General features: G+C 59.6%; 52 protein-coding genes (1 of these 52 running past the window's edge). 16 read left to right on the forward strand and 36 right to left on the reverse strand.

Going from position 1 to position 57,490, the window contains the following annotated elements:
• Positions 1 to 130: 130 nt before the first annotated feature.
• Positions 131 to 1,570, reverse strand: a complete 1,440-nt coding sequence (gene tldD / locus JSS95_12820; protein ID MBS1800695.1) for a metalloprotease TldD — start codon at positions 1,568 to 1,570, stop codon at positions 131 to 133.
• A 109-nt stretch (positions 1,571 to 1,679) separates the two neighbouring features.
• Between tldD and JSS95_12825 the strand changes: the two genes are divergently transcribed.
• On the forward strand, positions 1,680 to 3,074 hold the full coding sequence (locus JSS95_12825) for a GHKL domain-containing protein (GenBank protein MBS1800696.1): 1,395 nt from the start codon (positions 1,680 to 1,682) through the stop codon (positions 3,072 to 3,074).
• Here the strand turns inward: JSS95_12825 and JSS95_12830 are convergent.
• Both JSS95_12830 and JSS95_12835 read right to left on the reverse strand, forming a co-directional pair.
• A complete protein-coding gene (locus JSS95_12830) occupies positions 2,993 to 4,327 on the reverse strand; it encodes a VWA domain-containing protein (protein ID MBS1800697.1) in 1,335 nt (444 codons plus the stop codon). The two genes, JSS95_12825 and JSS95_12830, sit on opposite strands and share 82 nt — an antisense overlap.
• Before the next feature lie 27 nt (positions 4,328 to 4,354).
• Complete coding sequence (locus JSS95_12835; protein ID MBS1800698.1) at positions 4,355 to 5,170, reverse strand: DUF1906 domain-containing protein; 816 nt, start codon at positions 5,168 to 5,170, stop codon at positions 4,355 to 4,357.
• 78 nt (positions 5,171 to 5,248) lie between these two features.
• Between JSS95_12835 and bstA the strand changes: the two genes are divergently transcribed.
• The 3 genes from bstA to JSS95_12850 all read left to right on the forward strand — a co-directional run bounded on the left by bstA (position 5,249) and on the right by JSS95_12850 (position 7,894).
• Entirely contained in the window at positions 5,249 to 5,773 is a 525-nt protein-coding gene (gene bstA / locus JSS95_12840) for a bacillithiol transferase BstA (protein ID MBS1800699.1), read from the forward strand.
• A gap of 68 nt (positions 5,774 to 5,841) precedes the next feature.
• Entirely contained in the window at positions 5,842 to 6,207 is a 366-nt protein-coding gene (locus tag JSS95_12845; protein MBS1800700.1) for a GNAT family N-acetyltransferase, read from the forward strand.
• A gap of 124 nt (positions 6,208 to 6,331) precedes the next feature.
• Complete coding sequence (locus tag JSS95_12850) at positions 6,332 to 7,894, forward strand: hypothetical protein (GenBank protein MBS1800701.1); 1,563 nt, start codon at positions 6,332 to 6,334, stop codon at positions 7,892 to 7,894.
• Between the two features lie 13 nt (positions 7,895 to 7,907).
• Here JSS95_12850 and JSS95_12855 read toward each other — a convergent pair whose 3' ends face one another.
• A complete protein-coding gene (locus JSS95_12855) occupies positions 7,908 to 9,242 on the reverse strand; it encodes a tRNA-dihydrouridine synthase (GenBank protein MBS1800702.1) in 1,335 nt (444 codons plus the stop codon).
• Between the two features lie 91 nt (positions 9,243 to 9,333).
• Entirely contained in the window at positions 9,334 to 9,564 is a 231-nt protein-coding gene (gene rpmE, locus JSS95_12860) for a 50S ribosomal protein L31 (protein ID MBS1800703.1), read from the reverse strand.
• 367 nt (positions 9,565 to 9,931) lie between these two features.
• Between rpmE and JSS95_12865 the strand changes: the two genes are divergently transcribed.
• Both JSS95_12865 and JSS95_12870 read left to right on the forward strand, forming a co-directional pair.
• Entirely contained in the window at positions 9,932 to 12,466 is a 2,535-nt protein-coding gene (locus JSS95_12865; protein ID MBS1800704.1) for an ABC transporter permease, read from the forward strand.
• A gap of 75 nt (positions 12,467 to 12,541) precedes the next feature.
• On the forward strand, positions 12,542 to 13,300 hold the full coding sequence (locus JSS95_12870) for an ATP-binding protein (protein ID MBS1800705.1): 759 nt from the start codon (positions 12,542 to 12,544) through the stop codon (positions 13,298 to 13,300).
• Between the two features lie 201 nt (positions 13,301 to 13,501).
• Here JSS95_12870 and JSS95_12875 read toward each other — a convergent pair whose 3' ends face one another.
• Entirely contained in the window at positions 13,502 to 13,876 is a 375-nt protein-coding gene (locus JSS95_12875; GenBank protein MBS1800706.1) for a hypothetical protein, read from the reverse strand.
• 53 nt (positions 13,877 to 13,929) lie between these two features.
• Between JSS95_12875 and JSS95_12880 the strand changes: the two genes are divergently transcribed.
• Positions 13,930 to 15,405 carry an aminotransferase class V-fold PLP-dependent enzyme gene (locus JSS95_12880; protein MBS1800707.1) on the forward strand — a complete coding sequence of 492 codons (1,476 nt, stop codon included), beginning with the start codon at positions 13,930 to 13,932 and terminating at the stop codon, positions 15,403 to 15,405.
• A gap of 386 nt (positions 15,406 to 15,791) precedes the next feature.
• Here the strand turns inward: JSS95_12880 and JSS95_12885 are convergent, their stop codons facing one another.
• The 3 genes from JSS95_12885 to JSS95_12895 form a co-directional block, all read right to left on the reverse strand.
• Complete coding sequence (locus JSS95_12885; GenBank protein MBS1800708.1) at positions 15,792 to 17,117, reverse strand: Gfo/Idh/MocA family oxidoreductase; 1,326 nt, start codon at positions 17,115 to 17,117, stop codon at positions 15,792 to 15,794.
• Between the two features lie 133 nt (positions 17,118 to 17,250).
• Positions 17,251 to 18,255 carry a LacI family DNA-binding transcriptional regulator gene (locus tag JSS95_12890; GenBank protein ID MBS1800709.1) on the reverse strand — a complete coding sequence of 335 codons (1,005 nt, stop codon included), beginning with the start codon at positions 18,253 to 18,255 and terminating at the stop codon, positions 17,251 to 17,253.
• A gap of 95 nt (positions 18,256 to 18,350) precedes the next feature.
• Positions 18,351 to 19,280: a TIM barrel protein gene (locus JSS95_12895; GenBank protein MBS1800710.1), complete on the reverse strand. Its 930-nt coding sequence runs from the start codon at positions 19,278 to 19,280 to the stop codon at positions 18,351 to 18,353.
• 171 nt (positions 19,281 to 19,451) lie between these two features.
• On the opposite strand from JSS95_12895, the gene JSS95_12900 reads away from it, so the two are divergent.
• The gene (locus JSS95_12900) at positions 19,452 to 20,381 is read left to right on the forward strand and encodes a sugar phosphate isomerase/epimerase (protein ID MBS1800711.1); all 930 of its coding nucleotides are present in this window, start codon (positions 19,452 to 19,454) and stop codon (positions 20,379 to 20,381) included.
• Positions 20,382 to 20,384: 3 nt separating this feature from the next.
• Here the strand turns inward: JSS95_12900 and JSS95_12905 are convergent, their stop codons facing one another.
• From JSS95_12905 to JSS95_12920, 4 genes are all read right to left on the reverse strand, one after another.
• Entirely contained in the window at positions 20,385 to 21,548 is a 1,164-nt protein-coding gene (locus tag JSS95_12905) for an amidohydrolase family protein (GenBank protein MBS1800712.1), read from the reverse strand.
• Between the two features lie 21 nt (positions 21,549 to 21,569).
• Positions 21,570 to 22,316, reverse strand: a complete 747-nt coding sequence (locus JSS95_12910; protein MBS1800713.1) for a glucosamine-6-phosphate deaminase — start codon at positions 22,314 to 22,316, stop codon at positions 21,570 to 21,572.
• Between the two features lie 20 nt (positions 22,317 to 22,336).
• Positions 22,337 to 23,842 (reverse strand): Na+:solute symporter, encoded by a 1,506-nt coding sequence (locus tag JSS95_12915; protein MBS1800714.1) that lies wholly within the window; start codon positions 23,840 to 23,842, stop codon positions 22,337 to 22,339.
• Between the two features lie 328 nt (positions 23,843 to 24,170).
• Positions 24,171 to 25,346 carry a DUF5009 domain-containing protein gene (locus JSS95_12920; protein MBS1800715.1) on the reverse strand — a complete coding sequence of 392 codons (1,176 nt, stop codon included), beginning with the start codon at positions 25,344 to 25,346 and terminating at the stop codon, positions 24,171 to 24,173.
• A 254-nt stretch (positions 25,347 to 25,600) separates the two neighbouring features.
• On the opposite strand from JSS95_12920, the gene JSS95_12925 reads away from it, so the two are divergent.
• A complete protein-coding gene (locus JSS95_12925) occupies positions 25,601 to 26,959 on the forward strand; it encodes a Gfo/Idh/MocA family oxidoreductase (protein MBS1800716.1) in 1,359 nt (452 codons plus the stop codon).
• Positions 26,960 to 27,183: 224 nt separating this feature from the next.
• Positions 27,184 to 30,591: a TonB-dependent receptor gene (locus JSS95_12930; GenBank protein ID MBS1800717.1), complete on the forward strand. Its 3,408-nt coding sequence runs from the start codon at positions 27,184 to 27,186 to the stop codon at positions 30,589 to 30,591.
• 106 nt (positions 30,592 to 30,697) lie between these two features.
• Here the strand turns inward: JSS95_12930 and JSS95_12935 are convergent, their stop codons facing one another.
• The 18 genes from JSS95_12935 to JSS95_13020 all read right to left on the reverse strand — a co-directional run bounded on the left by JSS95_12935 (position 30,698) and on the right by JSS95_13020 (position 48,057).
• On the reverse strand, positions 30,698 to 31,465 hold the full coding sequence (locus JSS95_12935; protein MBS1800718.1) for an IS30 family transposase: 768 nt from the start codon (positions 31,463 to 31,465) through the stop codon (positions 30,698 to 30,700).
• On the reverse strand, positions 31,462 to 31,686 hold the full coding sequence (locus JSS95_12940) for a helix-turn-helix domain-containing protein (protein ID MBS1800719.1): 225 nt from the start codon (positions 31,684 to 31,686) through the stop codon (positions 31,462 to 31,464). The genes JSS95_12935 and JSS95_12940 overlap by 4 nt, the downstream gene beginning before the upstream one ends.
• Before the next feature lie 213 nt (positions 31,687 to 31,899).
• The gene (locus JSS95_12945; protein ID MBS1800720.1) at positions 31,900 to 33,393 is read right to left on the reverse strand and encodes a histidine kinase; all 1,494 of its coding nucleotides are present in this window, start codon (positions 33,391 to 33,393) and stop codon (positions 31,900 to 31,902) included.
• Positions 33,394 to 33,750: 357 nt separating this feature from the next.
• A complete protein-coding gene (locus tag JSS95_12950; GenBank protein MBS1800721.1) occupies positions 33,751 to 35,274 on the reverse strand; it encodes a sulfatase-like hydrolase/transferase in 1,524 nt (507 codons plus the stop codon).
• An 84-nt stretch (positions 35,275 to 35,358) separates the two neighbouring features.
• Positions 35,359 to 36,384 (reverse strand): ketol-acid reductoisomerase, encoded by a 1,026-nt coding sequence (gene ilvC, locus JSS95_12955; protein ID MBS1800722.1) that lies wholly within the window; start codon positions 36,382 to 36,384, stop codon positions 35,359 to 35,361.
• 78 nt (positions 36,385 to 36,462) lie between these two features.
• Complete coding sequence (locus JSS95_12960; GenBank protein ID MBS1800723.1) at positions 36,463 to 36,840, reverse strand: GIY-YIG nuclease family protein; 378 nt, start codon at positions 36,838 to 36,840, stop codon at positions 36,463 to 36,465.
• A 150-nt stretch (positions 36,841 to 36,990) separates the two neighbouring features.
• Entirely contained in the window at positions 36,991 to 37,605 is a 615-nt protein-coding gene (gene ilvN / locus JSS95_12965; GenBank protein ID MBS1800724.1) for an acetolactate synthase small subunit, read from the reverse strand.
• A gap of 20 nt (positions 37,606 to 37,625) precedes the next feature.
• The gene (locus tag JSS95_12970; protein ID MBS1800725.1) at positions 37,626 to 37,904 is read right to left on the reverse strand and encodes a hypothetical protein; all 279 of its coding nucleotides are present in this window, start codon (positions 37,902 to 37,904) and stop codon (positions 37,626 to 37,628) included.
• A gap of 65 nt (positions 37,905 to 37,969) precedes the next feature.
• Entirely contained in the window at positions 37,970 to 39,748 is a 1,779-nt protein-coding gene (gene ilvB, locus JSS95_12975; GenBank protein ID MBS1800726.1) for a biosynthetic-type acetolactate synthase large subunit, read from the reverse strand.
• A 44-nt stretch (positions 39,749 to 39,792) separates the two neighbouring features.
• A complete protein-coding gene (locus JSS95_12980) occupies positions 39,793 to 40,194 on the reverse strand; it encodes a DUF3427 domain-containing protein (protein ID MBS1800727.1) in 402 nt (133 codons plus the stop codon).
• Between the two features lie 82 nt (positions 40,195 to 40,276).
• Positions 40,277 to 41,977, reverse strand: coding sequence for a dihydroxy-acid dehydratase (gene ilvD / locus JSS95_12985; GenBank protein MBS1800728.1), 1,701 nt, complete (start codon positions 41,975 to 41,977; stop codon positions 40,277 to 40,279).
• 57 nt (positions 41,978 to 42,034) lie between these two features.
• Complete coding sequence (locus JSS95_12990; protein ID MBS1800729.1) at positions 42,035 to 42,658, reverse strand: hypothetical protein; 624 nt, start codon at positions 42,656 to 42,658, stop codon at positions 42,035 to 42,037.
• Between the two features lie 117 nt (positions 42,659 to 42,775).
• Positions 42,776 to 43,411 (reverse strand): 3-isopropylmalate dehydratase small subunit, encoded by a 636-nt coding sequence (gene leuD / locus JSS95_12995; protein ID MBS1800730.1) that lies wholly within the window; start codon positions 43,409 to 43,411, stop codon positions 42,776 to 42,778.
• Entirely contained in the window at positions 43,412 to 44,848 is a 1,437-nt protein-coding gene (gene leuC, locus JSS95_13000; GenBank protein MBS1800731.1) for a 3-isopropylmalate dehydratase large subunit, read from the reverse strand. It abuts the gene before it with no gap.
• On the reverse strand, positions 44,845 to 45,519 hold the full coding sequence (locus tag JSS95_13005) for a hypothetical protein (GenBank protein MBS1800732.1): 675 nt from the start codon (positions 45,517 to 45,519) through the stop codon (positions 44,845 to 44,847). Before JSS95_13005 ends, leuC begins: the two co-directional genes overlap by 4 nt.
• A gap of 5 nt (positions 45,520 to 45,524) precedes the next feature.
• Positions 45,525 to 45,689, reverse strand: a complete 165-nt coding sequence (locus JSS95_13010; protein MBS1800733.1) for a hypothetical protein — start codon at positions 45,687 to 45,689, stop codon at positions 45,525 to 45,527.
• Positions 45,690 to 45,708: 19 nt separating this feature from the next.
• The gene (gene leuB, locus JSS95_13015; GenBank protein MBS1800734.1) at positions 45,709 to 46,815 is read right to left on the reverse strand and encodes a 3-isopropylmalate dehydrogenase; all 1,107 of its coding nucleotides are present in this window, start codon (positions 46,813 to 46,815) and stop codon (positions 45,709 to 45,711) included.
• A gap of 63 nt (positions 46,816 to 46,878) precedes the next feature.
• On the reverse strand, positions 46,879 to 48,057 hold the full coding sequence (locus JSS95_13020; GenBank protein MBS1800735.1) for a 2-isopropylmalate synthase: 1,179 nt from the start codon (positions 48,055 to 48,057) through the stop codon (positions 46,879 to 46,881).
• A gap of 126 nt (positions 48,058 to 48,183) precedes the next feature.
• On the opposite strand from JSS95_13020, the gene JSS95_13025 reads away from it, so the two are divergent.
• The 3 genes from JSS95_13025 to JSS95_13035 all read left to right on the forward strand — a co-directional run bounded on the left by JSS95_13025 (position 48,184) and on the right by JSS95_13035 (position 50,458).
• Positions 48,184 to 49,101 (forward strand): LysR family transcriptional regulator, encoded by a 918-nt coding sequence (locus JSS95_13025; GenBank protein MBS1800736.1) that lies wholly within the window; start codon positions 48,184 to 48,186, stop codon positions 49,099 to 49,101.
• Positions 49,102 to 49,207: 106 nt separating this feature from the next.
• Positions 49,208 to 49,663: a hypothetical protein gene (locus JSS95_13030; GenBank protein ID MBS1800737.1), complete on the forward strand. Its 456-nt coding sequence runs from the start codon at positions 49,208 to 49,210 to the stop codon at positions 49,661 to 49,663.
• Positions 49,664 to 49,858: 195 nt separating this feature from the next.
• Entirely contained in the window at positions 49,859 to 50,458 is a 600-nt protein-coding gene (locus JSS95_13035; GenBank protein ID MBS1800738.1) for a porin family protein, read from the forward strand.
• Positions 50,459 to 50,529: 71 nt separating this feature from the next.
• Here the strand turns inward: JSS95_13035 and JSS95_13040 are convergent, their stop codons facing one another.
• The 4 genes from JSS95_13040 to JSS95_13055 form a co-directional block, all read right to left on the reverse strand.
• Positions 50,530 to 51,081, reverse strand: a complete 552-nt coding sequence (locus JSS95_13040) for a porin family protein (protein ID MBS1800739.1) — start codon at positions 51,079 to 51,081, stop codon at positions 50,530 to 50,532.
• Between the two features lie 114 nt (positions 51,082 to 51,195).
• Positions 51,196 to 51,738, reverse strand: coding sequence for an outer membrane beta-barrel protein (locus JSS95_13045; GenBank protein ID MBS1800740.1), 543 nt, complete (start codon positions 51,736 to 51,738; stop codon positions 51,196 to 51,198).
• 123 nt (positions 51,739 to 51,861) lie between these two features.
• Positions 51,862 to 53,724: a hypothetical protein gene (locus JSS95_13050; protein ID MBS1800741.1), complete on the reverse strand. Its 1,863-nt coding sequence runs from the start codon at positions 53,722 to 53,724 to the stop codon at positions 51,862 to 51,864.
• Between the two features lie 102 nt (positions 53,725 to 53,826).
• A complete protein-coding gene (locus JSS95_13055; protein ID MBS1800742.1) occupies positions 53,827 to 54,912 on the reverse strand; it encodes a TonB family protein in 1,086 nt (361 codons plus the stop codon).
• A gap of 367 nt (positions 54,913 to 55,279) precedes the next feature.
• Here JSS95_13055 and galE point away from each other — a divergent pair, with 367 nt between their 5' ends.
• Together galE and JSS95_13065 are read left to right on the forward strand one after the other, a co-directional pair.
• Positions 55,280 to 56,248, forward strand: coding sequence for a UDP-glucose 4-epimerase GalE (gene galE / locus JSS95_13060; GenBank protein MBS1800743.1), 969 nt, complete (start codon positions 55,280 to 55,282; stop codon positions 56,246 to 56,248).
• A 54-nt stretch (positions 56,249 to 56,302) separates the two neighbouring features.
• Positions 56,303 to 56,878, forward strand: a complete 576-nt coding sequence (locus tag JSS95_13065) for a DUF421 domain-containing protein (GenBank protein ID MBS1800744.1) — start codon at positions 56,303 to 56,305, stop codon at positions 56,876 to 56,878.
• Between the two features lie 4 nt (positions 56,879 to 56,882).
• On the opposite strand, the gene JSS95_13070 is transcribed toward JSS95_13065, so the two are convergent.
• Positions 56,883 to 57,086 (reverse strand): hypothetical protein, encoded by a 204-nt coding sequence (locus tag JSS95_13070; GenBank protein MBS1800745.1) that lies wholly within the window; start codon positions 57,084 to 57,086, stop codon positions 56,883 to 56,885.
• Positions 57,087 to 57,249: 163 nt separating this feature from the next.
• On the opposite strand from JSS95_13070, the gene JSS95_13075 reads away from it, so the two are divergent.
• Positions 57,250 to 57,490 carry the beginning of an amidohydrolase gene (locus tag JSS95_13075; GenBank protein ID MBS1800746.1) on the forward strand. It continues 1,082 nt past the right edge of the window, so the window shows 241 of its 1,323 coding nt (coding positions 1-241); its start codon is at positions 57,250 to 57,252; its stop codon lies beyond the right edge, outside the window.

Raw genomic sequence — 57,490 nt, forward strand, 5'->3', positions numbered from 1 at the left:
ACACGTCAGGGCGATTGCAAGTTTGTCGCTTTGCGATAGTTCTTTCCCGCGAACGCGCACGCCCCACTCCTTGGGCAGGTATTGAACCTCTAGTGACAGTATGCGGTCACTTTCGCTTTGAGGGCGGTATTCAGTTAGTTCCGCCAACCGTCATCTTGTCGAGCTTGATTGTCGGCATGCCGACGCCTACGGGGACGGACTGGCCGGATTTGCCGCAGGTGCCTATGCCTTCGTCGAGGGCTAGATCATTTCCAACCATGGAGACGTACTTGAGGGCTTCGGGGCCGTTGCCTACCAGCGTGGCTCCTTTGACGGGGCGGGTGACCTTGCCGTCTTCGATGAGGTAGGCCTCGGAGGCGGAGAAGACGAACTTGCCGTTGGTGATGTCGACCTGGCCTCCGCCGAAGTTGACGGCGTAGAGGCCGCGCTTGACGGACTTGATGATGTCCTCGGGTGCGTCGTCGCCGTTCAGCATGTAGGTGTTGGTCATGCGCGGCATGGGGATGTGGTGGTAGCTCTCGCGGCGGCCGGAGCCGGTGTTGGGGGTTCCCATGAGGCGCGAGGAGAGCTTGTCGGAGAGGTAGCCCTTGAGGATGCCGTTCTCGATGAGGACCGTCTCCTGGGTGGGGTTGCCCTCGTCGTCGACGTTGATGCTGCCGCGGCGGTTGGGCATGCGGCCGTTGTCGACGACGGTGACCTTGGGGCTGGCAACCTGCTGGCCAATGAGGCCGGCGAAGGCGGAGGTCTTCTTGCGGTTGAAGTCGGCCTCGAGGCCGTGGCCTACGGCTTCGTGCAGGAGGACGCCGGGCCAGCCGGGGCCGAGGACGACCTCCATCTCACCGGCGGGAGCGTCGGCTGCGCCTAGCTGGAGGATGGCGCTGCGGGCGGCCTCGCGGGCGAAGTGCTCGGGACTCTTATCGCCCTCGAAGAAGTCCATGGTGATACGTCCGCCGCCTCCGCTAGTGCCTTTGGCTGTGTTGGTGGCGTCCTTAGCGATGACGAAGACGTTGAGGCGGGCGAGGGGCTGGGTGTCGGAGGCAAAGGTGCCGTCGGATGCGGCGACGAGGATGCGGCGCAGCTCGTCGGAGAAGCTGGCGCGGACCTGGGTGATGCGCGAGTCGTAGGCGCGGGCAGCGGCGTCGGCGCGCTGGATGAGGGCGAGCTTGGCGGCGATCTCGGCGTCGGCTGTGGCTCCGGTGATGGGGTAGAGGGAGTCGGCCTCGGTGTGGCGGAAGCCCTGCATGAGTTCTTTCGCTGGACCGGAGGCGATGAGGGCGGCGGTGCGGGCGGCCTTGAGGAGAGCGTCGGAGGAGAGGTCGTCGGTGTAGGCGTAGCCGGTGCGCTCGCCGGAGAGGACGCGGACGCCGCAGCCAAGGGAGACGCCCTGGGCGGCGGTCTTGACGAGGGACTCGTCGATGCCGAGCGAGGTGGAGGTGACGGACTCGAAGTAGAGGTCGGCGTAGTCGCCCCCGGCGGAGAGAGCTTCGGCAAGGCAGCGCTCGATGAGGCGCTCGGAGACGCCGAGCTTCGTGGTGAAGTAGTGCTTGTGGTCCGGGGCGGGGATGGTCATCTTGATTTGATGATAGGGGGCCGGGGAGGATGCGGCAATGGCTGTTTGCGGGACGAACTGATACCTTTGGCTGGAGAAATTTAAGTCCCGAATCGAAAGACTGCACGACATGAGCACCGCAGATCTTGTTGAACGACTGTCGCAACACAGGCTGATTGGTTCGGCTCCTCGCAAGGAGCTGGAGTGGCTGGCGGAGCATGGATTTGCGCGCACCGGCGAGCCGGGCGATCTGTTCTCGCACAAAGGAAAGCCGGTCGAGGGGATGTATGTGCTGTTTGCGGGGCGGCTGTCGCTGTTTGTGGACCGCGGCGCAGGGCCGGTGAAGCTGGTGGAGTGGCGAGAGGGTGATGTGACGGGGATGCTACCGTACTCGCGGCTGGTGAATGCGCCCGGAGACTCGATCGTGCAGGAGCGGCTGGAGGCGTTCGAGCTGCATCGCGACCTGATTCCGGAGATGATTCGAGAGTGCAATGGAGTAACGTCCATTCTTGTTCACCACATGGTGGACAGAGCCAAGCTGTTCACCTCGACCGAGCTGCAGAACGAAAAGATGGTTTCGCTGGGCAAGCTGTCGGCGGGACTGGCGCATGAGCTGGGCAATCCGTCTTCGGCAATTGAGCGCAGCGTTTGTCTGCTGACCGATCGGCTGGAGGATTGCGAGACGGCGATGCGGGAGTTGCAGGCGGCGAGACTGCCGGACGGTCAGCTTGCGGCAACGGATGCGTTTCGCGAGGCGTGTTTTGCGCGGAGAAATGGGTTGCCGCGTTCGGCCATGGAGCAGATGGACCGCGAAGAGGCGATCTACGACTGGCTGAGCAAGAGGGGCGTGAGCGTGTCGAGCGCTCCCATGCTGGCGGAGACGGAGGTTACGTTTGATGCCTTGAATGCTCTGGCGGCAGAGGTCTCTGGCCCGCCGTTGAATGCCGTGATCCGGTCAATGGCTTCGCGGGCGGCAATACGCAGTTTGACGTCGGAGGTGCAGAGTTCTTCGTCGCGCATCTCTACGCTGGTGATGGCCGTCAAGGGCTTCACGCACATGGACCAGGCGATGGTGGCGGACCGAGTGGATCCGGGCATCGGCCTGCATGATGCGGTGACGGTATTGAATGCGAAAGCCATCGAGAAGTCGGTAAAGGTGGAGGTCGATGTCGAGCCTGACTTGCCGCAGGTATCGGGATTTGCCGGAGAGATGAATCAGATATGGGGAATCCTGCTGGACAATGCGCTGGACGCAGTGTCTGATGGCGGCCATGTGAAGGTGATTGCCCGTCATGAGATGGGACGGCTCGTGGTGCACCTTATCGACAATGGCTCCGGCATCCCGGTGGAGATTCAGTCACACATCTTCGACCCTTTTTTCACGACGAAGCCGATGGGGTTTGGAACAGGCCTGGGGCTGGATATCGCGCGCAGGCTGGTTCGTCATAACGATGGCTCGATCGAGTTTGAATCGAAGCCGGGGCGAACGGAGTTTCGGGTGTCGTTGCCGGTGGTCCGCGATTGAAGAATATCTCCGGCCTGCCGGGCCTTCTTAGGCGTGTTCTGCGAGGGAGATAGGTTTGACCGGCCGATGTCATCTGCCCAGTAGCTGGTGCGTGCGGTGATGTGGAGGCCTGGGTAGTTTTTCAATCGAATACTAAGAGCATGCAGGCCCGGATGAGGCGACTGCGGCTGAAAGCTGAGAATATAGCGGTTCGGAATGTGATTGGAGATGGTGGAGAGGTCGCGCTCCAGAGCCTTGGCATTGGTGAGTTTGAAGTACTCACCGCCTGTGAGGTTGGCAACGGTCTCGGGGATGTTGCGCTTGAGTCCATCGGCGGCCATGATCGCAGCCATCTTGGCGAGAGCGAGCGGTGGCAGAAGCTGCGTAGCGCAGTCATAGGCCTGGACCGCCTTGTTGTGGCTGGCGTCGGGGTCGGGGTTGGGATCTTTACCCATACAGCCGTGGGGAGGGTTGGGGTGGTGGTTCTCCATGCCGAGGCCACCAGGCTGGGTGGGCAGCGTTCTTGCAGCATAATGGGCCGCCTCTGATCTTCCAGTCGAGAAGCCGATGCTGTAGATGGTCGTGTTGGTGTCGCCGATGGCGCGAAGGGCATCGTCAAGGCTGGTGTGGCTGCCGCGGTCCACCGTTTCGCTGATGAGCAGGATGGCTCGGCGGTATTCAAGAGGCTGTTTGCGCAGAAGGTCTACAGAGAAGGTGATGCTGTCGAGGATAGCTGCGCCGTTGTCGCCGAGGGGAACGTTGCGGATGGCGAGCGGCGACGCACAATTTTCCAGGTGGTGCTGGCGGGTGCAGTTGGGTGTAAGCGAGGAGATGGCATCGGCAGCGCGATCGATTTGTGGTGTGAAGTCCCGCAAGAGTGCTGGTTGGCTGTCGAAGGTGACGACAGCGACTTTGTGCGGAACGTTCCCGATGATCGATTCGAGCATTGGGGCCAGGGGCGGAGCGATGGAGGCAAACTTGTTGAACTCGCGCGCTCCGGCGCCGCCGATCTCAATAATAACGATGAGAGCGAGAGGCTCGCTGCCGGTGTCCTGCTCAAGGCGAATTTTCTGCGGGACGCCATCGTCGGTGAGTATGAAGTCGTCTACGCTCAGGGTGTAGATAAGATTGCCGAGTTTATCGCTCACGAGGGCAGGAGCGAGGACGAGAGTGGACTGCGTGGAGAGCGTGGGCGGTTGGGAAAGTGGTTCCTGCGCTCGAACAACAACGATTGCGGCCGTGATGGTAAGCGCGAGTACTACACCAGGCTTCATAGCGGCCTCTTGGAATTGAGTGTAGCGTTATCGTCCATGTGATGGATCGTCTGAGGTGGCGATGCTCATGTCGAGATAGATCTTTGGGACGCCGGGTGCATAGCAGTTGTTGTCGGCGGCGTAGGTCTTGCGGCATGCCTTCGTGTTCTCCGGGCGGCGTGGCGATTGCGCGTACTGCCACGCGGCGCTGTCTGGAGTTCCACTGTTATTGATTGGTGGCGGAGTCACGGTACAGCCGTTTGAGGGTGGGCAGGTGTCCTGATAGACGAAGAGGGCCACGGGGTGGAGATGCCTGGCGGCGATCATGTCGCGCACGTGTTGCGCTGTGGTGATGGTCTTACCGATGCCGTCTTCCACGGGCTGTCCACTCAGGTAGACGCCGGGTTTGTAGGCGGAGGCGGCGATGGCCTCGGTCCATGCAAAGAGGTATGCGGACTGCTCGTCGAGGAGGCGGCCTCCCTCTTCCTGATCAAGAAAGATGATTGTGCCGACGGGGAAGTGTTCGCGCAGTGCAGCAGCGATGGCTGAGGTGGCATCTTGTTTGCCGAGGGCCGCGGGTGTTGTGCCGCGGCGTTCGAAGCGGAGGATCTGCGCATCTTCGCGGCCGTTGAAGAGAACGAGAAATCCAAAGTTATTTTTTAGAAGAATGTCGCGCTTGCCGCGCCAGGTGTTGGTGGTTTCGCCAGGGGGATTGTTTAGCCAGAAGCCGGTGAAGGCAAAGTGTTTTCGCAGTGCGGGCAGGGAGGCGTTGCCGGGGTAAAGGTTGCGGTCGAAGCCGAGTTGCTGTGCGGACAGCGCAGAGGTTGCGAGGAGGAGGGCAAGGGGTAAGGTAAATTTGCGCATGTTCGTCTCTCTGAGATTACAAGCCGCTGTGCTAAGGTGCTCTTTATATAGATGACGGGCGAGGTGAGAATGGGCCAGATGACGTCGGACCCGCGGTATCCGATTGGGAAGTTTGAAAGGCCGGTAACGATCACGGCAGAGGACAGGCACGGTGCGATCTCGGTGCTTGCGGAGCTTCCGGAGATGTTGCGCAATGCCGTTGAGGGGTTGGATAGCGGGCAGTTGAATACGCCTTATCGCGAAGGCGGGTGGACGGTGCGTCAGCTTGTGCATCACATCGCCGACTCGCACATAAATGCTTTTATACGCATGAGGCTGGCGCTGACGGAAGACTGGCCGGTGATCAAGCCCTATGACGAAAAGGCGTGGGCGACGTTGCATGATTCGGCGGCGCCTGTGGAGTGGTCGCTGGCGTTGGTTGAGAGCCTGCACGCGCGCTGGGTGATGTTGCTGCAATCGCTTACGGAGGAACAGTGGCAACGCGGGTACAAGCATCCTGAAAACGGCCCTCAGACGCTGGATGCCGTGGCGCTGATGTATGCGTGGCACTCGCGGCATCACATTGCGCACATTACGCATCTGCGCGCGCACGAGGGGTGGTAACGGTGCGGGGAGACACTTCGATATACATTGCATCTGGCCGCGAAGATGTTGCGCGGTGTTATCCGGTGATGCGCCAGTTGCGTCCTGCGCTTGCGCCCGGTGAATTTGTCGATCACGTAATGTTGCAGCAGGCCGAAGGCTACAGGCTCGCGTATCTGGAGCACGCGGACGCGATCGTCGCGCTGGCAGGTTTCCGTGTGATGCATGTGCTCTGGAGCGGCAAGACGATGTACGTTGACGACCTGGTGACCGATGAGGCGATGCGGTCGCGCGGCTTTGGCGAACGCATGATTGGATGGCTGGTGGAGCTGGCGCGCAGCGAGGGCTGCAAGACGTTCTCGCTGGATTCGGGGACGCATCGCCAGGCGGCACATGCGTTCTACTTCCGCATGGGGCTGCGCATCTCGGACTTTCACTTTCAGATGCCACTGTAGCGTCATCGCTGCGACGGAGAGGCTGTGATAGTTTTCGACTATGCCTTTACCACGCGGCGCTGGAGCGTCGAGCAGAGCAGCGAGGCAGACGGAAAAGTCGCCCGAAGAGCAGGCCCCTGAAGCGATCGCCGCAGCGATTGAAGAGTTTCTCGCGCTGCATCCTCAGTCCGTTGTGCTCGAAGACGGAAGGGTTGTCTTCGATATGCGCGCGACGAAGTACAGCCTTTCGACCGAACACAACCGTTGCACCCTGCAACTCTGGAGCGAAGAGGCAAACCTCGTCAGGCGCGTGGTTGCGACCCGGCTGCGCGAGGGGATTCTGCGCCTCTCGGTCCTTCGCTTCGGTCAGACGAAGCCGCAGAGTCTGGAGCTACTCGCCAACCGCGACCGGCGCACGCCTTCAGAGCGCGAGGCGGTCAGGGTGAAGTATCTGCGCGTACTCGAGCGCGTATTGCAGCGTGCGTCTCCTGAGTGGAAGCTAGACGGGCTGAGCTCGGCGATGGACCTCGAGAGGAGCTTTGGCCCGGCATATGCACGGGGCAAACTTGTGCAGGGCCAGCGCGCATGGGCCATGGTCGCTGTGAATCCGCAGGAGTCGCAGGCGACGATCGACGGTGCGCTGACAGTCGGGATTCTGTGGCTGGACCGCTGCCGCTCGATGGGAGACGGCCGCAGGGCGTGGCAGGGATTGAAGCTGATCGTTCCGCGCGGAACAGCCGCGCTTGCCGCGTCGCGCATGGCGTGGCTCAATGATCGCGCCGCGCAATGGGAGCTTTGGGAGCTCGACGAGTCGACGGAGGAACTGACGCAGCGCGATCTTCAGGATCATGGCAATATCGCAACGCATATTGTTCACGCGCCGAACCATGCGGCGGTGCGTGAGCGCTTTGCTGAAGCGGCGCGGCAGGTGATGGCGCTGGTGCCTGAAAGCCTGCGTGTTGATGTGGAGCAGGTGGTCCGTGGTGGCGCGGAGGTGGCGTTTCTGCTGCACGGGCTGGAGTTTGCTCGCGTTCGTGCAGGCTATACAGGTTCGTCGTTCAACGTGCAGGAGCAGATCACGGTTGGCGCGGGCGCCAGCGAGACGCCACTGACGCCGGCGAACGAGGTGATGCTGCGGGAGTACGTTGCGCGGCTGTTTGAGCGGCGTCATGCGGGGGGAGATAAGCGCGATCCTCTCTTTCGCATGCAGCCGGAGCGCTGGCTGGAGAGCGTGCTGAGGCGCAATGTTGAAGCTCTGGATACGCATCTGAGCACGACGCATGTCTACACGCAGGTGCCAGCGTTTGCGGCGGGAGATCGCGGCATGCTCGATCTGCTTGGTGTCCTGCAGGATGGAAGGCTTGCGGTGATCGAGTTGAAGGCGGATGAAGATATGCACCTTGCGCTGCAAGGGCTGGACTACTGGGTCCGCGTGCGCTGGCATCATCTTCAGACGGCCGACGATGCCACGCGGCCGAGCTTCGGACTCGGCGAGTTTCAGCGCTTTGGCTACTTCAGCGGCGTTGCGCTGTCTTCGGCGGCCCCGAAGCTCTACCTGGTAGCGCCTGCGCTGCGTGTGCATCCCGCGACGGAGACCGTGCTGCGTTATCTTTCGCCGAAGGTGGAGTGGGAGCTGGTCGCGCTCGATGAGCGGTGGAGGAAGACGACGAAGGTAGTGTGGCGCAAGCGGAGTAGCGATCCGCATTAGCTGCGGTTCGAGGCTAGTCGCAGTAGGCGGCTTCGGTGAGTAGTGTTTCGTCTTCGTGCAATGCTTCATCGGCAGAGATGCCGTCGCGTGACTCGAAGAACGTCTCGACGGCGGCGATGACGGCGTTGCCGTTCCTGGATTCGAAGATCTGTTTGCGCAGCGCGCCTCCGCCGGAGACGCCATGGGTGAACCAGGCGGCGAACTGCTTCATCTTGCCGACGGCGTCGCGGTTGCGCTTCTCGCGGGCGATCTGTCCCTGGGCGATGATGGCCTCGGCGCGTGCGGCTTCGACTGCTTCTTCGAGCGCGATCTCGTCGACCAGCATCTGGAAGTAGGTGCGGATCATGCGGTAGCGATCTTCGTTGGTCGGATGATCGTAGACGCCGACGCCGGTTGCTTCCTTCGACGCGGTGTACTGCGCGATCTGACGGAAGATCCACGGATTCGCGGGCGCGGTGCGGCCGATCATGACGGCGTCGCAGCCGGTCTTCTCGACCATGGCGGCGGCGTCTTCGGGTGTGCGGATGTCGCCATTTCCGATGACCGGGATGCGGACGGCGTCCTTTACGGCGGCGATGTACTCCCAGCGTGCCTGGCCGGTGTAGCCGTCTTCGCGAGTGCGGGCGTGGAGGGCGCAGGCATTGAGGCCGCAGTCTTCAGCTAGCTTTGCGAGCTCGACGCAGACGATGTGGTTATCGTTCCAGCCCATGCGGAACTTGACGGTGAAGGGGATCGTCACCGCGGCTCGGATGGCCTTGAAGATGCGCTCGATCTGCGGCAGGTCCTTGAGCAGGCCGGAGCCGCCGTTGCAGGCGACGACGCGCTTGGCCGGGCAGCCGAGGTTGAGATCGACGATGTCGAAGCCGGCGTCCTGGACGATGCGCGCCGAGTCGGCGAGTGTCTCGGGGTTGGAGCCGAAGAGTTGCGCCGAGATGGGGTGCTCGTCGTCGTAGTAGGTCAGGTAGCGCTTGCGCTTGGTCTCGCGCATACGGCTCAGCCCGTCGGCCGAGGTGAACTCCGTCATGATGAGGCCGCAACCGGATTGCTGATTGGTGGTCTCGGCTTCGACATTGGTGGCGTCAGGGGCGAACCGCAGGTCCTTCGACTCCGCTTCGCTTCGCTCAGGATGACACTCCTTGAAGGAGGCTGAGTGTGAGAACTGGCTGGCGTTTTTGATGAAGCGGCGGAAGACGGTATCGGTGACGCCGGCCATGGGTGCGAGGACGGTGGCTGGAGCGATGGTGACGTTGCCGATGGTGAAGCTGGCGGGTACGCGGGCGTGGGCGGGCATCGCGTGTTCGATGGGCGAGTCCCACTTCTTCTGCTCGAGCGTGTAGCGCTTCTTCATAAAGACAAGGTATAGGGAATAGGGTGTTCGGGAGTAGAAAGCCGAAGGCCCCCGCGTGGTGCGGAGGCCCCAGGGCGATGCTTGCTCCGCTTTACTTGGAGGCTGCCTTGGCTGCGTCCGACTGAGCGAACTTGCGGCGGAAACGCTCGACGCGTCCGGCGGTGTCGATCAGCTTCTGCTTGCCGGTGAAGAACGGGTGGCAGGCGGAGCAGATTTCGAGGACGATGTCGCCCTTGTGGGTGGAGCGCGTCTCAAAGTGCGTACCGCAGGCGCACTTGACGTTGATGGTCTCGTACTTCGGGTGGATTCCCTCTTTCGGCATAACGATCCTTTCGCCGGGCGTTCTTTACGCCGGCCGTAGAGTTGGCTTTTCGGTTTCGCGGATCGCTTGCAACGGTCGTGGTCACGTCACATCGATGAGCCTGTCGCGATGCCGTGCTGTCCCAGGGGGAGCAGCAAGCGCTTTCATTATTTTAGCATCCTTGCTTCAGCCACGCCCTCCGTCCAACCACCTCTCACGGAGATATGTCCGGGTTCGGACGCCGATGGTTGCTCTTGGACAGGGCTGATTCGGTAGTGGAGAGGAGGCGCGTTGAATCTAATGGAGTTAGGTGTATCGAGGATTGGTATCTGACGTGCGCTCCAGTTTACATCGTCACTGCATTGGAGCTTTACGGAGGACCATCGCCATGACCAGCTTTGTCCAGGATGTGCGGTTTGCTTTACGGCAGTTGAAGAAGACCCCTGCGTTTACCGTGACGGTGCTGCTGACGCTGGCGCTGGGGATCGGGGCGAATGCGGCGATCTTTACGCTGGTGAACAGCGTTCTGCTGCGGAACCTGCCGGTGGTGGACCCGTCGACGCTGGTGCGGGTGGGGGACGACCCGGAGGAGTGCTGTGTTTCTTCGGGGCCGCGTGAGGACGGGCGCTATTCCATGTTTTCGACGGAGGCCTATGAGGACATCAGGAAGAGTGCGCCGGAGTTTGAGGAGATCGCGGCGATCCAGGCAGGGTTTACATTCCGTCCGGTAACGGTGAGGAGCGACGGGCCGGACACGCTGGCGAAGTCCGCGATGGGGGAGTATGTCTCGGGCAACTACTTCCGCACCTTTGGGCTGAGACCGTATGTGGGGCGGCTGTTTACGGATGCGGATGATGTGAAGGGCGCTCCGATGACTGCGGTCATCAGCTATGAGGCCTGGCAGAGAGACTTTGGCGGCGATCCGAGGGTTGTAGGCGACACGTTCTGGGTGAATACGAAGCCGGTGACGGTGGTGGGTGTGGCGCCGAAGGGATTCTATGGCGACCGGCTGGTGTCGACACCGCCGGACTATTATCTGCCGATCGAGACCATGGAACCGATCATGGGCGTTCCCTATGTTCATGACCGGTACACGCGGTGGTTGTACATCGTCGGTCGGGTGAAGCCGGGGACGGCGATGGCTTCATCGCAGGAGAAGCTGAATGCGGTATTTCGGCAGTCTCTGATAAAGACGAGGGACGATTTTGGAGGAGAGCGTGGAAAGACGCTGCTGATGCGGGCGCATGTGGTGCTGACGCCTGCCGGCGCGGGGATTCAGTGGATGCAGCAGCAGTATGGCGAGCATCTGCGCCTGCTGACGTGGATAGCAGCTCTGGTGCTGCTGGTGGCGTGCGCGAACATAGCGAACCTGCTGCTGGTGCGAGGCATGGCGCGCAAGGTAGAGATGTCGCTGCGCGCTGCGATGGGAGCGGGCCGTGGGAGGATCGTTCGGCAACTGTTGACGGAGAGTGTGCTGCTCTCGGGGCTGGGTGGTTTGCTGGGGCTGGCGGTGGCCTATGGCGGGACGCGGATGCTGCTGGGACTGGCGTTCCCGGGAGAGCAGGGAGTCCCGATCGAGGCGAGTCCTTCGTGGCAGGTGATCGGCTTTGCGTTTGGGCTGAGCGTGGTGACGGGTGTGCTGTTTGGGGTCGCTCCGGCGTGGATGGCCTCTCACGCGCAGCCGGCGGATGTACTTCGGAGTGGTGCAAGGACGACGACGAGCGGCGCTACAAAACTGCAGAAGGCGCTGGTGGTGTTGCAGGCCGGGTTGTCGTTTGTGCTGCTGGTGGGTGCGGGGCTGTTTGCGCAGAGCCTGAGGAAGCTGGAGTCGACGGACATGAAGCTGGACTCGCGGAACCGGTATATCGTGCACATCAATCCGCAGGCAGCCGGCTATACGCAGACGCAACTGGAGGCGCTGTATCGAGAGATCGAGGAGAGGTTTCACTCGATTGCCGGAGTGGTGAAGGTTGGGATTACCAGCTATACGCCTATGGAGGACAACAACAACGGCTGGGGATGGCAGGTGCAGGGGATGCCGAAGGTGAGCCATGCAGCTTCGTTCCTGAGGGTCAATCCGGAGTACTTCGATTCGGTAGGAACGAAGGTGCTGATGGGACGTGGCATCGGGATCGGGGACACTCCGACGGCACCGATGGTGGCGGTGGTGAACCAGGCGTTTGCGAAGAAGTTTTTTGGAGACGGCAATCCTATTGGAAGACGAATCGGCACAGGCGATACACATGCAGGGGATTTCGAGATCGTCGGCGTGGTTGAAGATACGGTCTACACGAGCGTGCGCTGGACGGATCATCTAATGGTCTTTGTTCCAACGATGCAACGGCCTGCGAGCTCTGGTCCCATTGAGAAGGACCTGAATGTGTATGCCGGAGCGATCGTGCTGCAGACTGACCGGCCGATGAGCGAACTGGAGATGACTGCGCGAAGGGCGCTGGCGGGGATCAATCCGAACCTGACGGTGGTCAAGTTTCAGACGTTCGATGAGCAGATCGCCGGTCGATTTACGGAAGAGAGGCTACTGTCTCGTCTGACGATGATGTTTGGCGGGTTGGCTCTACTGTTGGCGGCGATTGGGCTGTATGGCGTTACCGCCTACTCGGTCGTGCGGCGGACGCAGGAGATTGGAATACGCATGGCTCTGGGTGCGGACCGCGCTGGTGTGGTGGCGATGATTCTGCGCGGCGCAATGGCGCAGGCGGCGATCGGGCTGGCGATGGGGATTCCGGTGGCTGTGCTGTGCGTGAGGTTTGTGAAGTCGCAGTTGTATCAGGTGACGAAGGTGGACGCGGGGGTGCTCGTGGCCGCACTGGTAGTGCTGGGGCTGGCGGCAGGTGTGGCGGGGTTGATCCCGGCGAAGCGGGCGGCGTCGATCGACCCGATGGAGGCGCTGAGGGCAGAGTAGAGTTTTCCGCGTTGGCGGGCTGGATTCGCACAGGCGGGGGCATCGGCTGGATGCGCGATACTAGAGTGACGAGCGATGGCCGATATTTGTCCGATATGCGAAGGCGCTGGGCTGCGGGTGGTGGAGCGCGAGGGCCGGCGGGTTGCCGAGGATTGCGTCTGCCGCGTCCAGGAGCGGGCCGCACGGAGGTTGAAGCGTGCCGCCGTGCCGCGGCGGTACGAGCACTGCACGCTGGAGAGCTACGAGACGGGCTTTCCGTCGTCGCACCGCTCACAGGGCGCGGCGTTGATGCGAGCGCGTAAGTTTGTCGAGAGTTATCCTCTGGAGACGGACGGCACGGGGTTGCTGCTGACGGGATCGATCGGCGTGGGCAAGACGCATCTGGCGACGGGGATCCTGCAGGCGCTGGTGGTCGAGCGCGGCGCTGTGGGTTTGTTCTACGACTACCGCGACCTGCTCAAGCAGGTGCAGAACAGCTACAACGCGCAGGTGCGGGAGACGGAGATGGAGATCCTGCGCCCGGTGTTTGAGGCCGAGGTGCTGGTGCTCGACGAACTGGGTGCCGCCAAGCCAACCGACTGGGTGTGGGACACGGTGGCGCACATCCTGAACACGCGCTACAACGACCGCCGCACGACGATCATTACGACCAACTATGCGAACCTTCCCCCGCTGGCGGCTGGCGGTGGTGAGTCATCCGGCAGGCTGCGCGAGGAGACGCTGGGCGACCGCATTGGTGAGCGCATGAGGTCGAGGTTGCAGGAGATGTGCGTGGTGGTGGAGATGAAGGGCGAGGACTTTCGCCAGAAGGTCAAGCGCGCGAGCTTCGCGTGAGGGCTGCTCGATGGCCCTTTCTTTCGTGCCTTCTCGACACGGCTGTAGCTGTGCCGTGGAGCTATAGAGCGGGCCTTCAGCCCTTCGCGGTACTGAACTGCACGTACCTAGGCCTACGGCCTAGGCTGGTATGGTACGGGCCCTTCGGCCCTTGATAGCTGTCCTCTGACGGCCGTCATCGTCGCTTTATAGAAAACAGGTTTAGTGGTCTTTCTTCAGTTCAACGACGACTACGACGACAGGTTTTTTGCCGACGTTGACATCGGTGTGCGTGGTGCCGGGCGCGTTGACGGGGAGCCAGTAGGCTTTGCCCGCCTCCCAGACGTGGTGTTCGGTGGGGCCGTTCTGCTGGACGACGTCGATGGTTCCTCCCTCGATGGGGATGATGACGCGGCCGTGGTCGTGATGGTGCGGAGGCAGTGGGGTGCCGGGCGCGATGACCGATTTCCACACTTTGACATCGTCGTTCTCGAACTGGGGAAAGCGCTGAGTTACGGTTTGCTGGGCAGCGAGGATGCCGAGCGCGGCGAGAGGCAGGGTAGCGGCGAGGGCAAGGGTCCACGAGCGAAGGGTCATGCGGAGGTCTCCTTCTGGTGTTTACGGTGGGAGAATGATACCGGGAGATACTGATGGCCGAACGAAAAGGTATGCAGATGGAGCGGACGCTGGACCCCGTGACTGGGGAGGGGTGGGCGGAGATGCGCGCTCTGGCGCACAGGATGGTGGATGGGGCCTTCGACCATATCGCGGGGCGAAGGGAGCAGCCGGTGTGGCAGAGGCCTTCGGATGCGGCGAGGGCGGTCATCGCGGGGGAGGCAGTTCCACGAACCGGCGAGGGCGCGGCGGCTGCGTATGAGAGCTTTCTCGGCAATGTTCTGCCGTATGCCATCGGCAATACGCATCCGCGCTTCTGGGGATGGGTGATGGGTGGCGGCGATGGGGTGGGCATGATGGCCGAGATGCTGGCCGCGGCGATGAATCCGAATGTGGGAGGGTTCGATGACTCGGCCACGCTGGTGGAGGAGCAGGTGGTGCGGTGGATGGCGGAGCTGATGGGGATGCCCGCGGGAACGAGCGGCGTGCTGATGAGCGGTGGTACGATGGCGAACCTGATCGGGCTGAATGTGGGCCGGTTTGCCAGGGCCGGGTTTGATGTGCGCGGCGAGGGGATGCGTGGCGGGGCCGAGCTGCGTGTGTACTGCTCGACCGAGACGCATAGCTGGCTGAAGAAGTCGATGGAGCTGATGGGGATGGGACGCGCGAGCCTGTGCGCGGTTGGCGTGGATGCGGGGTTCCGCATGAAGGTGGACGAGCTGAAGGTCGCGATTGCAGCCGACCGCGCGGCGGGGCGGAAACCCCTTTGCATAGTGGCGACGGCGGGTACGGTGAACACAGGCGCGGTGGACGACCTGATGGCGATTGCGGATGTGTGCGAGGCCGAAGGGATGTGGTTCCACGTCGACGGGGCCTTTGGCGCGCCGGCGTACTGGTCGGAGAGGCTGCGGCCGATCGTGCGTGGGATGGAGCGGGCGGATTCGCTGGCCTTCGATCTGCACAAGTGGGGATACATGCCTTACGACATTGGCTGCGTGCTGGTGCGGGATGCGGAGGCGCACAAGGCGGCGTTCGCTTCGGGAGCGAGCTATCTGACGGCGATGGACCGCGGGCCGGTTGCGGGCGGGCTGTTATTTGCCGATCGCAACATCGAGTTGTCGCGCGGCTTCAGGGCGCTGAAGGCGTGGATGACACTGAAGGCGCATGGTGTGGATGCGCTGGTGGCGCTGATCGAGCAGAACGTAGAGCAGGCGCGATATCTCGCGCAGATGGTGGAGCGTTCGGAGGTGCTGGAGCTTGTGGCGGAGGCTCCGCTGAACCTCGTGTGCTTCCGGTATCGCGGCGCGAGCGATGACGAGAACAAGGAGATTCTGATGCGCTTGCAGGAGAGCGGGCTCGCGGTGCCTTCGGGGACCATGATCGGAGGCAGGTTCGCGATTCGGGTGGCGAATACGAACCATCGCACGCGGCGGGATGACTTCGATCTGCTGGTGGAGGCGGTGGAGAGGATTGGTGCGGAGGTTGTGGCGGCGCGGTGGGAGAGTTCTTGAAATGTTAGTCTAGATCATCGTGCTATGTGATTGCGGAGACTTCTCGCAGAAGAGATGCTCGTCGGCGCGGAGCGCAGCGAATCGCCCGTGGGCCGTGCAGATCGTTAGGTGAGGCGATCCAGACGGCCTCCATCTCGGGCTGCTCGAGTAGTTTCTGATAAGACAGCTGGTAGAGTGATTCCGGCAGACCGAGCGCTCGCAGTAGCGAGGTACGCTCCTGATTACGGCTATAGCCCTGCGACGATTTGAACATCCGCTCGCTTGAGGAGCTGTACTTCACCGATCCATCCAGGGCCAACGAACCCTATGGTGAGCTTTTCCTTCAGGGCACACACTCTCTTCAATGGCCGGAGACCAGGTCCTTGCTAACGGCTGTTGCTGGAGGCTTATCCGACAGTTGGTTCCCATCCGTGCTGGTAGTCGCGGCTCCAGAGCTTCATGGCTTCGGCGTCACCGTTGACGTGGCCTGTGGCTGTGTCGATGGCCAGCTCGCGGCCGACAAAGTAGGAGATGTTGGCCAACTGGAGTGCGGTGATGGAGATGTTGATCTCCTGTATCGGAGAGTGCAGCTTCTCGCCTGTGCGGACGGCGGCGATCAGGTTGGCGAAGTGGACGTTGGTCATCTCGTCCTGACTGAGCAGGTCGCTGCTGCTGGCGGCTGACTTGTCGACGTGATACTCGTCGGTCTTATTGCCTTTCCAGTCGTAGACCTCGTAGCCGTCGTGGGCCAGCAGGACGGAGCCCTCGGTACCCTGGATGAGAGCGCCGCGATCGCGGCCGTAGACCTTCATGCCCTGGTCGCTTCTGCCGTCCCAGCAGATCATCTTGTCGGCAAAGCGGAAGCTGACGTTGAGTGTGTCGTAGAACTCCCAATCGTCGTGGAACTGATAGCGGCCACCCATGGCGACGACGCGCTCCGGCATGCCGACGCCAAGAGCCCAGCGGCAGACGTCGGTCTCATGCGTGCCGTTGTTGAGTGCCTCGCCGGTGCCGTAGCGACGGAGCCAGTGCCAGTTGTAGGGATGGATGTTGTCCTTGTAGGCAGAGCGCGGCGCGGGGCCCTGCCATAGCTCCCAGTCCAGTTCCGCGGGAACAGGAACTACTTTGCCGATGCCCATGGTGGGGCGCGTATTCGCGTACCAGGCCTTGGCGAGATAGGCGCGGCCGATAAAGCCGTTGTGAATCTTCTCGATCATCCTGCTCTCATGCGCGGAGGAGCGATGCTGATTGCCGACCTGCACGAGCTTGCCGTACTTTCTTTGCGCTGCGATCAGCAGCTCGCCTTCGCGCGGATTGTGGCTGGAGGGCTTCTCGACGTAGACGTGTTTGCCGGCTTTGAGGGCACGGATCGCCATGGGAGCATGCCAATGGTCTGGCGTGGCGATGGTGACCACGTCCACATCTTTGGCGGCCAAAACTTCGCGGAAGTCTTTCGATGTGGCGGGAGTGTAGCCGAGAGTCTTCGTGGCCTTTGCGGTAAAGCGGGCGAGGTTGCGGCTGTCGACGTCGCAGAGGTGCGTGATATGCGAGCTTGCGGTGTTTGCGTTCAATCCAGCCAGGTGCGCCAGGGCCCGTGAGTTGGTGCCGATGATGGCAAAGTTGATGCGGTCGTTCGCTCCGAGGATGCGGGCGTAGCTCTTTGCGGTAGAGAGCAGCGGGGAGTTTGCCGCGGTTAGGAGCATTCCATTCAAAAAAGTCCTTCTTGAGATCACCGAATCCTCCGGGAGACGAACAGGCGCTTCGACGTAGTGGACGAGCGGGCGTGGCGCCTAGTGTATTGAACTGTACGATGCAACCGCTTGCAATGTCAATGTACGAGGGGTTTTTGGTGCTAAATCGATGCAATCAGGAGCGCGCGGGGCCGGTGGTGCCGCGTGTGACCAGCCAGGTGTCGAGGACGCAGCGAACCTCGCCGCGTCTTCCTGTCTGCAGGGTGCTTAGCAACAGATCGGCGGCCATTCTTCCGGCTTCGTCGCACCGCGCGGAGACGCTTGTGAGCGCGGGATACGTGGAAGCGCCCAAGACGTCGTCGCAGCCGATGACGCTGAAGTCGCGGGGAACGACGATGCCTTTTTGCGCGAGTCCGGCGAGAAGGCCGTGGGCCACGAAGTCATCGAAGGCGATCACGGCTGTAGTGTTTTTCAGGGCGAGGATCTGGCTGGTGATCTCTCTGCCTGCATCGAAGCTGGGGTGTCCGGCAGGAAGGCATTTGAGGCGAAGCTTGTGCTTGGCCGAGGCCTTTTCCACCACCTGCTGCCGCTGCTGATTGGACCATGAGGCCTCCGGGCCACCGATGTACACGATGTTCTTGTGGCCGAGGTGCGCAAGGTGAGAGACGGCAGCTCCGATGCCAACGACGGGGTCGATCAGTACGCGTGGGAGTCCTGACGTATCGCGATTAATAAGGACGACGGTCTGGCGCTGTGCCAACTCCAGGATCTTTTTGTTCTGCATACGCGATGAGGCGAGGATGAACCCTTCGACCTGCATCATGAGCTTGTTGACGAGACGCAGTTCGCGCGCGGGGTCCTCGTCGGAGTCGCCGAGGAAGACGCTGTAGCCTGCGGCGTCGGCTGTTGCCTGTGCGGCGCGCAACAGCGGAGGGAAGAATGGGTTTGCGATATCCGGAACCACAATAGCGACGTTGCCCTGGCGACCCGTGCTGAGCGCACGTGCGGCGGGGTTGGGCTGATAGCCAAGCTGCTCGGCGAGACGACGAACCAGTGTAACGGTCTCTGCCCGCAGCATCTCCGGGCGGCTGAAGGCGCGCGAGACAGTTGCTGTAGAAACTCCCGCCGCCTTCGCCACATCGCTGATGGTCGGAGCGGCAAGAGATTTGTTCGTGGACATAAGTTACAGTCTATGCGCGTCCATGTTCGATTGAAAACGAGATACGAAGCATAGCGCGCGGGTTGTTCCGGCTTCTGAAACTGTTATGAGCCTTGTCACGCCTTACCGTAGTTCTTGTCGATCAGCTGCTGCAGGTAGGTCTTTGAGGCGAGGATGTCGGCGATCTGCTGTGGGCCGGAGATTTCGCGTTCGATGGTGATGGTGCGGGTGTAGTTGACGGCCTTGAACCTGCGGAACAGCTCGGCGAAGTCGACGCGGCCTTTGCCGATTGGTACTTCCTCACCCAGCTGGTGCGGATTGGTGGGGAAGAGCCCGTCCTTCATATGCGTGCCGCGAACGTATTTGCCGAAGACGTCCATGGCGTCGACGGGATTGCCCTTGCCGTAGAGGATGAGGTTCGCCGTATCGAGGTTGACGAAGAAGTTGCCAGTGCCGACGTCGAGGATGGTGCGCAGCAGTGTGATGGGGGTCTCTTCGCCGGTCTCGGCGAGCAGCATGATGCCTTTGGGCTTGCAGTGCTCGGTGATCTCGCGGATTGAGGTGACGGCTGTGGCATAGAGCGGATCGTTGGGATCCTCGGGGATGAAGCCGAGATGCGTGTGGATGGCATCGACGCCGCAGGCGTTGGCGAAGTCGGCGGCGAGCTTGAGCTGCTCGATGCGCTGACGGCGATAGGCAGGCGGCACGATGCCGATGGTTGCAGGGCCGTGGTCGAAGTCGAAGACGCGCCGGCCGGGGTTGTGCTCGCTCAAGGCCGAGACCTGCACATCATACTTTTTCAGCGCTGCGAGCAGAGGCTTCACCTGGGCCATGCTCAATTCGTCGAAGAAGATCTGGCAGGTTGGGATGCCCAGGTCGTGGACGCGCTTGATTGTCTCTTCCGGCGTACCCCCCTTGCCGACTTTTACTACCAGGCCAAGGCGCGGTATGCCGGAGCTGGTTGGAAGCGCCGCGGATGGAAGGGCAGTCCTCGCGAGGGCGGTACCGGCAAGCTGGAGAAAGAGGCGTCGATCCACGATGGCCATGTTGGAGATGTTCTCCTGACGATAGTTGAATTGCGAATGGAGAGAAGCATATCATGCAATCGGTTGCAACGGGCAATGTGAACTGATATTGTTGGGCTCCACACTGTTCCTTGCCCTGGTTCTGCCGCGTGACTGTTTGTATTCCAGACCGACCTCATGGAGGAGAAAAGAATGAATAATCGTGTGCGACGTCGTCAGTTTTTAAAGGCCGCAGGAGCTACGCTGCTTGCAGGTGCGGGAAGCGGGGTTGCAGCTACTGCTGCCGCTTCGGGTCAGACTGCAAGCGGGCAGGTAACGGCGCCTGCTAAGAAGATGCCGCGTATCTTCTCCGGTTGTTGCGCCTATACCTTCCGTCATCTATTTGCGGATGGCTCGCTGACACTGGAGTCCTTCATCGAAAAGGCAGTTGAGCTGCGTCTGGATGGTGTGGACATGACCGTCTATTACATGAAGAGCACTGATCCCGGCTATATTGAGAATCTCCGTTATCTTGGCTACAAGAATGGCGTGGCATTCTCCGGCGTGGCCTGCGGATCGAGCATGGTACAGGCTGATCGTGCCAAGCGCGAACAGGTTCTACAGGAGATCAAGAAGTGGGTCGATGTGACTGCACGCATCCGTGCGCCACATCTCAGAGTCTTTGCGGGCAAGCAGCCGGCGGGGAGCACCATGGCACAGTGCGTCGACTGGGTTGTGGAAGTAATGAAGGCAGCCAGCGACTACTCGGGCAAGAAGGGTATTACGTTGGGTCTTGAAGACCATGTTGGCGTCTCACAGAGCGCTGAGGTGTGCCTGGAGATTATGCATCGCGTCAATTCGCCTTATGCCGGCATCAATATCGACATCTCGCATTTCGCGCCGGAGCCGGGGAAGGACAGCTATTCGCAGATTGCGGCGTGCATGCCGTACGCTACGCACGCACATGTTCGTGCGGGCTTTGACGATAATTCGCCGATCGACCTTGACCGCGTCTGGAAGATCTTTGCCGATGCAGGCTACAAGGGCTTCATGTCTTATGAGGGCGAAGAGAAGAGCATGGCTGGAGTTCCTGCGCAGATCGCAGAAATTGAACGTCTCTGCAAGAAGTATTCGACGGTGTGAGAGTTACTGTGGGGTGTTGGCTTGAGGGTGGGCGCTGATTATGTGCTCGCCCTTGAGCCACACGTCTCGTATGGCGACCTCGTCGGTCCACGCGAAGCGAATGACGTCAGCGCGCGCTCCGATCTCGAGTCTGCCGCGATCAGCGGTGAAGCTGCCGGGAACTGTTGTGGCCATCTCGATGATCTTGGCGAGCGAAAGGCCTGTCATCCGTACGGCGCGGCCGAGGCATTGCACCAGCGGGACTGTTGCGCCAGCCAGTGTCGTGGAGTTGTACATGGAGAGCCGTCCGTCAGCATGCATCTCTACGCGGTCTCCTACCGGCGCGGTGTAGATGCCTGCGGGCATGCCTGCGAGGGCCACGGTGTCCGAGACGAGGAAGGCGCGTCCCTGCCCCTTGGCACGCAGCATCGAACGCAGCGTCTCGGGTGGAAGGTGGTGGCCGTCGGCGATGAACGATGCTGTCAGGCGATCCTCTGCGAGTTGGCTCCATATAGGGTTGGGATGGCGCGGAAGCTGAGGGGCGATTCCGTTTCCCAGGTGAGTGGAGAGGCGTGCACCGGCCTCCACTGCGCACTGAATCTGCTCGTTCGTCGCGTGCGTATGGCCAAGTGAGGCGTGGACACCACGTTGAACTAAACCTTTGATGTACTGTTCCGTTCCCTCAAAGTGAGGGGAGAGAGTAACCATGCCGATGCGTCCATCGCAGGCTTGCTGCCAGCGATCGAATTCTTCGAGTGAAGGTGGCCGTACATGCTCAAGTGGATGCGCACCGCGAAAACCATCCAGAGGAGAGATATGCGGCCCTTCGACGTGGATAAAGGGGATACAGGCTGCAGCACGGTCACTTATGCGAGTGGCCTCCGCAATTGCACAGAGGCCTCGTGTGATCGATTGCTCCGAGGCGGTGATAAGCGTTGGGGCAAAGCTGGTGACACCGGTGGTGAGCAGAAGATCGGCGGCTTCGATGACGATTTCTGCCGTGACATTATCGCTGTTGAAGTCGCGATCGCCATACCCGTTGACCTGCAGGTCGATCAGCCCTGGTGCGATCCAGAGTTCACTTGCCACTGAGCAGCGCTCGATTGCAGCGATCCTTCCATCCTCAACGAAGATGCGCCTGCATTCGCCTGTGGCAGGATCGCTGCCGATGATCTCGCTTGTGTTCACTCTCTTAGAACCCTTATCGCATCAGAGTAGCGCACTGGATTCCTGGTTCAGATAGACGGTGCAGCGTGGATGCATTCGGAGTGCAGTTGCCGGAACCTCGCCGCTGATGGGCGCGGTCATCATGGCTCGAACTGCGGCTGCCTTGTTTGTGCCGGGAACGCAGCAGAATAACTCCTCACCACGCAACAACGTAGGAATGGTAAGTGTGATGGCCTGAAGCGGCACGTCGGCGAATGTGGCGAAGCAATCGTCGTCTACCTGCTGCTGGCGGCAGACCTCATCGAGCGAAACGACCTTGACAGTCAGTGGATCCTGAAGGTCTGCAGGAGGATCGTTGAAGGCGAGGTGCGCGTTAGCTCCAATACCCAGCAGGACGAAGTCGATATCCTTGCTTGCGAGGAGATCGGTATAGTGCTTGCAAGCGCTCTCAGGATCCCAGCCCGGGTCGATCAGGTGATAGGCAGCCAAAGGAACGCAATCGAAGAACTCCCTGCGCAGCCAGTTTCCGAAGCGCTGCGGAGCGTCGTCGGCAAGGCCGACGTACTCGTCCATGTGGAAGGCGGTGACGCGGCTCCAGTCGATGCCGGGCTCCTGTTGGAGTGCAGTGAGCATCTCACTCTGGCTTGGAGCCGCAGCGAAGATGATATGCAGATGCTGCTTAGTCGCAAGCTTTGCGCGAATGGCTTTGGCAATATCTGTGGCGGCCTGTTGTCCCAGCTGCCTGCGGCTATCGGCGATATGAAGACTCAACGGTACGGTGTTATTCATGTGCTTTCGGAAGATAAAAGTTATGGTGCGTTCGCTGGTATATCGGAGTCGAGGGCGTTGAGAAGATCCATGGAGGCCGGGTTATGCCAGGGTGCGAGAAGGCCGATGGAAGTATAAGCGACGAAGGCTGCGAGTAGAGGAAGGCCAACGGTGATGACATTGAGGTAGCGTGCGTTCTGCAAGAGCCAGGGCTGCACAAAGGGGAGCTTCAGTGCTCCGAATGTAAGCGCTCCGGCGAGACAGGAGCCCATGGCCGCGGAAGGCCCACTTCGGCGAAAGGGAATCAATAAGCCAAGCAGCATAGGCAGAGCGATCGGCCCCAGTAGCGCGCCGTACCATAGGATCACCATTCCGATGACACCGCCGAAGTTCGAGGCGAAGAGCGCCAGAATCATGCTGATGATGAGGAAGGCAAAAGTGGCGATGCGGCCCATCAGCAGCTGCCGCGTGTCCGATAGAGGCTTGCCGCGTCGCAAGGCAGGTAGAATATCGCGAACGATGACGGCCGAGATTGCATTGGCGTCCGAGGAGGTCATTGCCATGGTATGCGCGAACAGACCCGCCAACACAAGACCGATCAGCCCCGAGGGCAGCAGAGTCTTCGTCAGCATGGCATAGGACTCGGATGGGTCACTGAGATGCGGAAAGATGATTGGCGCTGCCCACATCGGAATAAACAAAATGAGCGGCCACACTAGGTAGAGCAAGGCGGATAACAGTGAGGAGCGTCGTGCCTGCTCAGGGGTTGCGGAGGCAAGAAATCGTTGCGCGAGACTCCAGCCACCGCCGTTGTACGACAGTAGATTGACGAAGAAGTAGGTGCAGGCGAACAGCACAGTATAGTCGCCGTGAAAAGGCTTCAGGTGATCGGGTGGCAGCTGGCGCCACATCGTCCACAGTGCGCTGACGCCGCCGAGCCGCGCGAGTACGGCAATAAGCATGGAGAAGCCGGCGATGAGTTGAATCACAAACTGGCTAAGATCGGTGAGAGCGTCCGCCCAGAGCCCGCCCATCACAGAGTAGAAGGCTGTTACGCCACCGGTCAGCAGCACTCCCCAGACTAGGGGCACGTCGGCGAAGGCGTGCAGCAGGATCGCTGAGGCGCTCCACTTTGCAGCGACATCAAAGATCTTGAGGAAGGCCCCGCTCCATCCCAGAAGTTGCTGCGTGGGCAGGTCGTAGCGGATCTTCAGATACTCCAGCGGTGAGATGACATGGAACTTCTGGCGCATGCGCACCCAGCGACCGGGAAAGATTGGCATGCCGCACAGCAGGGCCAGGCCGATCGAGCCTGCCCACCAGAAGTACACCGTGATGCCCGAAGTGTAAGCCAGCGCGGCATAGCCGACGAAGACCGCAGAACTATAACCGGACATGTGATGCGAGATGCCTGAGAGCCACCATGGCATAGCACCGCCTGCGGTGAAGAAGTCGCTGGCGTTCTTCACGCGCTTGCGAGCCCAGTAGCCCACAACCATCATTAGAAGGAAGTAGGCTCCAAGTACCAGCCAGGCTAGAAGCCCCATGAGCAGACTCTCGGAGAAAGCATGGAGGCATTATTCCATGCAAGCGATTGCATTGCAAATTGCACTTTCTGATTCTTTGCCAGGGAAAGGAGTTTGAGCTAGACCTCGTATGACTTATCTCTTATGGCTTATGTGCTGGCTTCTGGATACACGCTCGTCAACAGTGGACCAAGAAAGAGCTTGCTCGTCCCAACAACAGAATTCCATCCCCGATATCCCGCAAACGCCGGTTGACATTTTTCTCCGGACAGAAGTGAAGTAGACAAATCAGCTTCTGAGGCATTTCGGCAGGCAGAACACTCAGATCGTGCTCGCCTCCCACGAATCATCAGATTCGGAGGAAGATTTTATTGCGCCACATCCAGTACAGCACGAGCCAGTAAATGGCTAGGACGACGGTCCCGGACAATAGAGTTTCGTACGCATGGCCGAAGATAGTAAACACAGCACTGCCGAAATTAATGTAGATATTTCTTGTCAGAAAGTCATCACACAGGCTTGCCATCAGATATGCCGCGATTGAGTTGGTTCCAATGACGACCAGTGGAAATGCCATTCGCCTATTCCCTCTCAGGTCGATCAGCCATGAAAATGAAACGATAAACAGAAAGCAGATACCACCGCTGAGTAGAACCCAACTCGGGGTCCATATTCGCTTCACTATGGGGCAGATACCAGTGAAGTGGAGAAGGAGGCCGCCAATCGTCAGTCCTGCCGCAAAAAGCAGGAATTTCTGGATCGGAACTCGCGGTGCGTCCTTTCGTAATATTTGACCGGCAAACAGCCCCAGGAGCATGGTTCCGAGCGTGGGAATAAAGCTGAGTGTGGCATAGCCTCCACGGTTGTACCGGAACGGAGAAGCGCGAGGAAACAGGTTCAGAAACCAGACATCGAAAGCTGTGCCAAGATTCGTGTTTTTGTTCCAATGCGCTGCCAAACCGGAATAGTTATAGTGCCAGTCTGGTGGAACACCAAGAGATGTGAGGTCAAGCGCGGTGGGCGGTGCAGGATACAAGGCCCATAGCAACCAGTAGAAAGATAGGAGCGCTCCGAAACAGATCCATTGCCGGGATGGCTTCAGAAAACTGATCAGAAACGCGAAGGTGTACCCGAGGCCGATCTGCGTCAGAGTGTCTTCAAAGGTGAAATTGGTCTGGGTGCTATGCGTGGAACGTAAAAGGATCCCGAGCACAACCAGTACTAAAGAGCGTCGCAGGGTGTGTCGCAACATAGAACCAAAGGCCTGCCCCTTTTTGATGCGACTTTGAATGGAATAGGGAAGCGCCACGCCAACCAGGAACGTAAATGATGGTTGGATCATGTCGTGAAGGCTGAGTCCGGCCCATGGCACATGAGTCTGGTTGTACGCGAGGATTCGCCAGGAAAGACTCTGCGGTACGGCATCGTGAACAGCCTTGAGGTGTAGAACCTCTGCCAGTAGCAGCAACATAACAAAGCCGCGGTAGGCATCCACTGCAATATTGCGTCCCGCGAACGCCGCCATTCCGTTTTTGCCGGGCGGAGCGACTGCGACGGGGTTGGCGCACGATGTTTTCAGCGCCGGTAGAGAACTGTCATGCATGCTTTGCACCTCGAAACGATGGGTATAGAAACAAAAATCGTAAAAACATAATTAAAAGTAATTCAATTGTCGACATAGATGATATAAAAAGTAGACAAATGCGCAAAGTCATCGTCGCGTTGTCCATTGCTTTGTGATGGACCGAATTCCATCAGCTTCATTCGAGGGAGTTTTTCATGAAGGATCGAATCAGAGAGTCGGCGTCCAATTTACCCCGCCGCGAGTTTCTTCGTCTTGGGACGCTTAGCGCCTTGGGCGCGAGCCTGCCTGCGTTTTCGCTCGAACAGAAGAAAACAGCCTATCGCTCTGTAATGGGGATGCCGTTTGAGAAGATGAATCCCCGAATCGGCATCATCGGAACAGGAAAGCGTGGTACGTCCTTGTTGCGGAACTTTATCAAAGCCAACGCTCAGATAAGGGCGATCTGCGATATCGATAAGGTTCGTGCGGAGAACGCTCGCCAGATGGTGGAGAAGTCGGGGCAGCTAGCCCCTGCGGTCTACACCCAAGGCGAGCGGGACTTTGAGAATCTCGTTGCTCGCGATGACCTTGATTGGATTGTGATTGCCACTCCCTGGAACTGGCATGTCGAGATGGCGGTAGCTGCTATGAAGCATGGAAAGCATGCCGGAGTCGAGGTTCCTGCGGCGACGACGCTCGAAGACTGCTGGAGATTGGTTAATACATCAGAGAAGACACAGCGGCACTGCATCATGCTTGAAAACTGCTGCTATGGATATAACGAGACACTCGTCCTGCGCATGATTCACGCCGGTTTGCTGGGAGAACTCCAATATGGAGAAGCGGCCTACATCCATGACCTTCGCGATGAGTTGTTCTGGAATCGGAGCGAAGGTCTTTGGAGGAGAACAGTTCACACTCAGCGCGATGGCAACCTCTACCCAACGCACGGTTTGGGCCCTGTCGCAAACTACATGGGCATCCAGCGTGGAGACCGTTTTGATTCCATGGTCTCCATGAGTTCTCCTCACAGAGGTCTGGAACTCTTTCGCGAGCAGCATGTGCCTGAAGGTGATCCTCGTCAAAAGGAGCACTATGTAACAGGAGACATGAATGTCTCGCTAATCAAGACTGGTAAGGGCCTAACGATTACTCTCAAGCACAACGTAGCGAGTCCACACCCCTACGACCGGATTAACCAGATTGCCGGAACGAAAGGAGTCTTCGAAGACTATCCGCCAAGAATCTACCTGGATGGCCAGGCAGGGGGAGAAGACTGGACGACGCTGGACAAATTCAAGCAGTACGAACATCCTTTGTGGACGCAGGCGAATAGTGCGACTGATTCTGCCGACGGGCATGGCGGCATGGACTTCATCATGATCAGCCGCCTTTTGCAGTGCTTCCGCAGCGGGGTCGCTCCCGACATGGATGTATACGATGCCGCAGCATGGTCAGCTCCGGGGCCCCTCAGCGCACTTTCTTTGGCGCGAGGCAACGCGCCGGTTAAATTTCCTGATTTCACTCGAGGGCACTGGAAAGAGAGGGGTGTATCTCCTCTTGCTGTGACGTAGAGCTAAGTTTGTTGGTTTGCTGTAGATAACTGCTACTAGATTAAGTGCGAATCAGTTCATAGGCCTAAGAGAAACAAAAGCTAGTATTTGCTTGGAAATGCAACCGATTGCAGATAATGGTATGCAACCGATTGCGTTGAATAAATCTTATAAATACTGTCCGCCGATGAGACGGACATGCTGTTGCACGATGTTCGAACATGTCGCGGTGAAAGGGAGATGCGATGAAATTACGCGTGTATAGGTCAATCAGCGGGCTGCTGTCGGGGATCAAGCTCAGCCCATATTGTTTTTTACTGCTGTTGATGTTTGCGGAAATGCCATTGACACTGCTGGCTCAGGGAACCACGGGCTCCATCATCGGAGTTGTGACCGATGTCAGCGGAGCCTTTGTGGAAGCCGCCAATGTCACGGTTCGTGAGGTCGATACCAACCAGACTAGGATTGTTCAGACATCTGCTAATGGAACCTACGTGGTTCCCCAATTGAAGCCTGGACTATATTCAGTGGCCGTTGAAAAAGCCGGCTTCAAAACGATCACTCAAACCGGAATCAGGCTGGTCATCGATCAAACAGCAACAATTAACACGCAACTGTCGATCGGCGAACAGGCGGTGAGTGTCGACGTGACGGATAGCCTGCCGGTCATCCAGACAGAAGACTCGTCTATCGGTCTTGTCGTCGACAGCAATGCGATTCAAAACACACCGTTGAATGGTCGTCTCAGTTTGATGGGGCTGATTGCGCTTGCTCCCGGTGTGCAGGGTGTGGGTGCGCAGGATCAGTTGGCAAAACGCGGGCTGACCTACTCCGTTGGTTCGGGTTCTGGGCGCTCAACAGGCAGCCTGGGTTCGACTCTGGACGGTATTATCAACACCGACATTATTATTCAGCGTGCCGAACCGGAAGTTCCTTCGCTGGATGCGATCTCCCAGTTCAAGGTTCTGACGAATGGAGCGCCTGCGGAATTTGGTCAGCCTTCACAGTTGATCGTCGTCACCGCCAGTGGCACGAACAAGTACCATGGTGGACTACTCTGGTTCAATCGTTCAAAGGGAACTGCGGCGAAGCCTTACTTCAACGGCAGCAGCCCTCGTGCGCCTTATCAGCGTAATGAATTCGGCGGTAATTTCTCGGGCCCTATCGTCATACCGCATCTCTACAACGGACGGGATCGCTCCTTCTTCTTTGTCTCCGATGAGGCCTTCCGTTTGACCCAGTCAGCCAGTAAGAGCAGCCAGCAGCCTACCCAATTGATGCGCTCGGGCGTCTTCACGGAGTTTGCGCAGCAAGTTATCGATCCTGCAACAGGCTTGCCGTTTCCTAACCACACTATCCCAGCGTCGCGCATCAACCCCGTCACTTCACGGTTACTGAGTCTTTTGTATCCCTTGCCGACGCAAGGAGGGACTGGAACAAATACCTACGAGTTGGTGCCATATACCAGTGTTGCCAATAGATTCTCTCTCCGAGTGGATCATCGGTTCAGTGATAAGGATCAGATAAGAGGAACCGTCATGCTTGCCCACTACGGTCCCAGTCCTACGGTTGGCGCAACGAGCCTCCAGGGTGGCTATTCTGGCGATGGCGAGCGCAATCACCTCTTTATTGTGGGTTGGACGCATACGTTTTCCCCAACAATGCTCCTTGATACCTCTGCGTCCTATCAGCATCTTCCCATCTTTCGTACGCCGCAGAACTATCAAACCAAATGGGAATCGATCGTTCCGGGCCTTAGTTCTCAGATTATCGAAGGTGCTCCGCAGATCGGCATTACCAACATTACGTCGGTCGGCGAGTCAGGTTCAAAAGACCTCATCCAAGGAGCGCAGTACGCAACCTCGCTGACCAAGGTCTTCACGCACCATACCGTTAAGGCGGGATTCAACTACCTTTACGACACGGACTGGAACGCTTCGGCGTCGACTCCGGCCCGTGGGCAATACAATTTCAACGGTCAATATAGCCAAGGAGGTCAGTCGTCCTCCAGTGGCGCGCCTTGGGCATTTGCTGATTTTCTACTCGGATTGCCTTCTACAACTTCTCAAGGTTCTTCAGGAACCGTCGTCACCCGAAACATGACCCAGCAATGGGGAGCTTATGTGCAGGATGACTGGAAGCTCACGCCAAGGCTGACCATCAATGTTGGGCTGCGCTATGACCTGCAGTGGTTTGGCCCTGGTTATGAAGATCAGGCGGCACTCTTTGTGCCTTCACTCAAGAAGGTTGTAGTCTTTGGGAATTCATATCCTTCAACTGCGATTCCTTACTACGTCAACTATCTCAAACAGTTCAATCTCATTGCGTTATCTTCCGAGGTGGGACTTCCCAGTAATTCGTTCAGCTACCTGGGGCGGGTGAATAAAAACTTTGCTCCTCGCTTAGGCTTTGCATATCAGGTAACACCCAACACCGTTCTGCGCGGCGCATCGGGAATCTACTACAGCATGCTGGGCGCGCTCTCCGTCGGCAATATGTTTGGCAATCTTCCTTTTATTGCCACTCAGACATATACCAACTCCCCGAATTACAGTTCGGCGTTCTCGATGAACAATCCTTTCGGATCGGCGGGAACTTACAGCAACAATCCGTCCGTTACTGCACAGCATCCGCTCGTCAACCCCTATACCGAACAGTACAATCTGGCGATCGAACACCAGTTTGCCGCTGGCACAGCGCTGCGCGTGGGGTATGTCGGTCAGCATGACCTGAAAGCAAACGGCAGCCTTAAAATCAACCTGGCAGACCCGCCGATTGTGGGGGCAACGGTGCAGAGCACGAATCTGATCCAGCCTCTTGCCGCTATCACATACTCGGGTGTTCCCCTCTATCATTCCACGATGAATGCATTGCAAGTAGGAGTCCATCGGACTCTGAGAGCTGGCCTTGTCTTCGGTGCGGAGTATCAGTGGAGCCGCATCCTTGGAACGGAATCGCTTCAGAATCCCTCCGGCAGCAGTCCGCAGGACTCTTATGGACCCATTGGAGGTATCGCCACTCAGGTCCTTCAGATGAACTATGGCTATGAGCTTCCCATGGGCCGTGGCAAGTGGATTGGCGGGGGAATGAGTAACTTCGCCGATAAGGTATTTGGCAACTGGAAGTTGTCGGGGATTGTGAGCGCACAGAACGGACAGCCATTCTCTGTAACTTATACGGCCCCTGGGAGTCCCGTGGGCCAGGTCAGTGGCCGTGCCAATCGAGTTCCCGGAGCCGCTCTTTATCCGTCGAACAAAACGAAGACTCAATGGTTCAATCCTGCGGCCTTCACCGCTCCAACCTGCTACAACTCGGTGATAACCGGTAGTGCGACGATTAGTTGCCAGGCCGTGTATAACGCGGGGCAAGCAGCAGGAGTCAAAACCTATGCCTCCTACGGCAACTCTGCTTACAACATGCTGCGTGGTCCTGGATTCCAGAACTGGGATATGAGTCTCCAGAAGACGATTAAGTGGAAGGAACGCTATAACGTTCAGCTGCGTGCTGATACCTTCAACGTTTTCAACCACCCCAACTTCGAAGTGCCCAATACAAATATCTCCAATTCGAATGTGGGAACGATCACCTCAACATCGTCTACGCCAACCTATCAGCAGCGCACCATGGAGTTCGCCGCCAAGTTCAACTTTTAAACCGCACTCTTACAATTAAGAGGCCTCCACCCTTTGGCAAAAGTTGGAGGCCTCTTATTGCAGGAAATTTTTGCCAGCAAAACGCGTTCCGGCTTCAGATGCCAATTCAACTAGCAAGCGCAACAAGGGTTTCCGGCGACCCATGAGAGACTTCCAAGGGTGTTCGATAACCTAGCACACGACGCGGGCGGTTGTTAAGCCGCTCTTCGGCCCGCTCGACATCCTGCCTGGACACCCTCGCAAAGTCAGTCTGCTTCGGAAAGTATTGCCGGACCAGCCCATTGGTGTGTTCGTTGAGGCCGCGCTCCCACGAATGATACGGCTTTGCAAAATACGTTTCTGCGTCTAATGCCTCTCCGAACGATTTATGCCGCGTGAACTCCTTGCCGTTGTCCATCGTCAGCGTCAAAACCTTTCCTCGATACTCGCCAAGTTTTGATTCGATGGCTCCTGCCACGCCTTCCGCCTTGCATGAGTCAACCAACGCCAGACGAAGCAGCTTCGAGCAACGATCCACCATGCTCACCAGCGCACCTGTTTGCTTGTTTGGCCCGACAATCGTATCGAGTTCCCAGTCGCCCACACGCGATTTATGCTCCACCACAGCCGGGCGCTGGTCGATGTCCACCCTGTCTGGTATCCGTCCACGCGACTGACGGCAGCTACCGCGTCGCCAGTACCGCCGTCCACGATGTCGTAAATGCGAATGCAGCGTTCCTTTGCGGAACTTGTCCAGCCATACATATTGGTAGATGCGTTCATGGCTTACCGCAGGCAGTTTTTCCTGGCGGTGCTTGAGCCAGCCACTGATCTGTTGGGGACTCCAATCTTCCCGAATACGATCTTCCACGAAGGCTATCAACGGCTTCGTCATTTGCGTGGTCGGCTGTCCCGCTTCTTTTGTCGTTCTTCCGCCTGGGCTTGCGCCCAATGGTAGTAGTAGCCCGTCTTCATCGAATTGCGTTGCAACTCGCGGCTGATGGTCGAGCGATGAACCCCAAGCTCGCGGGCTATCTCCGTCTGTGAAACCCCTCTCTTCAACAGAACGCAGATCTGGCATCTCTCTTCATAGGTCAGATGTCTGTAACTTCTCATGGCTCCCTCCAAGTTACGTTGCCCATGAAAAGCCACATCCTCAGACCGCTGGACAGGCGTTGTTGCGCCTTATGGTTGAAAGGGCCCCACAAAACGCCTGCACAGTTCCTACACAGCTAAAATATGGCTATTTATCCATAATTAAATGAGTCTTCTACAAAATAATACTCACCCCCTCAGGATGACACATCCATTGAGGCTTTCATCTATTGCTCAGTAGGCCCCGGCCTGTTCAAGCGGGAGGCGCACCTGGAAGCAGGTTGAGCCGGGCCTGGATTCGACCTGGATGTAGCCGGAGTGGCGTTGCACGATACGCTGCGCCGTGTCGAGTCCGAGCCCGAGTCCGCGGCCTGGGGCCTTGGTAGTGTAGAAGGGCTCGAAGATGCGGTTCTTCAGGTCGGGCTCGATGCCCTGGCCCGTGTCCCATACTTCGACGAAGGCCATGCGTCCCTGGAGCCGCGTGGTCAGCCGCAGAGTTCCCTTGTCCTTCATGGCGTCGAGGGCGTTTTCGATCAGCGCGGTCCAGACCTGGTTGAGCTCGCGGCCATAGGCGCCTACGGGCGGCAGGACGGGGTCGAACTCGGTCTCGACTTTGATGTCGTGCAGGCGCGACTTGAACATGACGAGCGTGTTCTCGAGCGACTGTGCGAGGTCGACGTCCTGGATGGGCGCCTGGTCCATGTAGGAGTAGTCCTTGATGGCGCGGATGAGGTCGAAGATGCGCACGGTCGAGTTGACGACGGTCTCGGCCATGCGCTCGGCGCGCAGCGAACTGGCGACAGTGGCCACCGCGACGGGGAGCGCCTCGGAGGTCATGATGCCGGCGAGCTCGTCGAGGTGCGCCGTGGGCAAGCCGGTTTCGGCAAGCGCCGGCGCGATGGCCCACGGGTTGGAGATGTTGTGCGCCTCAAGCCAGCGGACGAGCTCGAACTCGCGGTCGCTCTCGGCGAGGGCGTCTGCAGTGGTAGTTTCGGTGCTGCGCTCGGCCATGGTGGCGCGTACGTTGACGATCCAGTTGCGGTACTTGGAGGTGATGGAGTCGGGCAGACAGAGATTGCCCATGCGGTACTTCTGGTCGCCGTACTGACGCAGCTCGGAGAAGAGACTCGACGCGGAGCGCTGCGCGGCCGAGGCCGGATTGTTGAGCTCGTGCGCTAGGTTGGCGGCGAGCTTGCCCAGCGCGGCCAGCTTTTCCGTCTGCTGCTCCATGCGCGTGACCTCGCGGACGCGGTCCATCATGGTCCAGACGCAGCGCTCTGTCATGGAGGGGATCGCCGCGAGCATTGCGGGATAGTGTCTCTCGTGGATGGTGAGCGCCCACCCGTCGCCGACGAGGTAGCCGTCGCCGCCGTAGTTTTTCATACGCGAAAAAGGCAGCTTTCCGGTCATCGCTCCGGCGCGCCCGATGAACATCATCATGGGGCCGTGGTTGTGGCGGCGCACGTGGACCTCGCCTTTGAGGATGAAGACCATACTGTCGGCGGGGCTGCCTTCGGTGAAGACCATGGCGCCGTCTTCGCCGACGAGCTCTGTGCCGTGCTGGGCGAGCCAGGTGTACTCCTCTTCCGATAGACCGTCGAGCGCGGGGATGGTGCGCAGCGCGGCGACGATCTCCGGCAGCGGCGTGGGCTCGGTGGGGGGAGCGATAAAGATTGCGGGACCGAGCTGCTGGGGAAGGACAGCTTCAAAACTGCTGGGGGCGGCCATCGAGCGAATCTCCTTCTGCCATCTTGGGGCAGGAACATCGAAACGACCAGGCAATGGTGTCTCTATTCTGACAGGTTTGCCGGAAGGAAGGGAGCAACGCGGCTGGGGAAATCCCGCGTTTTGTGACGAAAGAGAGGGGAACATCTATACGATGCAACGCGATGGATGATGGATGGAAAAGAATTGCCCTGCGCTAAGACTGTTTTCGTATGGTGTCATGTTCCCCGAAAACGAAGGGCTGTCATAGGACAAATACAGAGATTCTTCGCGGCGCTCAGAATGACGTCGCTTTATCAATCACAGCAATAGAGACATAACCACAGCTAGAGACACAACCACAACAACAGGGACATAACGCTATGGTCTGCTGCGGCCTGCGGACTGGATGCGGTCGAGAGATGCAAGCATTTGTTTCACTCTCTCGGGATACAGTGCGGCGACGTCCTTCTTCTCCGATGGGTCAGTGGTTCGGTGGTAGAGCTGCGGCTGTGGAGCGTTGCCCAGCTCGGTGTTCGTGTACTTATCGAAACGCGGCTTGTTGCTGGGGCGAATCAGCTTCCATTCCGCTTCGATCAGCGAGAGAACGCCCGCCTCTTCGATGAGCGAGGTCCGTCCAGTGCGCGAGCGGCCGAGCAGCGCGGGCAGAATGTCGAAGCTGTCGGGGGCGTCGCTGGCGGAGACGGTCTGTCCTGTGAGTGTGGCCAGAGACGACAGCAGGTCGATCTGGTCGACCAGTGCGTTCGATGTCGTACCGGGCTTGATATGGCCCGGCCAGGTGGCGATGAAGGGAACGCGCGTGCCGCCGTCGAAGTTGCTGTATTTGCCGCCGCGGTAGATTCCCGCGGGCTTGTGCGAGCCGAGCTTTGCGACGGCCTCGTCCTGGTAGCCGTCGTCGACGACGGGGCCGTTGTCGCTGGACAAGATGATCAGCGTGTTCTTGTCGAGGCCGTTCTTCTTAAGCGTGTCGACGACGCGGCCGACGCACCAGTCAAGCTCGGCGATGGCGTCGCCGCGCGGGCCCATGCTGGTCTTTCCAACGAAGCGCTGATTGGGTAGCCGGGGGACGTGGATGTCGTGGACCGGGTAGTAGAGAAAAAATGGCCGGGCCTTGTTCTGCTCGATGAAGTTGACGGCCTTTGTCGAGAGCGTATCGGCGATGTCCTCGTCGACCCACAGGGCGGACTTGCCGCCTTCCATGTAGCCGATGCGGCTGACGCCGTCGACGATGGCCATGTCGTGTCCATTGCTGGGCTTCATCTTGAGCAGCTCGGGGTTTTTGCGGCCGGTGGGTTCGTTGGGGAACGGCTCTTTGTAGCTGATGTGGATGGGGTCGGACGGGTCGGCGTTGACGACGCGATGGTTCTCGACGAAGACGCAGGGCACGCGGTCGGGGGTCGCGGGAATGATGAAGGAGTAGTCGAAGCCGACCTCGAGCGGGCCGGGTTTGATCTCGGCGTTCCAGTCGATCTCGCCGGAGCCGAGGCCGAGGTGCCATTTGCCGACGACGCCGGTGGCGTAGCCGCTGCGCTTCAAAAGCGAGGGGAGCGTGAGCTGGTTCTTGTCGATGATGAGCGCCGCATCGCCGGGCAGGATGCCAGTGCCGGGCTTGCGCCAGGCGTACTGGCCCGTCATGACGGAGTAGCGCGAGGGCGTGCAGGTGGCGGAGGTCGCATGCGCGTCGGTAAAGCGAAGCCCGCGGGCGGCGAGAGCGTCGATGTTCGGTGTGCTGACGCGGGTGGCGCCGTAGCAGCTTACGTCGCCGTAGCCGAGGTCGTCGGCGTAGATGAAGACAATGTTGGGATGCGCCGCTGGTGTCGCTGCGCCGAGCAGTCCTGTTGCGGAGGCGGCGCCGAGAGCCTGGAGAAACTGTCTTCTGTCCATGAACGAAAGAATACAACAGAAAAGGAAAGGCCTCTCCGCTCACCCGGTACACGCAGCGTGCGGAGAGGCGACCCTGTTTTTCTGCTAGGCCTTGACGACTGCGCCGTCGACCACCTTGACGGGATCGAGGAAGGGCATGTTCTTGCGCAGCTCGGCGCCGACCTTCTCGATGCCGTGTGCGGCTTCCTGCTGACGGATGCGCGCGAACTCGTGGCGGCCGGTCTCGTTCTCCTCGATGAACTTCTTGGCGAACGATCCGTCCTGGATCTCCTCGAGCAGCTTCTTCATCGCTTTCTTGGTCTCGGCGGTAACGATGCGCGGGCCGGCAACGTAGTCGCCCCACTCTGCGGTGTCGGAGATGGAGTGACGCATGTAGGCGAGGCCGCCGCGATACATGAGATCGACGATCAGCTTCAGCTCGTGCAGCACCTCGAAGTAGGCGAGCTCGGGCTGGTAGCCTGCCTCGGTCAGGGTCTCAAAGCCAGCCTTGACGAGTGCGGCGGTGCCTCCGCAGAGGACGGCCTGCTCGCCGAAGAGGTCGGTCTCGGTCTCTTCGGTGAAGGTGGTTGCAAGCACACCGGCGCGGGTGCAGCCGATGCCCTTGGCGTAGCTGAGCGCGAGCTTGAGCGCGTTGCCGCTGGCGTCCTGCTCGACGGCGACCAGGCCGGGGACTCCGCCGCCTTCAGTGAAGACCTCGCGGACGCGGTGGCCGGGGGCCTTCGGCGCGACGAGCGAAACGTCAACACCGGCGGGAGGATTGATGGTGCCGAAGCGGATGTTGAAGCCGTGCGCGAACATCAGCGTCTTGCCGGGCGCGAGGTTGGGCTCGATCTCGGCCTTGTGCACCTTGGCGGCAGTCTGGTCGGGCGTGAGGTTCATGATGACGTCGGCCCACTTGCTGACGTTGGCGACAGTGTCGACGACGAGGCCAGCCTTGCGCGCGCGCTCGGCGTTGGGGGAGTCGGGACGGAGGCCGACACGGACTTCAACGCCGGAGTCCTTGAGGTTGAGCGAGTGGGCGTGGCCCTGCGAGCCGTAGCCGATGATGGCGACTTTCTTCGCCTGAATGAGGGAGAGGTCTGCGTCTTGGTCGTGGTATGTCTTTGCCATGATTTTCTTCTTTCCTTCGGTGTGTATTAAAAGTTTATAGGCTGCGTGCGAATCTGTGGGGCAGTGCACTTTTCGTCGTCATCCTGAACGAAGTGAAGGACCCCCGCATTGTGGTGGCGATGAGTTCAAATCCTTTTCTCCTCTGAGATCAAATGGAACGATTGGTTTGCCCCAATCCGCACTCAGGTCCTCCCAGAGAGGATTCGAGGTGATGATTAATTCCAACTTTCGGACGCGCAGCCAGCCCTTGAGAACTTTCTCGCGCTTGATTGCAGCGGCCATGCTGGTGAATCGTTCATAGTAGACGAGTTCGTCGATGCCGTAGTGGGCCGTGTGGCAGTTTGGATTGGTCTTACGCTTATGCTGCGAGACACGCGACTCTATATCCGCCGTCACACCGATGTAGAGCTTTCGGAAGCTGTTGGAAAGGATGTAGACGTAAGCGTAACCGGTCATGCTCTTCCTTGAAAATTCGTGCAGCGCAAATGCGGGGGTCCTTCACTTTGTTCAGGATGACGACGCAAAACAAGCAACAGCAAAACAAATGCAAAAGATCAGCATAGGCAGCGGTGTAAACGGCGACGGCAAACAAGGCCGCGAAATGCGTTAGGTTTCATCTTCGGCGAACTGGTTGGGCAGGTCGTCGGCCTCCGGGCGGTTGGGGTAGGCGGCAGGCAGCTCGCCGTTGGGGCTGCCGAGGGCTTTGAGGACGCGGCTGGTGTGGCGGCCGCGGCGCATGGCCATGCGTCCGGTGCGCGAGACTTCGAGGACCTCGAATTTCGACTCGCGGAGGACCTGTAGCAAGCCTTCGATCTTCGAGGCGGCTCCGGTCATCTCGAGCATGATGGACTCGGGGGCGAGATCAACAACGCGCGCGCGGAAGACGTTGGCGAGCTCGAAGATCTGCGAGCGCGAGTGCTGGCCGTGCGGTGTGTTGGGGCCGGCGGCGACCTTGATGAGGCAGAGCTCGCGGATAACAGCCTCACTGCGGCCGAGCTCGTCGACGTCGCGCACGATCTCCAATTTGTAGAGCGAGGCGCGGACGCGATCGGCGGCGTGCTCGGGCGCGTCGCAGACAATGGTCATGCGGGAGACGCCCTCGCGCTCGCTCTCGCCTACGGTGAGGGAGACGATGTTGACGTTGAGACGGCGGAAGAGGGAGGCGACCCGGGTGAGCACTCCGGGCTTGTCGTCTACGAGGGCTACGAAGGTGTGGAGCATGTAGGGCCTTTCTTAGCAAGTCAGCGAATGCGTAGTCCATTCTTGGATCTGATTCTGATGATTAGCAGTGCGAGCAATCCAAAAAACATTACGTCGAAGACTACTGCAACGATAAGGTACAAATTCGCGTGATCGGAATGGATACCCTGCTGGAAAAATACAGCCGCGAAGAGCAATCCAGGTGCGAGCAGGACATCTATATCTTCAAATCGCGAAATAGTGCTGATCCCACCAACGATCGCAACTGTAGCGACTCCAATTGCCAATGCAGAGCCGATTTGTGTTTTTGTGAAGGTCATGGGAGTCGTGATCTCTGAGGGCTGAAAGCCCAATCGATCCACGCATAGTGGAGGCGCGAAACACGCTATTCATCCTCCGCAGTTTCGATCAGTGGGTTAGGGCGACGGACCATCTCATGCAGCGCTGCGCCGGGGGCGATCATTGGGTAGACACCGTCCTCTTTCTCTACTGAGAAGTTGATGAGGAAGGCGGTTGGAGCTGTGCGTGCTTTTGTGACTGTGGGGGTTACATCCTTGCGCTGGGTGATGTGCGCGCCGGGGATGCCGTGGGCTTCGGCTAGTTTGACGAAGTCGGGCGAGAGGATGGGCGAGCAGGCGTAGTTCTTGTCGTAGAAGGCCTCCTGCCACTGCCGGACCATGCCGAGGAAGCCGTTGTTGATGACGGCAACGTTGATGTGCAGGCCCTCCTGCTGGATGGTGGAGAGCTCGGCGGCGGTCATCTGGAAGCCTCCGTCGCCGGCGATGCACCAGACGTCGCAGTCGGGGCAGGCCATCTTGGCTCCGATGGCGGCGGGTAGAGCGTAGCCCATGGTGCCGAGGCCGCCTGAGGTGACGAGCGTGCGCGGGTCTTCGTGCTTGTAGTACTGCGCCTCCCACATCTGGTGCTGGCCCACGTCGGTGGCGATGATGGTCTTATCGAGACGGCCTGCGGCCTTGGCCTCCTGCCAGATGTCGTTGATGACGTGCGCGGCGTAGAGGTGGCCGTTGTCGGGAAGGTTGATGATGTCGCGCACGGCGGCGTCGCCCTTCATGGCGCGGATCTCGCGCAGCCAGTCGGCGGTGGTGTGGCGGTCGCTGGCCTTCTCGTAGCTGGGGTCGGCGATCAGCGGCTCCATCGTGTTCAGCACCTCCTTGAGGTCGCCGATGAGCGCGACGTCGACCTTGACGTTCTTGTTGATCTCCGAGGGGTCGATCTCGATGTGGATCTTCTTCGCGTTGGGCGCGTAGCTGGAGAGGTTGCCGGTGACGCGGTCGTCGAAGCGCATGCCGAAGGCGAGCAACAGGTCGGCCTGCTGAATGGCGTTGTTGACCCACGATTCGCCGTGCATACCCATCATGCCGAGGGCGAGCGGGTGCGAGGCGGGGAAGGCCCCGAGGCCGAGCAGCGTGGTGGCGACGGGGACGTGGTAGCGCTCGGCGAAGTTCAATACCTCGCGCTCAGCTCCAGACAGCGTGATGCCGTGGCCGGCGAGGATCACCGGCTTCTTCGAGGCACGCATCAGCTCGATGGCGCGGTGCATCTCGGCGGACTCGGCGCGCAGCATGGGGTGCGGGCGCGCGGGCGCGGGCGCGGCCTCGTCGAAGTTGAAGATGGCGGTGCCCTGCTGGGCGTCCTTGGTGATGTCGACGAGCACGGGGCCGGGGCGGCCGGACTGCGCGATCTGAAAGGCCTCGCGGATCATCGGAGCAATGTGCTCGGGGCGCGTGGCGACGAAGTTGTGCTTGGTGATCGGCAGCGTGATGCCGGTGATGTCGATCTCCTGGAAGGCGTCGGAGCCGAGGACCTTGGATGAGACCTGGCCGGTGATGCAGACGATCGGGATGGAGTCGAGCATGGCGGTGGCGATTCCGGTGACGAGGTTGGTCGCGCCGGGGCCCGAGGTGGCGATGGCGACGCCGACCCTGCCGGAGGCGCGTGCGTAGCCATCAGCCATGTGGGCTGCGCCCTGTTCGTGCCGCGTGAGCACGTGGTGGATGGGGAACTTGCGCAGAGCGTCGTAGGCGGGGAGGATCGCTCCGCCGGGGTAGCCGAAGACCGTGGTGACACCTTCGCCTACGAGCGTGGCCCAGAGAATCTCGGCTCCGGTTAGGGTGGGGTGCTGATTTGTCTTAGGCGTTGTCATGATTTCTCCAATGTAGTGGGTAATCAGTTGAATTTAGGCTGCCACTATCTAAGCGTCTTAACACGAAATGTAAACTTGCTTGGTCTTCCAATATTTAGTGTCGAATGCTTGACTTCTATTTGCCCAACATAATCAAAATCAGAATGATGCTTGTCTCTGTGAAACAAATGAATTTCTTCTCCAGAAGTTGATGCCTTCAGCATTCGTTCTTCAGCGAAATGATCAGTCGGGCCTTCCCATTCGAGGTGGCCGTTATGCAACTTATCCTTGTACTGTTCAGCCGAATCTTGCTTGTTCTCGGTAACAAAGAGAACAATTTTGTTGTCCTTGCGCGGCGTTACAACTCCTCTTGCTAGCGCGTGAAAGGATGAATATCCCCATAGTTGAGCGAGGGTTTGCCTTGAGTACGACTCGCCTGATCTGATCTGCGCGAAATCAAGAGACATTGATGAAACCTCAGGGGCTAAAGCCCCATTACTTCTGGTTGATGTTGCGGCACGGCTGAAGCCGTGCCCTTAAGCAAAACGACTACGTCGTCACAGCTCCTTCGCTGGCACTGCTTACGGTGTTCGCGTACTTGGCGAAGACACCGCGCTTGAAGCGGGGTTCGGGCTGCTTTACTTCTTTCAGACGGCGTGCGATCTCTTCCGCCGGAACTTCAAGCCGCAGCTCGCGGTTCTTGATGTCGAAGGTGATGGTGTCGCCTTCGCGGACGGCTGCGATGGGGCCTCCCATGAAGGCTTCGGGGGCTACGTGGCCGACCATCAGGCCGCGGGTGGCTCCGGAGAAGCGGCCGTCGGTGAGGAGCGCGACGGTCTCCGAGAGTTCGGGGATGCCTTTGATGGCGGCGGTGACGGCGAGCATCTCGCGCATTCCGGGGCCTCCGCGCGGGCCTTCGTAGCGGATGACGCAGACGTCGTTGGGCTTGATCTTTCCGGCCTCGACGGCGGCGTGGCAGTCGTCCTCGGACTCGAAGACTCGAGCGATGCCCTGATGAAAGAGGCGCTCGTGGCCGGCGACCTTGACGACCGAGCCCTCGGGCGAGAGGTTGCCTTTGAGGATGACGAGTCCGCCGGTGGCCTTGAGCGGCTTGTCGACGGGATAGATGACGGGCTGGCCGGGCGTTTCTACAGCTTTCTTTGCTTCGTCGGCCAGCGAAAGGCCGGTGACGGTGATCTGGGTGCCGTCGATCAGGCCGGCGTCGAGCAGGCGCTTGGCGAGAAGGCGCGATCCGCCTGCGTCCTGGTAGTCCTTGGCGGCGTACTTGCCGCCGGGGGAGAGGTCGCAGATGTGCGGCGTGCGGTCGCTGATGGCGTTGAAGTCGTCGATGGTGAAAGGGATGTCGAACTCGCGCGCGATGGCGAGCAGGTGCAGCACCGCGTTCGTTGAGCCGCCGGAGGCGCAGGCCGCGGCGTAGGCGTCCTCGATGGTCTTGCGCGTGACGATCTTGCGCGGTGTGAGGCCGGTGCGGGCGAGCTCCATGACGAGGCGCCCGGCTTCGCGCGAGGCCTTCGCCTTTTCGGGCGACATGGCGGGGACGCCGGTGATCTCGATGGGGGAGATGCCGAGGAACTCGCCGGCCATCGCCATGGTGTTGGCGGTGAACTGGCCGCCGCAGGCTCCGGGGCCGGGACAGGCTGAGGCTTCGAGAGCTTCGAGCTGGTCGTCGTTGATCTTTCCAGCCGCGTGCGCGCCCATGCCTTCGAAGACCTGGAGGATGGTGATCTCCTTGGTCGAGCCATCGGCCTGCGGCAGCTTGCCGGGAGCGATGGAGCCGCCGTAGAGCATGAGGCCGGGGATGTTGAGGCGGCCGAGCGCCATGATGGCGGCGGGCATGTTCTTGTCGCATCCGGCGATGCAGACGAGGCCGTCGAAGCTATTGCCGCGAGCGACGAGTTCGATCGAGTCGGCGATGACCTCGCGCGAGATCAAGCTGGCCTTCATGCCGTCGGTGCCCATCGTGATGCCGTCGGAGATGGTGACGGTGTTGAACTCCATCGGCGTGCCGCCGGCCTCGCGGATGCCCTGTTTGACGGCCTCGGCGACCTGTCGCAGGTGGAAGTTGCAGGGGCCGATCTCGGTCCAGGTGTTGGCGATGCCGATGATGGGCTTGTGCAGGTCTTCCTTGCTGAAACCGACGCTGCGCAGGTACGAGCGGGCCGCCGCGCGGTTGGGGCCTTCGGTGAGGGCGACGGAGTTCTTCTTTGCCGGATCGAGTTCGTTGGTCACTTGCCTACCTCTATTTCAGGATGCTCAGTTTGTTTTCAATGGATTCACTGCGTATGCTTATTTTTCTTTCTGCGAGAACCGCGTTTTCTGCGGTGGCTCCTGTTCTTGGGGAATTGTGACGACAGCCGGGTTGCGCGAGGCTAATTCCTTCAAGTCTCCGGCGAGTTTCGTCGCGGCCTCAGTAACGTTTTTCTTGAAATTTTTCTCTCGAATGGTAGGACCCACATTCTCTGAAATGGTCCAAAGCAGAGCTTGTGTCTTCGGATCGCGAATTACGAGTTGGAAGAATGCTATCCCCCAGGAATCTCCCCCTGATGCAGGGCCAACGATTCCGTTCATCGAAAATTCGCATAAAAGATCGGCGTCTGCGGGGGTAGTCACGATCTGAAAGCGGTTCGAAGATACAAGCGCTTGATAAAGAGCGTTATAAGACTGGTCAGGATAGCCCTTGAGAAAGGGCACCGCATTAGAGCCTGCATTTGCAAGAAAGATGGTCTTGGCCTTGCTAAGTTGAGCCGGGAGAGGGGCGGCAGTCTGGGCTGGTACCAGCGATGCGAAGCCGAGCAAACTAATAGCCGTAAGAGCGATACGCAGATTTCGCATCAAAGACCGTGTAGTCACGAGGGGTGTACCTTCTCTGGCGATGGAGTTCTTCTTCGCTGGATCGAGTTGGTTGCTCACTTCGAAATTCCCTCAGGGGCTGAAGCCCCTTGTAAGAGTTAGCTTCTACGGCATGGCTGAAGCCGTGCCCTTAACAAAAACAAAAGCAGATTCCTCCGCCCTGCCGCGGAATGACAACTAAGAGGCGACAGCTTTCGGTGCGGACCAGAAGTCCATATCGTGCGTCTTCTCGAAGCCGTCGAGTTCTTTTTCATGCCGCAGCGTCAGGCCGATGTCGTCGAGTCCATTCAGCAGGCAGTATTTTCGGAAAGGGTCGATCTCGAAATGGGCGTTGAAACCCTGTTCGTCGGTGACGGTCTGCTTTTCGAGGTTGATGGTGATCTTGTGGTCGGGGTTTGCGGTCGTGCGCTCGAGCAGTGTTTTCACCTCGTCTTCGGTGAGACGGCAGAGGATGATGCCGTTCTTGCCTGCGTTCGAGAAGAAGATGTCGGCGAAGGTGGGCGCGATGACGGCGCGGAAGCCGTACTGCAGGATCGCCCAGGCGGCGTGCTCGCGCGAGCTGCCGCAGCCGAAGTTGCGTTCGGCGATCAGGATCTCGGCGCCCTTGTACTCGGGCTTGTTGAGCACGAAGTCCTTGCGCTCCTCGACGTGGTCGGGCGTGTCGAGGTCGTAGCGCCAATCAAAGAAGAGGAACTCGCCGTAGCCGGTGCGCTCGATGCGCTTGAGGAACTGCTTCGGGATGATCTGGTCCGTGTCGATGTTGGGCAGCGGCAGCGGGACGGCGGTCGAGGTGAGGATGTTGATCGGTTCCATTTAGCGCTTGGCTCCTTCCGTCTGCTTCCATTTACGAATGTCGGTGAAGTGTCCGGTGATCGCTGCGGCTGCGGCCATCTCGGGCGAGACGAGGTGAGTGCGTCCCCCGCGTCCCTGGCGGCCTTCGAAGTTGCGGTTCGAGGTGGAGGCGCAGCGTTCGCCGGGTTGCAGGATGTCGGGGTTCATGCCGAGGCACATCGAGCAGCCGGGCTCACGCCACTCGAAGCCTGCGCTCTTGAAGATCGTGTCAAGCCCCTCTTCTTCGGCCTGGTGCTTGACCGCCTGAGATCCCGGCACGACCATCGCGCGAATCTTGGTGGCGATGTGGTGGCCTTTGACGACTGCCGCGGCGGCGCGGAGATCTTCGATGCGGCCGTTGGTGCAGGAGCCGAGGAAGACGGTGTCGATCCTGATCTCCTCCATCGGTGTGCCGGGTTTCAGGTCCATGTACTCATAGGCGCGGGCGAAGCTCTTGCGGTCTGCCTCGGACTTTGCGTCGTCGAGCGACGGAACCTTGCCGTCGATCGTCGCATGCATGCCCGGCGATGTTCCCCAGGTGACGGCGGGAGCCAAGGTAGCGGCATCAATGTGCAGCTCGCGGTCGAAGACAGCGCCTTCGTCGGTGGGCAGAGTCTTCCAGTGCGCAACAGCCTCGTCCCACGCTGCGCCTGTGGGCGAGAAGCGGCGGCCCTTGAGGTAGGCGTAGGTGGTCTCGTCGGGAGCGATCATGCCTGCGCGCGCACCCGCCTCGATGCTCATGTTGCAGATGGTCATGCGGCCTTCCATCGAGAGCGCGCGGATGGCTGAGCCAGCGTATTCGACCGCATAGCCGGTGGCCCCATCGGTGCCGATGCGGCCGATGATGTCGAGGATGATGTCCTTGGCGGTGACGCCGAAGGGAAGCTCACCGTCGACGGTGATGCGGAATGTTTTCGGTTTGGCTTGCGGCAGCGTCTGCGTGGCCATCACGTGCTCGACCTCGCTGGTGCCGATGCCGAAAGCCAGCGCGCCGAATGCTCCGTGCGTGGAGGTGTGCGAGTCGCCACAGACGATGGTCATGCCGGGCTTAGTTGCGCCAAGCTCGGGCCCGATCATGTGCACGATGCCCTGCGAGGCGTCCTGCACGTCGAAGAACTCGACGCCGAAGTCGGCGCAGTTCTTGCGCAGCGTGTTGACCTGCGTCGCGGAGATCTGGTCGACGATGTGGAGGCGGTCGTAGGCACTCGTCGTCGGAACGTTGTGGTCGACTGTGGCGATGTGCCGATCGGGGCGGCGCAGCTTGCGTCCCGCCATGCGCAGACCTTCGAAGGCCTGCGGCGACGTGACCTCGTGGATGAGGTGCAGGTCGATGTAGAGGATGGTCGGCTCACCCTGGGGTTCGACGACAACATGCTGCTCCCAGACTTTTTCAAATAGCGTCTTCGGTGTTTTGCTCATGAGTGTGCTTTCTCAGGTGATGCGCTGGTTCTGCTTGCAGGTGTAGCTCCTAACGATGCAGGCGGAACAACGTGCGGAGTTCCATCGGGATCTATCAGAACGGCCGATTCGATATGTTGCGGTTGACTGGTGTTCCAGTTTGCGATGCTTTGCACCAGGGACTTCGGGATTCTTGCGACATCAATCGGTGCACTCGAAAAGACCCACAGGTTGAAGTTGGCGTTGGGGTCTTGGCTCTCTTTTCCCTGCGTTGTCCAATCAGTTGCAGCAAAGACCAGCAGTGGATGTGGACCATACACATCCACCCACAACATGCCCTGATTCGAACAGAGATGCGGCACGCAGCCGTAGATTGTCAGGTAGCGGTTCTTGTCTGTGACAACCCGGCCGAAGACGACCCCAAAGTATTTTTTAGCGACTTCAGCCAGAGGCTGCCGCCCTCCATCCCAAAACGTCTGTGGTGCACGAAGCTTCTGCTCCAGCAGAAGAGAGAATCGCGAATCGCCGATCAGATCTGCCTCTCGTCCATTTGGCGCGGGCTGCGTGTACTGCCACATCCACGACAGGTCTTCGACCTGGGGCTTCTCACGGTGCCACTGCATCTGCGCGTGTACCCCGGATACTGGAACCATCAGCAGGGAAGCGGCGGCGAGTTGGAGGATGCGGTTCATCGTTCTTACGAAGTCCTCTTGCTTGTCAGCGGAACCAGGATGTTGACGATGGCGAAAGCGATGATGCCGGTGATCGCGAGCGAGAGCATCGGAGCGCCGTGCCGCCAGCGGTAGAACAATGCTGCGGCTGTGGCCAGGTTCATCAGAGCCAGTTTCAACTTCCAGTCCACGTGCCTTCGTCCTTTGCTCTTACACAGCGTGCATCGCCTGGCGGCGGTCGATGGATTCGGTCAGAGCCTGATGCACACGTTTGCCCATCTCCTGCGTGGTGACAAGCTGGACGTTCTCGCCGCCGCGTGCGATGTCTGCGGTGCGATAGCCTGCGTCCAAAACCTTGTTCACTGCCTGCTCGACCGCGCGAGCATCCTGTTCGAGGCCGGCGGAGTGACGCAGCACCATCGCGGCGGTCAGAATTGCGCCGAGCGGATTCGCTTTACCGGTTCCCGCTATATCAGGTGCAGAGCCATGCACGGGCTCGTAGAGATTGACCGCGCCGCCGATGGTGGCCGAGGGCAACATGCCGAGCGATCCGGTGATGACGCCCGCCTCGTCGGAGAGGATGTCGCCGAAGAGGTTCTCGGTGAGCACGACGTCGAAGTTCCGGGGGATGTTCATGATGTGCATCGCCATGGAGTCGACGAGCTGGTGCTCGAGCGTGACCTCGGGGTAGTCCTTCGCGACCTCGGCGACGGTGACGCGCCAGAGCTGCGAGACCTCAAGCACGTTGGCCTTGTCGACGGAGGTGACCTTCTTGCGGCGCTTCGAGGCAAGCTCGAAGGCGACGCGGGCGACGCGAACGACCTCGTCGCGGGTGTAGCGCATCGTGTTGATTGCTTCGTTGGTCTCCTTGTTCCACCAGCGCGGCGAGCCAAAGTAGAGGCCGCCGAGAAGCTCGCGCACGAAGAGGATGTCGACATCCTTCGTGACCTCCGGGCGCAGCGGAGAGCTTGCCGAGAGGGCGGAGTACGCAACCGATGGGCGAAGATTGGCGAAACCGCCCAGCGCCTGGCGAATCTGCAACAGGCCGGCCTCGGGACGCTTGTCCGGTGTGAGCGCATTGAATTTGTTGTCGCCCACTGCTCCCAGAAGGACAGCATCGGATTCGAGTGCAACGTCGAGTGTCGCTGTGGGCAGCGGCGAGCCGGAGGCGGTGATGGCGACGCCGCCGATCAGGCCCTCGATGAAGGCGAAGTCGTGCCCGCCAAGCTCGGCGACCGCGCGCAGGATATTTGTGGCTTCGCGAGTGACTTCGGGGCCGATGCCGTCTCCGGCGAGAACTGCAATCTTGAGGCGCATGGTGCTCATCCTTCAAAAGAGGTTGGCGGGTCTGTTGCCCGGCTGCCTTGGTTGGCCTTTCGACTAAATTGTTACCGCTGTAGGAGCTTTTTCCGGCTTCAGAAGCCCCAGAATGTCCTGGTCATAAATGGACTTCTTGCGGTCGGCCAGCTCGGTGAAGCGGTGATAGACCTCATCGAGCTGGTCGCGTGTCAGCGTGTGTCCGAGCTTTTCAAGACGGTCCGCGAGTGCGCGGCGACCGGAGTGTTTGCCCAGCACAAGATTCGTATTGCCTGCGCCAACCGAGGCAGGCGTCATGATCTCGTAAGTCAAGGGGTTCGCGAGCATGCCGTGCTGGTGAATGCCAGACTCGTGCGCAAAGGCGTTGGCGCCGACCACAGCCTTGTTCGGCGCGGCCCCGAAGCTGATGCACTCGGCCAGCATATGGCTGGTTGGGAAGAGCTTCTCAAGCTTGATGTGGTGCTTGTAGGGAAACTTGTCGCGGCGAACCATCAGCGCGGCGGCGATCTCTTCGAGCGCCGCGTTGCCCGCGCGCTCGCCGATGCCATTGATGGTGCACTCCACCTGGCGTGCTCCCCCCTGAATTCCGGCGAGTGTGTTGGCGACCGCCATGCCGAGGTCGTCGTGGCAGTGTGTGGAGTAGATGACGTTTTCCGAGCCGGGAACGCGCTCGCGCACCATGCGGAAGAGCGCCTCGTACTCGGCAGGAGTGGTGTAGCCGACGGTGTCGGGAATGTTGATGGTCGTCGCGCCGGCCTGTACCGCGACGGTGATCATCTTGACCAGGAACTCTGGGTCGGTGCGTGTGCCGTCCTCGGTCGAGAACTCGACGTCGTCGGTGTAGGTGAGCGCCTGCTTGACCGCTTCGGCGGTCTGGTCGAGCGCCTGCTCGCGGCTGATGCGCAGCTTGTATTCCAGGTGCAGATCGGACGATGCGAGGAAGAGGTGGATGCGGTTGGACTTCGCCGGCTGGATTGCACGGCCTGCGGCGTCGATGTCCTCGCGTTTACAGCGGGCAAGGGATGCGATGCGCGTCCCGGCCACCTCGCGGGCGATCGTCTGCACGGCATGAAAGTCTCCCTCCGAAGCGATGGCAAAGCCGGCCTCGAGGATGTCCACGCCGAGATCGCGGAGTTGGTGCGCCATGCGGAGCTTTTCATCCAGGTGCATGGTGCAGCCGGGCGACTGCTCGCCGTCGCGCAGGGTGGTATCGAAGAAGACGATCTGGTTTGGATCACGCATAGCAGTGGTCACTTTCACGCCTTGCGTTATCATAACGCAGGCTTATGATGGTTTGAGCGCATATCAAAACTTCTAATCAGTCTATTCGCGCTGCCTGACCTTTCGGCCCTGAAGTGAGGTGCAAAAGTGGATCTGGTCCAGATGGAGACGTTTCTGGCCGTAGCGGAGGAGAGAAGTTTTTCACGGGCCGCCTCAAGGCTCCATCGTACTCAGCCAGCGGTGAGTCAGGCAATCGCCAAGCTCGAAAGCGAGCTGGGCGAGGTGCTCTTCGACCGCTCTTCGCGCGACGGCACCCTGACCGATGCCGGAGAGGTGTTGCGCGAATATGCAGCTAAGTTGCTGAATCTAAGGGGGGAAGCGTCGACGGCGCTCAGTGAGCTTCGCTCTCTCCACCGGGGCAGGCTGAACCTCGCCGCAAACGAGTACACATGCCTCTATCTGCTTCCTCTGCTCGACGAGTTCCGTCGCCAGAACCCCTTGATCAAACTGGCAGTACAGCGGTCGCTTGCCAGTCGCATCTCCGACGAGATCCTGATCCATTCGGTCGAGTTCGGTGTACTCTCGTTTCGGCCGGACGATACGCAGTTGAAGTCGATCGTGGTCTACCGGGATGAGCTTGCTTTTGTGGTGAATCCGCGGCATCCCCTGGCCTCGGCCGACAAGGTCTCGATACGGCAGCTTGGGTCGCAGAACTTCATCGCCCACAATATACCGTCGCCGCAACGGCAGAAGGTGATCCAGACCTTCAAGCGGCATAAGACTCCGCTGCAGATGGGGGTGGAACTGCCATCGCTGGAGGCGATTAAGCGGTTTGTCGAGATGGGGAACGGTGTAGCGCTGGTGCCCCGGCTGACGGTCGAGCCGGAGCTGAGCAGCGGTGCCCTGGTACGGATCGAAGTGCCGGAGTTACAGACAGAACGCAAGTTACGGCTGGTATACCGCCGACAGGCCAATCTATCGCACGCCGCACTGGCCTTTCTCAAGGTGGTGGAAGCCTATGCGGCCTCTCAGGGAGACCCCTACAGCTTTCAGGCAGAGCGCTGATCTCCGTAGAAATTATCTTTTCACCGCAGAACATTTTCCGCGCCCCTCTCGTCTGTACGTGCAGAATTCGCGGCCGGCGATAGCGGGCTACGAAATGAGGTGAGCAATGACGAGAACACTATTTCGCGTAAAAGCAAGACGTGCCGCAATGATCGCGCTCTGTAGCGGAGCGCTGTGCGCGGTTCCGGTGCTGGCACAGGATGCTGCGCCGGCCAGTCCTCCCCAGGGCCAGATGGGGCCTCGCGGCGGGGGAAGAATGGAAGGCCGCCAGCTTGAGATGCTGACCAAGCGGCTGAATCTTACAGCGGATCAACAGACCCAGGTCAAGGCGATCGACGAAGACACTAGCAAACAGATGATGGCAGTCCGAAACGACACGTCGCTGTCGCAGGATGATCGGCGCTCGAAGATGATGACGATCCGCAAGGCGTCGCAGGACAAGATTCGCGGCATTCTGACCGACGACCAGAAGACGAAGTACGATGCTCTGCTGGCAGAGCAGCAGCAGAGAATGCGGGGTCGCGGCCAGGGAGGGGAGGCCCCACCGCCACCTCCACAGTAAGCGCCGGCAGCAACTGATTCGGTGCCATTTCGCAAAGGGGCCGGGGGCGGTTGCGTCCTCCCGGCCTTTCTTTGTGACCGGAAGCCCACGTGCGGCGGCTGCTGCGGTTACAATGAAGGCACGGCAACGATGGCTCCAAAGGTTGCGAGTCTGCCTCTGGCCGGTCAGGACGATTTCGAAGGGATCTAGCGAAGAATGAAGAAGACGATGTTGTTTGGTGCGCTGATACTGCTGGCGTCTGCCGGGTTTGCGCAGGAGAGCCGGCAGGATGCCAGCATAAGCGCAATCGGAGTATTTGCGCCGCAGGTGAATGGAAACGCGGTGCAGGCGAATGCATCGAGCACCATCGGATTTCTGGGCAGCTACCGCTATATGCTGACCCCGCGCAGCGCACTGGAGTTGAACTACTCCTTCGCGCAGTACTCCACCCGCTACAGCACGAGCTTTCTGCCGAACGTGCGCGTTCACACGCGCCAGCAGGAGATCACCGGCGCCTATGTCTTCAACTTCCGCAGCTACAGAAACTTCAACCCGTTTCTGGAAGCTGGCGTAGGCGGCCTGATCTTTACGCCGATCCGCGACTACGGTTCGACAACCTTCGATACCAGGCAGAATACGAACATCGGCGCCTTGTTTGGTGGTGGCGTGGCCTATGAGCTTAGCCCAAGCTGGGATGTTCGCGTGCAGTATCGCGGCTTCTTCGTCAAGACCCCGGACTTTGGCCTGACGAACTTCAAGACCAACCGCTGGGAGGTCATCTCTCTTCCCGCTGTTGGCGTTGCCTACCACTTCTAACCAAAAAATCCTGCATACACAAAAAGCCCCGGCTCGGCCGGGGCTTTGTATTTTGTATGTTGATAGCGCTTTTAGTGCGAGAGCTTGCCGGCACCGAAGTGGTATGCAGCACCGATCGTGATGACGGAGGGAGTAAGTCCGTTCGGGGGGAAGCTCATCCACCGCTGATATTCATACTCAGCCCGCACATTGAGAAAGGGCAGTGCCCTGTAATCCAGCCCAGCTCCCCCGGCGAGCATGTTGTAGGCAAGATTGGCGTACGTCTGGCCGTTCGAGGCGTAGTTGAAGACGCCCCGGCCATACATCAGCTTGAGATACGGCACGTAACGGTTGCGATAGACGCGCGAATATCTTCCACCGACCTCGTAGGTTTTTTCGTAGATATTGCTCTTGCCGTCCTTGAGAAAACGGAACTCGGCCTCCACGCCAAAGTGCTTGTAGAAGTCGAAGTCCACGTAGGCGGTCCCGCCGTTGACGCGATATGGGAGGTAGTCGGTATTGGCATTGGAGATGCCCCCACCGATCTGCAGATCGCCGGAACGAGATGCCGTTGGCGAAGCCTGGGCGAGCAACATGGCCGGTGTTCCCAGCAGGCTGACGGCGATAAGAATTCTCTTGAACACTATTTCCCCCTGATACTGGCCCCAGACTCCTGAGGCAGGCCCGTAGCTCTTGAAAATGTAACAAACTGCTGAAAAGACAAATGTTTTGTCCCTGTGGCGATCCTCCAGCTGCTATCAAAAGGCATAGGCTGCTCCAAAGGTAAGCGCGAGAGGAGTAATCCCGTTCGTAGGGAATCCAGGCCACTTCTGGTACTCAAGATCAACGGCGCGGATATTCAGATGTGACCGGGCCCGGACATCGACTCCTCCGCCAAACGAATAGATCTTATAAGTGTAGGTGGCGGAAGGGGCAGAGTTATACAGGTAATGAAATCGCCCAAAGCCGGCCAGAGCTTTAGCGTAAGGATGGATACGGCCGTGGTGAAAGACGTATCGCGGTCCCACCAGGTACGAATCCTCACCGATGGTGGAAGGCGTCTTCAGGCTGATTCTGTGGACATCTCCTTCAACTCCCCAATGCCTGGTGAAATCGAAGGTCCCATAGATGGAAACTCCCTGAATTTTAGAAGGGCCATAGTCCGGAGAGGCGATGCTCCATCCGGCGCCTATCTGCGCGATCCCTCCGGCCCGGATCGCGGTCGGCACAGCCTGGGCATGGAACCAGTGTGCTGTTCCCAGCATCGTGGTGAGCAGGCCGGCTTGGATGTGACGCTTCAACTGACAGCAACTCCGAAGGATATCGTTTTCAGGGTTTGGTGTAGAGAAGTGGCATGACGCTCTCTGCACGGTTATCGCGCGTGAGGCCCACCCGAAGGTCTGCTTCACGCGCGATAGCGGTTGTTAGTTTTGCGGCGGATTGGCCGGTGCGGCTTGAGCTGCTGGCGCTGCGGTATTTGCCGCCGGCTGCACGTCGGCCGGTGCCGGTGCCGCACCCGTAGCTGGTGCGGCAGCATCTGCTGGCGGCTTGTAGTAGGCCAGCTTGATATAGACAGGCTCCACCTCGAAGGGCATCTTGTCTGCCGGGGAGAGCAGCGGCTCGTAGGCCGAATGCAGCGTAATTACCTGGTCGGTCCAGGGATCGCGGCGGAGGAAGCTGGCCAGCGGCATGGCCGCCTGCTGCTTCAGGTCCTTCATGTCCAGCTTCGGCGATTTGGCCATCATGGCTGCGAGCCAGAAGGTCTGGTCGGTATCGCTCTTAACCAGTCCATCGCCGATCATCGGCTCGTTGAGGGCCTTGAGAGCCTTGACGCGCTGCTGGAGCTGTTGCAGATAGAGGCCAAAGTATTGCTGACCTCCCTCAAGCTCCTTGGCGCTGAGCAGCTCGATGGCTTTCTTTGCGGCAGCCGTATTGTCCGCATCGGTGTGGTGCATCGGAATGCGATTGAAGACCGAGGTGGTAGGGAAGAGCAGCCGGTCATTGAAGGCGTACTTCGTATCGAGCCGGTGTCCAAGGATGATGTGAGCGATCTGGAAGGCGAGGAGCGCGTTCAGGTTGCCCATCTGCTGCGCGCCGTCCTGGCTGACGATGGCGGTGGTATCGAGGAGGCTCTTGGAGATAATGATGGTGTTGCCGATGGCGATTGACTCCAGCGGCTCGGTCAGCAGCGTACGGCAGCGGATCGGGCGGGAGAGCGTGATGTTGTTGTAGGCAAGGATGTTTCCGGCAAGCGCCTCGAGCGTCTTATCGAACTCGCTGGGGGCGTCGATCAGACCGGCCTGGAAGAGCCGCTCCACGACGTTGTCCTCGGCCTGCTGCACCCATGCGCGTTGCGCACCGAGCGGGCTGACGTCCTGCGCCTCGTTGCTGACGTCGGTTGCGCCGACCACATCCATGGAGGTGTTTTCGGATTCCTTCTGCGGAACCTTCAGCACATATCCCCAGATATGGTTGATGGCCTTGAATTTAAGGGTCCGAGTGACGCTCTTGGAGTCGCTCTCTTCGACGTAGAACGAGGTCGGGAGCCAGAGGTCAGGCTGCACATTGGTGCGCCAGCTATCGAAGTGGTAGAACTCCTTGCTGTCCTTCTCGGTGCCGGCAAAATTGCCGTTGAAGCGGACAACATTGCCGCTACGGGTTTCAACCCAGATACGGCCGAAGAAGCGGCCATAGGCGCGCTTGCCACTGCTCGGCGTGACGTCGAAGACGGCAGTGGGGGTGGTGCCCAGAAACTCATTGCGGACGTAGCCGAAGGCATAGTGCTGACGGTCGAAGTCGTTTGAATCCATCAGCAGCATCTGGATAAACCCGGCCTCGTTGAAGTTGAGGTGGAGGCTGCTTCCTAGGCCAGTGATCGCCGACAGGGAATTTTTGAAGAACCCAAGCTTGCCGCCGTTGGTCGTTCCCTCAGAGGTCGCCTTGTTGACCTGGTAGTTGTCGCTGCCAATGACCTTGCCGAACTCGACGCGGCTCAGATAATGCTGGTCGGATTCGGGAACCTGGCCAAGCACATCGTCCGGTCGCATGTTCTGGATGTAGGTTTCAACCAGCGGCGCACGTTCCTTGACGGTTTTAACCACCTCTTTTTCACGCACAATGGCCTTGTCGATGAGCTGGTTCTGGCTCGCGGTGAGTTTGCGAGCCGGAAGGATGTCCTGATCCGTCTTCTTCTTTCCGAGCAGCGGAAGGCCATGCGCAGCCTGGGCCGTAAAACCGGTTGCTAGGAGTGCCAGTGTGATACCGGCGGCGGGGAGGTGGAATTTCATGGTTCAAAGCTCCTGCGGTGACGTTTTGGTCATCCTTGAGTTAAGTCTCAATGCTATTGACACATACATTGAAGCACAATGCGAAAGCTGAAAACAGGTAACTTATCCGGCAAGCTGGAAGGCCACATTGACGACGCCTTCCCAGTCGATCGGGTTTCCCGCAGCATCGGTTGCGGGGGAAAACCGTGTGGCCTCAACAGCCCGGATAGCCGAATCGCCAAGACCGTGACCCAGGTCGCTGGTCACTCCAAGTACGTGCACTGCCCCAGTGGCAGAGACGCGAAGCCTGACCGAGACGGTGCCTTCGATGTGCATTTTAATGGCCTCAGCCGTGTACTCCGGGCGGGGCTTGAAGAGCACCTTGGGGGCCTTCGCAACCGTCGCAGACGGCGCTGAGGGCCTGGGCATCGCGACCTGTTGCGTCTGGCCCAGGTTGACTGGCCCAGCCACGCGGCCGGGGGCATTCATCGGGCCGGTTCCGCCAGTTACGCCAAGCTTGACGCCTTGCACTGCGTGAGCGCCGTTGCCAGCCATGTTCTGGCTGTTGGGCGAGCCGGAGCCGAGATGAACGGAGGTAGCTGCCGGGCCCGAGCCGGAGTTCGAGGCGGGCATTCCCGCCATGCCGCGCTGGCCCAGGTTGACAGCCGCTGTGGTGGGACGGTTCGACGGGGCAATGGGGTTGTTGGTCTGTCCGAGTGCGACGGGCGCGGGATGCTGCGAGTTGTTGACGACGGACGCAGCCTCCGCATGAGCGAGTGAGACGACCTTCGGCGCGGGAGGAGCGATGACCTGCTTCGGGGGAGCCGGCAGAACAACAGGGGCCGGCTGCGCCATCTTGATCTCAGGCAGCTTTGGCGGCTCCGGAACCTTGATGTCCGGCATCTTGATCTTGGGGGGCTCAACCTTCACGACCGGGACTGGCGGCAACGGCTTGGGAATGATCTTCGGCTTGATCGGCTCAACTTCCTTGGGAAGGGGCGCGATGCTGATCTCGGTCAGCTTGTTGCGCTTGTCCATCGTTTTTTTAGCGGCTGCGCCAACGATGCAGACAATAATTGCGATGATGATATTGAGCGTAACGGAGGTGAAGAGCGAACCCTTGCTCTGATTCCCGTCATTGAGTACGCCGAAGTGGGCGAACTGCATATTCGGGGGGGTGGGGTCGTCGGTGCGAAGTGGCTTAGCCATAAAAAAGTCCTTAGTCGCCGCCTCTCAGGGGAGGCGGAAGATTAAGACCAGTCCAGTAACAAATTCTGAACCGGTTTCCGGGAAACGTGGACCCCTCAAAGGGAGTTCCTTTCGAGCGGATGGCCAGGGCCAGCCAACTCGGTGCAACAATATCGACGACGGCTTTTCAGACGATCGCCGCTCAGCTTACTCAAGACAGACGGGAAGAGTTGCGCAAAAGGTTGCAGCAGGGCCATGCAATTGGGAGTCCATTCCAGTCTCTCAGCCGGGGCTCTGCCAATCCACTACTGCAAGTATAGTGCCGCAACGGCACCTGCTTGACACTGGTACTTTCGTGGTACGCATTGGAACTGACAAGGAGCTTGGAATGAACATCTTAGTGACAGGCGGCGCGGGTTATATCGGAGGTACCGTAACCCGGCTCCTGCTGGATGCAGGCCATAAGGTAACGGTCTTCGATAATTTTTGCCACAGTAAGCCCGAAGCCCTGGCCGCAGCGGCCTCGCTGGTTGAGGGTGATCTGGCGGACCGCTCCCTGGTCGAAGCGACCCTTCGCGAGGGGCAGTTTGATGGCGTGATGCACTTTGCCGCGTTGATTGAAGCGGGCGAGAGCATGAAGGTCCCGGAGCTGTACTTTCGCAATAACACGATGTCGACGCTAACCCTGTTGGAGGCGATGCTGGCGACCGGGCACGACAAGCTGGTCTTCAGCTCGACGGCGGCGTGTTATGGCGAGCCGCTGAGTACGCCGATTACAGAGGACGCGCGGCTTTTACCCACGAATGCTTATGGCGAGAGCAAGCTGCTGGTGGAGCAGATGCTGACCTGGATGAACCGCATTCATAGCTTCCGGTATGCCAGTCTTCGTTACTTCAACGTTGCGGGGGCGATTGAAGGCTACGGCGAGGCGCACGAACCCGAGTCGCACCTGATACCGCTTATTCTGGATGTTGCGATGGGGCGTCGCGCGAATATCAAGATCTTTGGTACGGACTACCCGACGAAGGACGGGACATGCGTCCGCGATTACATCCATGTCCGCGACCTTGCCGAGGCGCACTTCCTCGCGCTCGCGGCGCTGAAGGACCGCGAGCGTCTGATCTACAACGTCGGCAATGGACACGGGTTCACCGTGCGCGAGGTGATCGACTCGGTGCAGCGCGTGACTGGCAAGCCGATTATGGTCGAGGAGCTTGACCGCAGGCCCGGCGATCCCGCAGTGCTGGTCGCAAGCTCGGAGAAGATCAAGGCAGAGTTGGGCTGGCAGCCGAAGTTTGGCGATCTGGACGCGATCATCTCCAGCGCATGGCAGTGGCACCAGAAGCGGTACGCATAAGCAAAGAGACACACGGGTCGCAGCCGGCCACGGATTCGCGAAAGGAGCATTTCTTTGATCGAGAGCATGTTTCATCTGCACCTTCCGCTGCTGGAGAAGGTCCTGCGGCCCGTGATCGTTTATCTCTGCCTCATCGTCTTTCTGCGTATCTTCGGCAAGCGGGAGCTGGCGCAACTGAATCCTTTCGACCTGGTTGTTCTGCTGTGTCTTTCGAACACGGTGCAGAACTCGATCATCGGTGACGACAACACGGTTTCCGGCGGAATCATCGGCGTGCTTTCATTGCTGACGATCAACTACCTGCTGACGCGTCTGCTGTACCGGCTTCCCAGGATCAACAAGGCGCTTGAGGGCAGTGAGACAGTGCTGATCCGCAACGGAGAGGTGGACTGGGAGGCGATGAAGAAGGAGGCGCTGACCGAGATTGAGCTGAAGACGGTGCTGCACAAGCAGGGTCTCGGCGATTACGCAGAGGTGAAGCGATGCGTTCTGGAGCCGAGCGGAAACTTCTACGTGGAGCAGGCAGATCCGCTGCTGGGAGGGCGTCAGCGCAGGGAGATTTTGCGGGACATTCAAGCCCTTACGGCAGAGGTGAAGGAGCTGAAGGCGCTGCTGGCCGCGCGGAGCTGAGGCTTCAGGTTTGCGGTGGCTTTCCACTCAGCTTCTGGAGCGCGGCGCGATAGCGCTCTGGAGGCTCGTCCATCTGCGATTCGCGGACCGCAGCCCGGTAACCGCCCATGTAGATCGAGTACATCACCGCGAGCGCACAGCCCACTCCAAAAGCAAAGCCAAAGAAGAAGCCGAAGCCGGCGGACCAGAAGAGAGTGGTGGAGTTCATGCTGGTGCGATTGTAGTGGCTCCCCGGTGCAAGCTGCCGCGCGAACTACAGGGATTCTTCCCCTCCGCTTCGCTCGAGGGTCAGAATGACGAGCGATGTTTCTCTTCGGCCGGTCAAAGAGGGCTTTTGTGCCATCATAGTGGGCAAAGGACAGGTGACCTGAATGGGACTGCAACGTGTGCTGCTGGGATGGTGCGTGCTTTCGGCGTCGGCTATGGCGCAGAATGTGACGTCGTTCGTTGACCAGCATCTGCCTGGTCTGGTGACGACCTACAAGACGCTCCATGCCGCACCCGAGCTCTCGCACCACGAGGAGAAGACCTCGATGTTTCTGGCCGCGGAGCTGCGCAAGGCCGGGTACACCGTGACGGAGCGGGTGGGCCGCTACTACGATGGCTCCCAGG

Source organism: Acidobacteriota bacterium, from assembly GCA_018268895.1.
Taxonomy (GTDB): Bacteria; Acidobacteriota; Terriglobia; order Terriglobales; family Acidobacteriaceae; genus Edaphobacter.

Excerpts from the sequence above, each read along its gene's own strand:
- JSS95_12925 (MBS1800716.1), top strand. The coding sequence starts at position 25,601 with ATGAAGGATCGAATCAGAGAGTCGGCGTCCAATTTACCCCGCCGCGAG.
- JSS95_13070 (MBS1800745.1), bottom strand. The coding sequence starts at position 57,086 with ATGAACTCCACCACTCTCTTCTGGTCCGCCGGCTTCGGCTTCTTCTTT.
- ilvB (MBS1800726.1), bottom strand. The coding sequence starts at position 39,748 with ATGACAACGCCTAAGACAAATCAGCACCCCACCCTAACCGGAGCCGAG.
- JSS95_12935 (MBS1800718.1), bottom strand. The coding sequence starts at position 31,465 with ATGACGAAGCCGTTGATAGCCTTCGTGGAAGATCGTATTCGGGAAGAT.
- JSS95_12865 (MBS1800704.1), top strand. The coding sequence starts at position 9,932 with ATGACCAGCTTTGTCCAGGATGTGCGGTTTGCTTTACGGCAGTTGAAG.
- JSS95_13050 (MBS1800741.1), bottom strand. The coding sequence starts at position 53,724 with ATGAAATTCCACCTCCCCGCCGCCGGTATCACACTGGCACTCCTAGCA.
- galE (MBS1800743.1), top strand. The coding sequence starts at position 55,280 with ATGAACATCTTAGTGACAGGCGGCGCGGGTTATATCGGAGGTACCGTA.
- ilvC (MBS1800722.1), bottom strand. The coding sequence starts at position 36,384 with ATGGCAAAGACATACCACGACCAAGACGCAGACCTCTCCCTCATTCAG.
- JSS95_12980 (MBS1800727.1), bottom strand. The coding sequence starts at position 40,194 with ATGTCTCTTGATTTCGCGCAGATCAGATCAGGCGAGTCGTACTCAAGG.
- JSS95_13005 (MBS1800732.1), bottom strand. The coding sequence starts at position 45,519 with ATGAACCGCATCCTCCAACTCGCCGCCGCTTCCCTGCTGATGGTTCCA.
- JSS95_12880 (MBS1800707.1), top strand. The coding sequence starts at position 13,930 with ATGGCCGAACGAAAAGGTATGCAGATGGAGCGGACGCTGGACCCCGTG.
- JSS95_12845 (MBS1800700.1), top strand. The coding sequence starts at position 5,842 with ATGCGCCAGTTGCGTCCTGCGCTTGCGCCCGGTGAATTTGTCGATCAC.
- JSS95_12830 (MBS1800697.1), bottom strand. The coding sequence starts at position 4,327 with ATGAAGCCTGGTGTAGTACTCGCGCTTACCATCACGGCCGCAATCGTT.
- JSS95_12870 (MBS1800705.1), top strand. The coding sequence starts at position 12,542 with ATGGCCGATATTTGTCCGATATGCGAAGGCGCTGGGCTGCGGGTGGTG.
- JSS95_12970 (MBS1800725.1), bottom strand. The coding sequence starts at position 37,904 with ATGACCTTCACAAAAACACAAATCGGCTCTGCATTGGCAATTGGAGTC.
- JSS95_13020 (MBS1800735.1), bottom strand. The coding sequence starts at position 48,057 with ATGCGTGATCCAAACCAGATCGTCTTCTTCGATACCACCCTGCGCGAC.
- JSS95_13055 (MBS1800742.1), bottom strand. The coding sequence starts at position 54,912 with ATGGCTAAGCCACTTCGCACCGACGACCCCACCCCCCCGAATATGCAG.
- rpmE (MBS1800703.1), bottom strand. The coding sequence starts at position 9,564 with ATGCCGAAAGAGGGAATCCACCCGAAGTACGAGACCATCAACGTCAAG.
- JSS95_12895 (MBS1800710.1), bottom strand. The coding sequence starts at position 19,280 with ATGGCCATCGTGGATCGACGCCTCTTTCTCCAGCTTGCCGGTACCGCC.
- JSS95_13030 (MBS1800737.1), top strand. The coding sequence starts at position 49,208 with ATGACGAGAACACTATTTCGCGTAAAAGCAAGACGTGCCGCAATGATC.
- JSS95_12940 (MBS1800719.1), bottom strand. The coding sequence starts at position 31,686 with ATGAGAAGTTACAGACATCTGACCTATGAAGAGAGATGCCAGATCTGC.
- leuC (MBS1800731.1), bottom strand. The coding sequence starts at position 44,848 with ATGAGCAAAACACCGAAGACGCTATTTGAAAAAGTCTGGGAGCAGCAT.
- JSS95_12960 (MBS1800723.1), bottom strand. The coding sequence starts at position 36,840 with ATGACCGGTTACGCTTACGTCTACATCCTTTCCAACAGCTTCCGAAAG.
- JSS95_12950 (MBS1800721.1), bottom strand. The coding sequence starts at position 35,274 with ATGGACAGAAGACAGTTTCTCCAGGCTCTCGGCGCCGCCTCCGCAACA.
- JSS95_12890 (MBS1800709.1), bottom strand. The coding sequence starts at position 18,255 with ATGTCCACGAACAAATCTCTTGCCGCTCCGACCATCAGCGATGTGGCG.
- JSS95_12835 (MBS1800698.1), bottom strand. The coding sequence starts at position 5,170 with ATGCGCAAATTTACCTTACCCCTTGCCCTCCTCCTCGCAACCTCTGCG.
- bstA (MBS1800699.1), top strand. The coding sequence starts at position 5,249 with ATGACGTCGGACCCGCGGTATCCGATTGGGAAGTTTGAAAGGCCGGTA.
- leuD (MBS1800730.1), bottom strand. The coding sequence starts at position 43,411 with ATGGAACCGATCAACATCCTCACCTCGACCGCCGTCCCGCTGCCGCTG.
- JSS95_12920 (MBS1800715.1), bottom strand. The coding sequence starts at position 25,346 with ATGGCGGCGTTCGCGGGACGCAATATTGCAGTGGATGCCTACCGCGGC.
- tldD (MBS1800695.1), bottom strand. The coding sequence starts at position 1,570 with ATGACCATCCCCGCCCCGGACCACAAGCACTACTTCACCACGAAGCTC.
- JSS95_12855 (MBS1800702.1), bottom strand. The coding sequence starts at position 9,242 with ATGAAGAAGCGCTACACGCTCGAGCAGAAGAAGTGGGACTCGCCCATC.
- ilvN (MBS1800724.1), bottom strand. The coding sequence starts at position 37,605 with ATGCTCCACACCTTCGTAGCCCTCGTAGACGACAAGCCCGGAGTGCTC.
- JSS95_13035 (MBS1800738.1), top strand. The coding sequence starts at position 49,859 with ATGAAGAAGACGATGTTGTTTGGTGCGCTGATACTGCTGGCGTCTGCC.
- JSS95_12910 (MBS1800713.1), bottom strand. The coding sequence starts at position 22,316 with ATGAATAACACCGTACCGTTGAGTCTTCATATCGCCGATAGCCGCAGG.
- JSS95_12900 (MBS1800711.1), top strand. The coding sequence starts at position 19,452 with ATGAATAATCGTGTGCGACGTCGTCAGTTTTTAAAGGCCGCAGGAGCT.
- JSS95_12875 (MBS1800706.1), bottom strand. The coding sequence starts at position 13,876 with ATGACCCTTCGCTCGTGGACCCTTGCCCTCGCCGCTACCCTGCCTCTC.
- JSS95_12930 (MBS1800717.1), top strand. The coding sequence starts at position 27,184 with ATGAAATTACGCGTGTATAGGTCAATCAGCGGGCTGCTGTCGGGGATC.
- JSS95_12825 (MBS1800696.1), top strand. The coding sequence starts at position 1,680 with ATGAGCACCGCAGATCTTGTTGAACGACTGTCGCAACACAGGCTGATT.
- JSS95_12945 (MBS1800720.1), bottom strand. The coding sequence starts at position 33,393 with ATGGCCGCCCCCAGCAGTTTTGAAGCTGTCCTTCCCCAGCAGCTCGGT.
- JSS95_12915 (MBS1800714.1), bottom strand. The coding sequence starts at position 23,842 with ATGGGGCTTCTAGCCTGGCTGGTACTTGGAGCCTACTTCCTTCTAATG.
- leuB (MBS1800734.1), bottom strand. The coding sequence starts at position 46,815 with ATGCGCCTCAAGATTGCAGTTCTCGCCGGAGACGGCATCGGCCCCGAA.